Below are 57671 nucleotides of genomic sequence, written 5' to 3'. Positions count from 1 at the left end.
GGTGCGCCTCATCCTCGCCCAGGGCCGCGAATGGCACCCCGCCCTGGACGGCCAGATCACGCATGATGCTCAGGTACACCCGCGACAGATGCCCCTTTACTTCCCGCTCACGGTACAGAGCGGCGTAGACCTGTTTCTCGGGGTCCTCCCGCCTGCTCCGGCCCCCCGCTACAGGCTCCTCCCAGACTTCCAGCCGTGGCAGAGGCTCGCCCAGCTCAGCGCTCGCCGTAGCCAGCAGCGCATCCACTGCACGGTACGCGTGGGTAAGCGTAGCCGGGGTGCTGGCCGGCACTCGGCTCGATTGCGGTTTGCACAACAGCACCTGCTCACGCAGGGAAACCGGGTAGCCACCGCCGATATTCGAATGGACGCCAGGCACGACGATATCGTTGTCGCTGCGCAGCAGCGGGAAGTTGTGACGCCGCTCATCACCCGCCACCAGCTGTACTACCCGCCGTGCAATGCCCTGGCCAAGCCCCAGCTGCAGGCCATCGTAATCGTCATTGGCGGGGTCGAAGTTACCGTGCAGCGGCGCGACGATCGCCGCCACCGTGTCGAACAAGCCAATGAATTCGATCACCCTGTCACCCTGCAACTCGGGCGGCAGCCACCTGTTGCCCTTGACCAGTTTGTTGGCCAGGTGCCTGGCCGCTGCCGCACCGCGGCTGAAACCGAACAGGTCGAACGCAATGTGTTCGGGCAATTGCGACGGTGCGCCCGCCAGGCACTCGCGCACTTGCTTCGCCACGGCGACCAGCGCCTGCTCCACGCGGGCGCCAACCCCTGTCTGCCCTCTGCCGGTTGCCTGGTCATATGCAGAGTCAGGCACCCCATCGCCCGTCCCGATGCCCTGCACGTAGCACTTGAGAAAGAGGCGATCGCCCACGCGGTCACGGGGGTAAAGCGCGTGCAACAGGGCGATGTTGCTCACGGCATTGGCGTAACTGCCCGCTGCACCGCCGCCAGACCCCAGGGCATTGGCCTGGTTGTTGCCGGTACCGTCGAAGAAAACCCCCACCCGTAGCTTTGCTGCACCTTGCTGCTTGTCCATCGTGACGCTCCATTGCTGTGTAGGAGCGAACAAGCAGGCGACAGCTGGCGCCGTTGGAAAATCGGCGATTGCTGCAAACATCGAGCGCAGATTTCGACGCGGCACCGCGGATGCATTAAAGTATCCCCCCTTGCCAGGTCAGTTGCCTTCCGCGCTCGACCTGGCCTCATTCCAGGAACCGTCATCGATGGAACACCGTGAAGCGCTGATCGCGCTACGCACCTTTCTTTCCTCCCAGATCCTCGGCCAGGAAAAGCTTGTCGAACGCCTGTTGATCGTGCTGCTGGCCGACGGCCACATGCTGGTCGAAGGCGCACCTGGCCTGGCCAAGACCAAGGCCATCAAGGAACTGGCCGAGGGCATCGAGGCGCAGTTCCATCGCATCCAGTTCACCCCTGACCTGCTGCCGGCCGATATCACCGGCACCGAAATCTATCGCCCGGAAACTGGCAGCTTCGTGTTCCAGCAGGGGCCGATCTTCCACAACCTGGTACTGGCCGACGAAATCAACCGCGCCCCGGCCAAGGTCCAGTCGGCCCTGCTCGAAGCCATGGCCGAGCGCCAGGTCAGCGTCGGCCGCAGCACCTACGACCTGTCGCCGCTGTTCCTGGTGATGGCCACGCAGAACCCGATCGAACAGGAAGGCACCTACCCGCTGCCCGAAGCCCAGCTCGACCGCTTCCTGATGCACGTGAAGATCGGCTTCCCCGATGCCGCCGTGGAGCGGCGCATTCTTGCCCAGGCCCGCGGCGAAGCCCTCGGCGGCGAAGTGAAGCCCGAGCGGCGGGTCAGCCAGTTGGCGATCTTCGCCGCGCGCAAGGAAATCCTCGGCCTGTACATGGCCGACGCCGTGGAGGAGTACCTGGTCCAGCTGGTCATGGCCACCCGCACCCCGGGCAAGTTCGACACCGAACTGGCCGACTGGATCGCCTACGGCGCCAGCCCACGCGGCTCCATCGCCCTGGACCGTTGCGCACGGGCCCACGCCTGGCTGGCCGGGCGCGACTTCGTCAGCCCCGAAGACATCCAGGCCGTGCTGTTCGACGTGCTGCGTCACCGTATCATCCTGTCGTTCGAAGCCGAGGCTGCGGGGATCGACCAGGACCGCGTGGTCCAGCGCATCCTCGACGTCGTCGCCGTTGCCTGACCCCATGCCCACCGCGCAACAGGCCGAACCCGGCATCCGCATCGGCCTCGCCGAGCTGATCGACATGCGCCACCGCGTGCGCGAGATCCAGCTGTTTTCCCGCCCGGGCCAGCGCAGCCCGCTGGTCGGCCTGCACCATTCCAAACTGCGCGGGCGCGGCGTGGACTTCGACCAGGTACGGGTCTACCAGGCCGGGGACGACGTGCGCAACATCGACTGGCGCGTCACCGCCCGCACCCAGGAGCCACACACCAAGCTGTTTCACGAAGAACGCGAACGGCCCATCTTCATTCTGGTCGAGCAGAGCCAACGGCTGTTCTTCGGTTCAGGCCTGATGTTCAAGTCGGTGCTGGCAGCGCAGGCCGCCGCGCTGTTCGGCTGGGCCGCGCTGGGCCACAACGACCGCATCGGCGGGCTGGTGTTCGGTGACTACGAGCACCACGAAATCAAACCACGGCGCAGCAAGCAGAGCCTGCTGCAGCTGCTCAACCGCCTGGCCAAGGTCAACCAGGCCCTGCACACCGAAACCGCGCCCCAGGCCGACAGCCTCGGCCTGGCCCTGCGCCGTGCCCGTGAAGTGCTGCGCCCTGGCAGCCTGGCCATCGTGATTTGCGACGAACGCTCGCTCAGCGCACAGGCCGAGCAGCACCTGGCCATGCTCTCGCGCCATAGCGACCTGCTGCTGATGCCCGTGTCCGACCCGCTCGACCATGCCCTGCCCGCCGCCGGCCTGCTGCGCTTCGCCCAGCGCAGCGCGCAGCTGGAGCTCGACACCCTGGACGCCAACCTGCGCCAGGCCTACCGTCAACAGGCCGAAGCGCGCATCGAACGCTGGGAGTTGATGGCGCAGAAGCTGCGTGTGCTGCTGATGCCGCTGAGCACCCAGAGCGAGATGATCGAGCAGCTGCGCGAGTACCTGAACGCCCAGCGCCCAGGGAGCGGCCAATGAATCCGCTGGACCAGTTGCAACCGTTGATCGCGCCGCCGGCGATCGGCCTGTGGCCACCGGCACCGGGCTGGTGGCTGTTGCTGGCGATCCTGCCTGCGCTGGGCTGGGGCATGTGGCGACTGCGCCACTGGCGGCCGGGCAAACGCCGCGTGGTACGCGCCGAACTGCCGCTCGATCCGGTGCGCGTCGAGGCCCTGGCCGAGCTCGCCCGCCTGCCGCGCCCCTACGACGGCGCGCCGGCCGGCGCCTGGCTGCAGCAGATCAACGCATTGCTCAAGCGCCTGTGCCGCAACCACTACCCCGGCGCCAACAGCCATACCCTCAATGGCCGCCAGTGGCTGGCATTTCTCGACAACCGCTGCCCGGCCGCCGGCCTGACGCGCTGGATGGTGCTGGTCGAAGGCGCCTACAAGCCCGAGTGCAAGCTCGACGACAAGGCCATCGCCGGGCTCAGCCAGGCCGTCGAAACCTGGATCCGCAAACATGTTTGAACTGGCCTGGCCGTGGATCTTCCTGCTGCTGCCGCTGCCCTGGGTGGCACGCCTGCTGCTGCCCGCCGCCGACAGCGGCGAACCAGTGCTCAAGGTCGGTTTCCTGCGCGAACTGGAAGGCCTGGCCGGGCGCCGGGCGCGCCTGAACCTGCCAACCTGGCGCCAGCAGGCTCCCTTCGTGCTGATCTGGTTGCTGCTGCTGCTGGCCGCCGCCCGCCCGCAATGGCTCGGCGAACCCGTGCCGGTCGCCGCCAGTGGCCGCGACCTGCTGGTGGCGGTGGACGTGTCCGGCTCCATGGACTTCCCCGACATGCAGTGGAAGGACGAGGAGATCAGTCGCCTGGACCTGGTCAAGGCACTGCTCGGCGACTTTCTCCAGGACCGCAAGGGCGACCGCGTCGGCCTGATCCTGTTCGGCAGCCAGGCCTACCTGCAGGCACCGCTGACCTTCGACCGGCGCACCGTGCGCACCTTCCTCGATGAAGCGCAGATTGGCATCGCCGGCAAGAACACTGCCATCGGCGATGCCATTGGCCTGGCGGTCAAACGCCTGCGCCAGCGCCCTGCACAAAGCCGGGTACTGGTGCTGATCACCGACGGCGCCAACAACGGTGGGCAGATCCACCCGCTGACCGCCGCCCGCCTGGCCGCCCAGGAAGGTGTGCGCATCTACACCATCGGCATCGGCGCCAACCCCGAGGCCAGCGGAACGCCCGGCCTGCTCGGCCTCAACCCGAGCCTGGACCTGGACGAAGCCTCGCTCAAGGAGATCGCCGAACTGACCCATGGCGCCTATTTCCGCGCCCACGACGGCGCCGAACTGGACGCCATCGGCGACACTCTCGACCAACTCGAACCCGTGGCCCAGCAGCCGACCCAGGCACGTACCGCCCAGGCCCTGTACGCCTGGCCGCTGGCACTGGCCTTGCTGCTCAGCGTGCTGCTGGTGGTGGCCGTGCAATGGCCGGACAACCTGCTGCAGCGTGCGCTGCGCAGGCCACGCTTCCTGCAGCCCCACCCGGAGTGGCGCGAACGCCTGAAACGGCTGCGCCTGAGGAAACGGCGATGATCGACCTCTGGCCACAATGGTTGCGCCCGCTCTGGCTGCTCGTCGTGCCGCTGCTCGCCTGGCTGCTGTTCAAGCTCTGGCACCGACGCAAGCGTGCCGGGCGCTGGCAGATGATCTTGCCGCCGGCATTCCACCCGGTGCTGCTGGGCGGTGGCAGCGGCAGCAACAGCAAGCTGCCCTGGGTCGCCCTGGGGCTGGCCTGGCTGCTGGTGGTGCTGGCCCTGCTCGGGCCGAGCTGGCAGCGCCTGGAAGAATCCCGCCAGCGCCCGGCCGATCCGCTGGTGATCCTGCTTGAACTGACCCCGCAGATGCTCGCCGAGGACACAGCGCCCAACCGCCTGGAACAGGCCCGGCGCAAGATCCTCGACCTGCTCGAGCACCGCAGCGACAGCCAGACCGCGTTGATCGTCTATGCCGGCAGTGCGCATACCCTGGTGCCGCTCTCCGACGACTTGGGCACCACGCGCAACCTGCTCGAGGCGATCGACCCGTCGATCATGCCGCAGCCGGGCCAGCGCGCCGACCTCGCCGTGCAGAAAGGCCTGGCATTGCTGGCCCAGAGCGGCCTGGGCCAGGGTCGCCTGTTGCTGATCGGCTCGGCGCTGAGCGCGCCGGAGCGCCAGGGTATCGTCCAGGCCCTCGGCCGCCAGGGACCGAGCCTGTCGATGCTGGGCATCGGCAGCGCCGAAGGTGCACCGGTGCGCCAGGCCAACGGCGAATTCCTCAAGGACGAACAGGGCGGCATCCTCGTGCCGCGTCTGGACAGCCCTGGCCTCAAGGCATTCATCAGCGCTACCGGCGGGCGCTATCGCCATGCCCGCATCGATGACCTCGACCTGCGTGGCCTGGGCTTGTTCGACAACCCGCGCAGCCTGCGCAACGATGGCCAGAATCTGCAGCTCGACAGCTGGGCCGACCAGGGCTACTGGCTGCTGCTTCCCCTGTTGCTGCTGGCCGCCTGCGCCGGACGCCGCGGCTGGCTGTTCTGCCTGCCGCTGCTGCTGGCCTTGCCCCAACCCAGCCAGGCGTTCGAGTTCAAGGACCTGTGGCTGCGCCCCGACCAGCAGGGCCAGCATCTGCTCGAAAACAATCGCCCGGCCGAGGCCGCGCGCCACTTCCAGGACCCGCAATGGCTCGGCATGGCGTTGTACCAGGCCGGCGACTATGCCGCCGCCGCCAAGGCATTCGCCCAGAGCAACAGCGCTGCGGCCCACTACAATCGAGGCAATGCCCTGGCCCGCAGCGGGGAACTGGAAGCGGCCCTGGATGCCTATGATCAGGCCCTGGAGCGCCAGCCCGATCTGTCGCCGGCGCTGGCCAACCAGGCGTTGGTCCAGCAACTGTTGCAGCAGCGCCAGGCACAAGCCGAGGAACAACCGGCCAATGGCGATGCCCAAGGCACGCCGGGCAGCGAAACCGAGGGCAACAGCAGCTCGGCCGGCAGCCCGCAGGGCACACCCGGCGAAGAACAACCCGCCAGCGCCGAACAAGCCGGCGAAGGCAGCAGCAACAGCCAGGCAGCGCCCGACAACCAGGCAGGCAGTGACGATGGCGTGACCCAGCCGCCCCAGCGGCCGGTGTCGACCAGCCTCGACGCCGAGCAGCGCCAGGCCCTGGAACAATGGCTGCGGGAGATCCCCGACAACCCGGCGGAGCTGCTGCGGCGCAAATTCTGGTATGAACAGCAATTGCATCAGGAAACCCCACGATGAGTCGCCTCGGCGTCTTGATACTCGGCCTGCTGTGGGCCCTGCTCGCCCAGGCCGAACCGACCCTGCAGGCCAGCGTCGACCGCGCCCGCCTGGAAGCCGGCGAAACCCTGGAACTGACCCTGGAAAGCCAGGACGTCACCCAGTTCGGCAAACCCGACCTGCACGCGCTGGAAGGCGACTTCGAAGTGCGCGGCACACGCCAGCTCAACAGCCTGCACACCCTCGACGGCGAGACCCGCGCCAGCACCCGCTGGATCATCACCCTGCTGCCCCGGCGCAGCGGCAGCCTGCGCATCCCAGAGTTGCAACTGGGCCAGTCGCGCAGCCAGCCCATCGAGTTGCAGGTGATGCAGGCCGACGCCAACCGCCAGGGCGCGGCGTCCCAGGTGTTCGTGGAAGCGACCCTCGACAGCACCGAGGTGTATGTCCAGGCCCAGGCCGTGCTGACCCTGCGCATCTACCATTCGGTGTCGCTGTACGACGACAGCAGCCTGAGCCCACTGCAGCTGGAAAACGTCAAGGTCGAACCGCTGGGCGAATCACGCACCTACGAAAAGGAAATCGAGGGCGTGCGCCACGGCGTGATCGAAACGCGCTATGCGCTCTACCCGCAGCAAAGCGGCGCCGTGGACATCCCACCCCTCACCTTCACCGCCACCGCTGCCGACAATGCGCCAGCGTCCGGCGGCACTGCGCGGGCGGGCCGTCAAGTCCAGGTCAGTTCATTGCCGTTGCACCTGGCAGTGCGCCCCATTCCCGCCACCTGGCCGGCCGACACACCCTGGCTGCCTGCCCGCAGCTTGAGCCTGGAAGAACACTGGAACCCGGACCCGGGCAAACAGCAGACGCAGATCGGCGACTCCCTGACCCGCAGCATCACCCTGCGTGCCGAAGGGCTGTCGAGCACCCAGCTGCCGCAACTGCCAGCCACCGAGATCGTCGGCCTGCGCCGCTATCCGGACCAACCGCTGCTGCGCAACGAGATCAGCGAACGCGGCATGACCGCCAACCGCGAGGAACGCGAAGCACTGGTGCCGACCCATAACGGCGAACTGGCCCTGCCGGCGCTGGAGGTCACCTGGTGGAACACCCGTGAAGACCACATGGAGCACAGCAGCCTGCCCGCACGCACTCTGGATGTGCAGGACAACCCGGCATTGAGCGCCGACACCCCGGCCGGCGAGGCCAGCGGCGGCAGCACCCGGCTGTGGCCCTGGCAGCTCGCCACGCTGGTCTTTGCCCTGACCACGGTGCTCGGCTTCACCCTGTGGTGGCGTGCCCGTTCGCAACCGGCCATCCTGCGCGCCGCGCAAAACGGCCCGAGCCCGCGCACCTTGCTGGACGACCTCAAGCGTGCCTGCCTGGCCAACGACCCACAGGCCACCCGCCAGGCGCTGGATGCCTGGGCGCGGCAGCAGCCGGAGACCCTGGCCGAGATGGCGGCGCGCTTCGTGCCGTTGTCGGATGCGCTGGATGGGTTGAACGGGGCGTTGTACAGCGAGAGCGGGCAGTATTGGCAGGGTGAGGATCTGTGGCGGGCGATCGGGACTATTCCGCCAGCGGAGCAGGTGTTGTTGCCGGCGGGCGAGAGTGGGAGCTTGCCGCCGCTTTATCCGAAGTGATGGGCTGTCCGTTCGGGCCCTATCGCCGGCAAGCCGGCGCCCACTGGGCCTCTAGACTCAGATGGCCCGGTGCCCCTCGAACGGGTTCCAACCCTGTTGCCCCTTACCCTGCTTCAGGTAATAGGCATAGTTGGTCAGGTTGGCATACACGAATGCGAAGGCCATGCTGATACCGTTGTCCAGTGCGCGAGGCACCACATTACCGGTCGCTGCCTCGTAGACCGCTTCCAGCACGCCAACAGCCACGATGATCCCCAGCATCACCAGGTTCTTTTTCCACAGCCCCAGCACAAACCAGTAGATCGGGCCGAAGAAGAAGGCGATGACATTGAAGTTGATCAGCAGCTTCTTGCCCAACGGCAAGGCGCGGAATGCAGCTTTGTAGGCCGCGGCGGCTGGGCCACCGTGCTGGTCGAAGAAGGCGAAACGCTCCTGCCATTTCGGCTTGAGGTGGGTAGAGCGAGCTTCGGTTTGCGGGGTAGTTTCCATGACGACTCCTGTCTGTTTCTTCCGTGGATGACTGGCCTTGCGGTGGCCAGAGGGGCGGAGATTAAATGAGCCACCTGCCTGACACAAGCCAAAAGGCAGGTTGGGTGGTAGCGGGTTCACAGCTTGTACACCGCGGCTGTCGCGAGAGAGTTAGGGAATCTCCGAACAAGTCTTCCGCCGTGGTGAAATACACCTTCACCACCTGACCCGAGCCGCCCATGAGCCAGATGAGCTTTTCCGACTTCGAATACGCCGGCAAACGCAAGCAAACCCGCCGCGAACGATTCCTTGCCGAGATGGATCAGGTCGTGCCCTGGAGCGGCTTGCTGACGTTGATCGAGCCGTATTACCCAAAGGCCGGCGGTGGCCGCAAACCGTATCCGTTGGAAACCATGCTGCGTATTCACCTGTTGCAGAACTGGTTTTCGCTGAGCGACCCGGCCATGGAAGAAGCACTGTATGAAATCACGCCCATACGCCAGTTCGCCCATTTGACCCTGAGCGCGCCGATTCCTGAAGACACCACGATCATGAATTTCCGGCATTTACTAGAAAAGCATAAGTTGGCACCGTCGATCCTTGCGGTCATCAATGGTTATTTGCAGGAAAAAGACCTCTCTCTGCGTCAGGGCACCATTGTCGATGCGACGATTATCCATGCGCCCAGCTCGACCAAGAACGAAGACGGCAAGCGTGATCCAGAGATGCACCAAACGAAGAAAGGGAACCAATACTTCTTTGGGATGAAGGCGCATATCGGTGCTGACGTTGAGTCGGGGCTGGTTCACCACGTTCACGGCACGGCGGCGAATGTGGCCGACGTCACCCAAGTTGCGCTGCTGTTGCACGGTGATGAAAGCGCGGTGTATGCCGACGCGGGGTACACCGGTGTCGAGAAGCGTGATGAGCATGAAAATCGTGAGGTGATCTGGCAGATCGCCGCGCGGCGCAGCACTTATTCCAGGCTCAATAAACGCAGCATGCTCTACAAGAGCCAAGCGCAAAATCGAGTATTGCAAAGCCCAGACGCGTGCCAAGGTTGAGCATCCTTTTCGAGTGATCAAGCGCCAGTTCGGTTATGTGAAAGTGCGCTTTCGTGGGCTGATGAAAAACACCGCTCAACTGACCACGCTGTTCGCCCTGTCAAATCTGTGGATGGTTCGAAAACAGCTGATGGGTATGGGCGAGTTGCGCGTTTAACACGGAGAAATGGGCTGAAAAGCCCGACAAGGCGGTGCGCACGAGACGTTTCACGAGAATATAGCGCCGAACGCCACGATATTTTCAACTTGCCGCGCGGTTGCGGCAAGTTGATCGGAGTTTCCCTAAGCGTAGTCAATGCCTAAATCCTACTCATTGTGCCCCCCGCGGCTGATAGGAACGCAATTACGACTAGCAAGTACAAGGAATGTTACTTCAGCTCAAAAACGTACCTTTCTGATAGCACAACCAGCAATAAGGCGCGCCTGAAATAGCAAATTTTAAAAGAGCGCATATTTACAAAATTCAAACAATGACGAACTTACTTAAACCGAATAATATGCGAATACTTTAGCAGCGAATCCCTATATTTCTGCGCATAAACAGCTTTCATGATGACCTCCCCCGGTTCAGCTAATATTTTTTTTAAATACACCACCGAAGAGTCAATTCCCAACGATTTCTTTATACCAACAATCTCTTCGAGACTTGGCTTGCAACCTCCTATGGTGATGATATCACCTACACCCGTCCCTAAATCACCCTCCTCATCCTCTTCTATAAAATCTAAAAGCTTTTCAAGCGATTCGAATTTATCAAATTCGTCTAGTGAAACACTACCTGAATCCACCAGCCAAAACCCAGGCACTCCGCTTTTATCGATCAATATCATTCTGCCACCAGAGTCGTCTCCGACAGCAATCTTACCTTTAAAATTTTTATCGATTTCAAATGTACTATTACGCTCCTCGATATCCCCCACTGAATAAATTACAACCTGATCATTCAGGAGCGCTCCGTCACTTGCTTTCCAGAAACCAACCACCCATGAGCCATTAGAAAGGCCAAGACGTTTACTTAAAGCCTCAATATCTTTATCAGAAGCAGCGCCACGACGCTCAGTATAAATCACCATTAATTAAACGCTCCCAAAGCCTCATAGTATTTATAAGATCTACTTGCTGCACGTTTTGCAGCGCCAGGACTAACCCCGGCGTCAATCATTTCCTTGTACGCAACATTGAATTCGTCGCGCAATGTCCCGCCAAACCCAGATGCGCTACGCCTCGACCGTTGCATGGCAGAAATCATAGCATGTGGTTCACCCGAGCTACTCTTTAGCAAAATGGCTGGCGCGCTATTCCTCTTGTATCCTTTTACGTTAAGCTTGGCCCACTCATGTTGGATAAAGTGGTGGGACTGGACAAAATCATCTGCGGCAATATTCTTATTACCGATAGCCCTGTTCACTTGTGGCGATAGGTTACCGTGTACATCGACATCACCAGCTTTATATCCACCAGGCTTATTACAAGCCCAGCCCCATGGGTCCACCCAGCCTGTCGGATTTGGAACGTAACGATAGAGATTGAACCCACCTTCTATACCGATTGGGTCTTGAGTAGTGAAGCGACCTACTTCGGGATCGTAGTAGCGGAACGTGTTGTAGTGCAGCCGTGATTCGCTATCTAAGTATTGGCCCTGCAATCGTAGATTTTGCTCGATTTCGTTTACGGCCAGATGCTCGATCGAACCCCAAGAGCGATAGGTCGCCTGCCAAACAATCTCCCCCTGACTGTCCGTCAGCTCCAGCGGTGTACCGATCTGATCGGTATGGAAGTAGTAGACCTTCTTCTCTTCACCCTCCTCTTGGTCTATGCGTGCCAACGGCGCATAGCTGCCCGGCTCATACAGGTACACGATGCTTTGCCCTGGCGTTTCCTCACGCAGCATCCGCAGCCCTTGCCAAAGGAAGCGCTTCTGCTCGACCTCGCCATTGATTTCCGCGTGCTTGGCAACCCGCCGCCCGAGGCTGTCGTACCGATACTCCCCGGTACTCTCCAGCTTGCCATTGACCAGCGTCTCGGCACGCACCAGCCGGTTCTCGCAGTCATAGCTAAAGTTCTGCAGCCTGCTATGCCCCGAGCGCTTCTCGATCAGGTTGCCCCACGGGTCATAGCGGTACTCCTGATCCCGCCACTGCTGGATGCGGTTGTCCTTGACCTTGTCAAACTGCCGCGCATTGAAGTTCAGGCGGTTGGCCGCCGCGTCATACCGGAACTCTTCGCTGCCAATCAGCGAGCCGGTATCTCGGCTGTGCAACTGCCCGTTGGCTTCGTACTGGTACTTGATCTCGCCCCGCAACTTGTCGAGAGTACGCACCAGCTCACCGGCCGGGTCGTACTGGTAACGGCGGTGAATTGGGTTATAGGCATGCTCCACCAGCAATGAGGTGTGGATACCCGCGTTGTGCACCTGGGAGAGTTTCTCGGCGGGTAATGTCGATGCGAACTGCCAGGCCTTGCGTCCCATGGCGTCATAGCCGAAGCAACTAGTCAGTTTGCCCTGCGTCCGGTACACCTCGCGGTGCAGGTCATCGCGTTCCATGTCGCTGATCACCTGGCCATCCAGGTTCAACTGGTGCAGGTGGCCGCTGCCGTAATACAGGTGGTTGACCTTGCGCCCGTCCGGCAGGGTCAGCGTGGTCAAGTTGCTGAGTGGGTCGTACTCATAGCCAAGGGTGCCGCTGGGGGTGATTTCCTGGGTCAGACGGCCCAGCAAATCGTAGGCGTACTCCAGCTTTTCTGCGGAGACGCCCAGTTGCTTACCGATACCGCTCGGCTGCCGCTCGATGCTCAGCAACCGGTCACCGTCGTCGTACACAAACTCCTGCCGGGCATCGCGGTTGAGCTTGGCGACCAAGCGCCCGATGGGATCGCGCTCGAACAGGGTATGCCGCTCCGGGCGCTCTCCCCGCTCGCCATAGCCGATCTCATCCAGCCGGGTAAGGTGGCCACCGACGCTGTAAGTGAAACGCCGCGTGAGGTTATCCACCCTCACCTCTTCCGTCAGTCGGTCCGACGCATCGTAGGCAAAGCTGTAGGTGGCGTTGTTTTCGTTCACCAGTGCCGTCAGGCGAATGGCCTTGTCGTACTCGTAGCGAATGCGCTGGCCCTTGGCATCCTCGCGGCTGCTCGGCAACCCGCGTGCCGTGCGCAGCAGGCAGGTGGTCTGGCCCTTGCCGTCGCTGTGGCTGATGACCTGGCCGTAGACGTTGTAGGTGAAACTTTCCGAGCTGCCATCCGGATGATGGATGCGCAGCACTTCCCCGTCGGGCTTGCGCTCCAGGGTGGTGGTCTGGTTCAGCGCATCAGTCACGGCCACCAGCTGGTGGCGGTCGTCGTAGCGGTAATAGGTGCTTTTGCCCGAACAGTCCTGATAGCGCTCGACCTGCGCCAGGGTGTTCCACCACAGGTACTTGGACTTGTAGGTCGCATCGATGATGGTGTGCGGCAGGCCATCTTCGCCGTTCAGGTACTCGGTCAGGTGGCCCAGGGCGTCGGTTTCGGCGAGCAGGTTGCCCTGGTCGTCGTAGCGCGCCTGCCAGGTGGCACCGTCGGGGTAGCTGACCTTGGTCACCAGCGTGGTCAGGTGGTGGTACTCGTAGGCGATGGTGCGCCCCAGCGGGTCGATTTCTGCGAGCAGGCGGGCGAATTCGTCGTACTGGAACTGCAGGCGGTTGCCGTCCGGCAGGTCGAGGCCGACCATGTTGCCGTTGTCGTCCAGCTCGATGGCATAACGCTCACCGCCGTAGTCGCGGCTGACGATCACACGGTGGTCGACGTCGTACTGCACTTCCAGTTCACGGCCGAGCACATCGGTGGCCCAGCTGGTGCGGGCGTCGAGGTCGTAGCGGAAGTGATAGTGCTCGCCGTCGCTGGTCCAGTGCTCGACCACACGTGGCTGACTGCCGAGGGTTTCCCAGCGGTAGTGGCAGCCCAGGCCCAGGGCGTTGCTGTGGGTGACCATCAGGCCTTCGGCGTAGCTGAAGCTGCGCACGGTGTCGCCGTTGCGGTTGACCACGGCGCTGAGTTGACCGTGCTCGTCGTAGCGGTACTGGGTGAGCGTTTCCACCGGCTGGTTGTTCACCACTCGCTTGATGTCGGTGAGGCGGCCCAGCGGGTTGTCGTAGTGCAGGTGCACGCGGGTACCGCCGGTGGCGCTGATGTCGGTCAGCGTGCCGTCTGGGGTGCGGGTGAAATGCAGGAAATGGCCAAGGGCGTTCTCGAGGCGTTGCAGCGGCACGCTGGTGTTGGTGTCCGGCACTTCGCCGAAGTAGAAGAACAGGTTGTCGAGCGTCTGCAGGAGGTAATGGCCACCCTCGGTACAGACCAGGTACACCTGCTCGTGCGGGTTGTAGATGCGCTCGCCCGGCTGCAGGGTCACGAACGGCACTTCGCGGCCCTGGTTGTCGGTGAGGTAGATGAAACTACCGTTGCGACGCAGGCTCTGCTCCCAGGGCAATACCCAGCCACGGCCGAGCACGCTGTCGACGCTGAGGTCGCTGGCATAGAAGCGCGACCACTCGATGGGCATCAGGCCCGGCAGGCTGAAGTCGATCTCATCGGGAATTACTTTGCGGCCAGTGGTCAGGTCGACCGGGTTGCCGACCAGGCCGCCAATGGCCCTGCGCGCCACCGGTTCGACCACGTAGCGGCTGGCGACTTCGCCGGCGACGAAGCCTGCGGTGAATTTCAGGGCGCAGGGCATCACCGCTTTCATGCCGGCCTGGGTGCCGGCCTTGATCAGCTGGGCGATACCGCCTGCGGCGCCAGCGACGGCCATCAGCACGTCCACGGTGGTACGCAGCCACTTGGGGATTTCATCGTCCACCGGCAGGTAGCGGTAGGTGCCGCCGCCGATGGTGACGTTGCCCGAGCCGCCGGAAATGGTCGCGCCACAGGTCAGCTTGTCGCCCTTGCGCGCCGCCGCGACGCTGTTGATGAAGACATTGGTCGAGCCTTCGGCGATCTGCACCGGCCCTGGGTGCTTGTCGCAGGCGCCGATGCTCTTCTCGACGCGGGCGGCCTTGCGGCTGTTGATGAAGACGTTGGGTGAGGCAGTCGTGATCGTCCCTGAGGGGGATGAAAACAGACTGCCTATCGCCTCTCCGGCAGCGGTCAGCAAGCTGCCTCCGATGCCTGCCGCGAGGCCGGCCAGCAAGGCCACGCCGAACCCGCAGGTGAAGGTGGCGATGGCCACCGTGGCCACCAGCGCTATCCCCAAGGCTGCTCCGATCAGGAAGCCCCCCAGTGCGCTGGTGTGCGATATCTCGTCGCCGAACCTGGCCGCTTCGAACATGAGGGGTTACTCCTGTTCGCCGGACTCGGCGTTGGCTACGACCGGGTTGCGTGGGGTGAAGCTGGCCAGCAGGTTGTCCCAGTCCTGGTTCTGCTGGGCGCTGAAATCGGCCTGTGCGGTGGCGGAGAAGATCAGTGCACGCCCGGGGCTGACAATGAAGGCGGCCTGGCGCTGGTACAGCGGGCGGCCCTGGTTGAGGTAGTAGGCGTCGATCTGGATGCCGGGGATAGGCGCGGTGGTCGAGAGCGCGACGGCCTTGTTGCCCATGCGGCTGTAGCCACGCAGCTTGGAGGTCAGCATCTTGATCTGCCGTTCCACATACGCCTGCAGCGTTTCGTCGGGCAGCAGCGTGTCGCGAGAGATGGTGATGCTCAACGGCGCGGGCACGCTGGCACCCAAGACGAACATGTTGACCGTGCGGTCCTCGAAACCTGGCGGCAGTGCGATGCCACCTTCCTGCAACTCGTAATCCATGCGATGAAAATTCCTGATTGCGAAAAAACGTTGGGGTCAGCGCAGCGCCAGCCCATCGAGCATGAGGTCGAACTCCACCAGCCATAGACTCAGCACCGGCCTGGAGGGGTCGATCACGCAGGAAATATCCAGCCATTGCAGCGCGTTGCTGCCTTCGGTGGGCACCAGCGCACCCACCAGGCGGCCGTGCCGCGGTTCATGGCCGGCATTGAAATGAAAATCCAGGACTTTGGCCGCGCTGCCTGCCGGGTGGCAGTCACGCTGGCGAATCACGCGCAGTTGCGGGTTCGATTCGCGCAAGGCGGCGATCGCAGCCTCGAACAGCTGCTCCAGGCGCTGCCCGTCACGCGCATCGCGGCGGCGGATCTGCAGGTTGACCGGCTCGCCTTCGTGCTCGAGGGTGGTCTGGATGTCGCGAAAGCGGAAACCGGTTGGAAACTGCAGGTTGAATCCTGCAAAGGTGAACGCGCTGGCCACGTCTTGCAGCGCGACGGGCACCGGTTCCGGTTCGGGTACAGGCTCGAGCGCTTTGGCGGCTTCCGCCAACTTGGCCAGGCGTGCGGCCTCCTCTTGCGCTTCGCGCTTGGCGGAGATGCGGTCGTAGATCGAAGGTTTGTACGCCATGCTGGCCTCAGTCGTTGATCCGCACGGCGGCGCCGGTGATTTGCGTGGTGTCGGTGCTGGTGGTGACGATGACCTTGGCTTTGATCTCGATGCCTTCCGGGGTCAGGGTGATACTGCTGTCACCCACCTGAAGGATGATGTGCTGCTTGGCTGACACCTGGATGAACTGATTGTCCACCTGCAAGGTGTAAGAACCTTCCTTGACGTTGACGACGGTATCTTTCTTGATCGTTTCCGTATGCGCGCCACCGACGGTAATCGTCCGGTTGCTCCCCACATCATGGGTCTCATCCAGCTCGATCTCGGTATCCATGTTGCGCTCGGCATGCATGATGATCTGCTCGGCGCCGGCCTTGTCCTCGAAGCGGAAGAAGTTGGCCGTACCGCCGTCACCCTTCATCGACCGGGTCAGGAAGCCGCTCTGAGTCTTGTTCGCCGGCAACGCCCACGGCGGGGTATTGGTGCTGTTGTACAGGCTACCCATGATCAGCGGGCGGTCGGGGTTGCCGTCGAGGAACACCACCACCACTTCGTCTTCTACCCGCGGAATCTGGATACTGCCAAAGCCACCACTGGCACCGGACTGCGCCACACGGACCCAGCACGAACTGCAGTCATTGAACTGGCCCTGGCGGTCCCAGTGGAACTGCACCTTCACCCGGCCCAGTTCGTCGGTGAAGATTTCCTCGCCTGGCGGGCCGACCACGATGGCCGTCTGCGGGCCAGCAATGATCGGCCTGGGCGTATTGCGTTGGGGGCGAAACGCGATTTTCTTGCGCACGCACGTAAAGGTATTGAAATAGCGCGCCTGCTGGTCGCCAAGGTAGTTGTTGTAGCCTTCGCAGCTCACCTGCATCAGCAGGAACTCGCGCTGATCTACAGGCCCGCCCTGGTGGCCTGGGTGCTGCAGCAGTTCGAAACCATGCCCCGGGCGCATCGCCCGACAATTGCTGGCACCCTCGAACCGCTTGCCGGCCAGCTCCAGGCCCTCTACGCGCAAGCGCAGCAATGCTTCCCCTTCTTCCGGAGTGCTGTGGGTGTATTGGCCGGGATCGTACACTTCGAAGCGCGGCACCGCGCCTTGCTGGTTGAGGCTGTGCAGAGCCACCTGCAGGCGGTTGCGCGGCTGGCGGTAGTCGAAGGTCTGCGCGACCATGCGGCCGGGCTGCAGCTGGCGACAAGCGCGCCATTGGGTGATCGAATCGGCGGTCTCGGTGACGGCAGCACTGTGGAAACGAATCTGCGCTTGCTCCGGGAGTACATCGAGCTCGGTGGAGTCATCGCAGATGATCAGCGTGTGGCCTTCGGCGCTGTGCTCGAAGTAATAGAAAAGCCCCGCCTCTTCCAACAGACGGTGGACAAAGTTGAAGTCGCTTTCGCGGTATTGGGTAAGGTAGGTGTGGCGCTTCTGCGGGTGGTTCAGGCACAGGGCATAGGTGGCATAACCGGGGTACTGGGCGAAGACTTCGGCGAGCACTTCATCGACCGAGCGGTTCTGGAAGATGCGTGTGTCGGTACGCTGCCTGAGCATTGTCAGCCAGGGGCTCAAGGTCGCGCGGTAGCGATCCAGGGCACCATCGCTGCCCTGGCTGGCGAAATGCGTGAGGTAGCCGTTGATGAAGCGCGGGGCGGCATCGACCAATTCGATCTCAATGCTGACTTGTTGGCCGATCATCGACTTGAGCGGCATCGGCGGCGCATCGCAGATCAGCTGCAGTTCGTAGGTAAACGGCTGGGACAGCCCGTCGACGCCTGTGAAGCTTTCCAGCAGCAGCGGCTGGTCGGGGTCGGCCAGGTGGTGGAACTTGAACAGTCGACGATGCTGTGGCGACAGCCGCACCGCCATTTCCTTGATCATTGCGCTCTCTCCTTGTCGGCACGCTCGTGCGTTGAAGGGCGCAGGTTAGGTCGCTGGGCGATGGCAGCCAATGAACATGACGTTTAGACAAACCGCTATTTGTAGGACGAGACCTACAAGCAATTTCACCCCTTCTGATAACAGTGATCAGCCTGCCGGGGCCGTGCTCGCGTTGAAACGCAAAGCGAGCCAGCAATGGCGCAGGTTTTAGGCATCGGGCAGTCTGGCAAGGGCTTCGCCCTTGATCGCGGGCAAGCCCGCTCCTACAAGGGGCGGTTGAATCGGCTGGTTACAAAATTGCTGAAGAAGGGCATCGCCACCCCGGCTTGGGTTACCATACCCGGCTCCGCGAAGCCCATCCCCAAAGCCAAGCCCTGCGCTTGCCTGACTCGACACCAACAGGTCATCCATGCGTCTGTTTCATACCTCCGACTGGCACCTGGGCCAAAGCCTGCACGGCCAGGAACGCGACTTCGAACACGCCTGCTTCCTCGACTGGCTGCTCGGCCAGCTGCGCCTGCGCCAGCCCGATGCGCTGCTGATCGCCGGCGATATCTTCGACACGGTCAACCCGCCGGTCAAAGCCCAGGAGCGGCTCTACGACTTCATCGTCCAGGCCCACGAGCAGCAGCCGAAACTGGACATCGTGATGATCGCCGGCAACCACGACTCCGGCTCGCGCATCGAGCTGCCCGCCGCGCTCATGCGCCGCCTGCGTACCCACGCGCTGGGCCGGGTGCACTGGCTCGATGAAGGCCAGCTGGACGCCGAGCGTCTGCTGATCCCGCTGACCAACGGCCGTGGCAAGGTCGCCGCCTGGTGCCTGGCCCTGCCCTTCCTGCGCCCGGCGGAGGTCACCGGCCCGCAGCTGGGCGACGATTACCTGCAGGGCATCACCCAGGTGCACCAGCAACTGATCGCCGCGGCGCAGAAGAAACGCAAGAAGGACCAGGCGCTGATCGCCATCAGCCATGCGCACATGGCCGGTGGCGCGGTGTCCGAGGACTCCGAGCGCAGCCTGATCATCGGCAACGCCGAAGCCTTGCCGGCCAAGCTGTTCGACAAGGCCATCAGTTATGTCGCCCTGGGCCACCTGCACAAGCCGCAGAAGGTCAACCGCGAGGGCCGTATCCGCTACAGCGGCTCGCCGATCCCGCTGTCGTTCGCCGAAATCAACTACCCGCACCAGGTGCTGGAAGTCGAACTGCAGGGCAGCGAGCTGCTCAGCGTCGAAGCGCGCCCGGTGCCACGTGCCGTGGCCCTGCAACGCCTGGGACCTGCGCCGCTGGGCGAGCTGCTCGAACGGCTTGCCGAACTGCCGGTGATCGACTTGCTGGAGGACCCCAACCGGCAACCCTGGCTGGAAGTGCGCGTGCAGCTGGACGAGCCGCAACCCGACCTGCGCCAGCAGATCGAGGCGGCCCTGCAAGGCAAGGCTGTGCGGCTGGTGCGTATCAGCGCCGAGTATGCCGGCCGCGGTGGCCAGGATGACGACGACCAGGCCTTCGTCGAACTGTCCCAGATGACCCCGCAGGATCTGTTCAGCCGTGCCTGGGAGCAAGCCTACGGCAACCCCGTCGACGAGCAGGCCCTGGCCGACTTCGCCCTGCTGCTGCAGGACGTCCAGCTGGAAGAGGAACAGCCATGAAGATTCTCGCCATCCGCCTGAAGAACCTGGCATCGCTGGCCGGCCCGGTAGACATCGACTTCACCGCCGAACCCCTGGCCAGCGCCGGCCTGTTCGCCATCACCGGGCCGACCGGGGCCGGCAAGAGTACCTTGCTCGATGCCCTGTGCCTGGCGCTGTTCGGCACGGTACCGCGGCTCAATGACATCGGCCGCGAGGCCAAGGTGCCCGACGCCGACGGCGATATCCCCACCTCCGACCCGCGCAACCTGCTGCGCCGTGGCAGCGGCAACGGCTATGCCGAAGTCGATTTCGTCGGCATCGACGGCCACCGCTACCGGGCGCGCTGGGAAGCCAACCGCGCCCGGGACAAGGCCAACGGCAAGCTGCAGAACAGCCGCCAGAGCCTCTACGACCTGGACAGCGAACAACTGCTGGGCAGCGGCAAGAGCGAATACAAGCAGCTGATCGAAGCTCGCCTGGGGCTCAACTTCGAGCAGTTCACCCGTGCGGTGATGCTGGCGCAAAGCGAGTTCGGCGCCTTCCTCAAGGCCGACGACAAAGAGCGCAGCGAGCTGCTGGAAAAGCTCACCAATACCGCCATCTATACCCGCCTCGGCCAACGCGCCTTCAGCAAGGCGCGCGAAACCGCCGACACGCACAAGGCGCTCAATGACCGCGCCAGCCACCTGCTGCCGATGGCCACCGAAGCCCGTGCTGAACTCGACCAGCGCCTGGAGCAGGCGCAGCAGCAGTTCAAGGCCGACCAGGCGGGCGAGCGCCAGCTGGAACTGCAACGCAAGTGGCTCGAAGAGCAGTGCCGGCTGAACGTCCAGCACGCCGAGGCTGGCACTGCCCTGCAGGCCGCCGAACTCGCCTGGCAGCAACTGGCCGGGCAGCGCCTCGACCTGCAACGGCTGGAGCGCCTGGCGCCTCAGCGCCATCAATTCCACCGCCAGCAGACGCTCACCGCGCAACGGGCGCCGGTCGCCGCGCTGATCGCCGAGCAGCAGCACCAGCAGGCCGAGCTGCAAGGCCGCACGGGCGAGCTGGAGCAGGCGCTGGCGGCAACGCGCGAGGCCCTTGCACACGCTCAGGCCCGGCAGGGTGAAAATGCCCCGCGCCTGCGCCAGGCCTTCGCCGGCCAGGACAACCTGGCACGCCTTGACCAGGACCTGCTGGCCCAGCGCAGCGCCTGCCAGCAGGCCGAACAGCATGCCAGCGAAAGCCTGCAGCAACTCAAGCAGCTGGAACAAAACCAGCAGCGCAGCCTGCAGCAACTGGCCCAGATCGATACCGCGCTGACCGACAGTCAGCACCTGGCGGGGCTGGCCAATGCGTGGCAGGCCTACCTGCCGCAGCTCAAGCAAGTGATGCTGATCGGCGGCCGCCTGGCCAAGGGCCGTGAAGAGCTGCCCGGCCTGCAAGCCCAGGCCAGCCAGGCCAATGCCCAACTGCAGGCCCAGCGCGACAGCTTCGAGCTGCTGTTCCGCGAAGCCAAGGCTGAACCCCAGGCCCTGGCCGAGCAGATCGACTTGCTCGGCGAAATGCTCCAGGACAATCGCAAGCAGCAACGCGCCGTCGAAGCGCTGTCTCACCTTCACGGCCGAGCGCTGGAACTGCGCCAACAGATCGACAGCCTGGGTGAGCGTCAGCAGCAGGCCATGCAGCAACGCCAGCGACTGATCGGCGAAGGCACCACGGCCAAGGCCGAGCTGGAAGCGGCCGAGCATGCGCTCAACCTCACCCGCCAGTTGCTGGAACGCCAGCGCCTGGCGCGCAACACCAGTGTCGAAGAACTGCGCGGCCAGTTGCGCGACGGCGAGCCTTGCCCGGTCTGTGGCAGCGCCGAGCACCCGTTCCATCAGCCTGAAGCGTTGCTGCAGAGCCTGGGCCGTCATGACCAGGCTGAAGAGGACGCCGCACAGAAACAGGTCGAAGCCCTCAACGGCAAGCTGGTCGAACTGCGTACCCAGCTCGGCGTGGTCAACGCCCAGCTCAAGGACGGTCAGCAACAGCAGCTGCAACTTGGCGAGCAGCTGCAACCGCTGATGACGCAGGTGCAGGCGCACAGCCTCTGGCCTGCGCTCGCCGCCCAGGACGAAAGCGCCCGCAGCGCCTGGCTGGACAGCCAGCTGCGGCGCCTGGACGAGGAAATCGGCAAGGACGAGCAGCGCCAGAGCGCCCTGCTCGCCCTGCAAAAGGATGCCGCGCGCCTCAACCAGCAATTGCAGGCAGCACAGGATGCCCAGCAGCAGGCCCTGCGCCACCTGGAGCAACAGCATCAAGCCCTGGCCAACGATGAGCGACAGCTTGAGCAAGCACTCGCCGACCTAGCCGGCGTATTGCCAGGCGATGTGCTCAAGGCGCTGACCGACGACCCTGCCAACGCGTTCCTCGCCCTCGACCAGCAGATCGCCCAGCGCCTGCAGCAGCTTGAGCAGCGCAAGGACGAGCAGGAGGAACAACAGGCCCGCGAAATCCAGCTGGACAAGCTGCGCGACCAGCAGCAGGCACGCCAGCACAGCCTCGAGCAACTGCAGCAGCAACTGGCCAGCCTCGACGCCCAGGGTCAGCAAGCCCGGGCTGCGCTTGGCGATCTGCTGGGCGAGCATGCCAGTGCCGAGGCCTGGCAACTGCACATGGACAGCGAACTGCAGCAGGCGCGCACGCGCGAAGCAGAAACCGCCCAGCAGCTTCAGGCGTTGCGCACCCAGGATGTGCAACTGGCCAGTGAGCTCAAGGCCAATACCCAACAACAGCAGTCGCTGGAAAACGAGTGCCAGCAGCTGCAAGGCGAAATCGCCCATTGGCGCGCCGAGCACCCCGAGCTGGACGACGCCGGCCTGGATCGCCTGCTGGCCATGGACGACGCACAGCTGAGCGAGTTGCGCCAATGCCTGCAAGGCGCCGAAAAAGCCATCGAACAAGGCCGGGTCCTGCTCCAGGAGCGCCAGCAGCGGCTGCAGGAGCACGCTGCACACATGACCGTGGACGCTTCGGTCGAGGACCTTGAACAGGCCCTGGGCGAACTGCGCGAGCGCCTGACCGGCCACGAGCAGCAATGCGCCGAACTGCGCGCGCAGCAGGCCGACGACCAGCGCCGGCAGCAGGCCCACCAGGCCCTGGCGGGGGAAAGCGAGCTGGCGTACCAGCAATGGCAACGCTGGGCACGGCTGAGCACGCTGATCGGCTCGGCCTCGGGCGATGTATTCCGCAAGATCGCCCAGGGCTACAACCTCGACCTGTTGCTGCACCACGCCAACGCCCAACTGCGCCAGCTGGCACGCCGCTACCGCCTCAAGCGCGGCGGCAGCGCCCTGGGCCTGCTGGTACTGGATACCGAGATGGGCGACGAGCTGCGTTCGGTGCATTCGTTGTCCGGTGGCGAAACCTTCCTGGTTTCGCTGGCCCTGGCGCTGGGCCTGGCCTCGATGGCCTCCAGTACCTTGCGTATCGAGTCGCTGTTCATCGACGAGGGCTTCGGCAGCCTCGACCCCGAGTCGCTGCAACTGGCCATGGATGCCCTCGACGGCCTGCAGGCACAGGGCCGCAAGGTTGCGGTGATCTCCCACGTGCAGGAGATGCACGAGCGCATTCCGGTACAGATCCAGGTACGTCGGCAAGGCAATGGCCTGAGCGATGTGGAGGTGTGTGGGTGATCCTCTACTCGTTCCGCCGCTGCCCCTGGGCCATGCGCGCGCGGCTGGCGTTGCGCTACGCCGGCTGTGAGGTACGGATCTGCGAAGTGGCGATGAAGAACAAGCCGGCAGCATTGCTGGCCTTGTCGTCCAAGGGGACGGTGCCGGTGCTCGACACGGGGGACGGTGTGCTGGAAGAGAGCCTGGACATCATGCGCTGGGCGCTGCAACGGCACGACCCGCAGGACTGGCGCCTGCAGGCCGACCCTGCCGCCGCTTTGCAGGCCGATGCACTGATCGCCCGAAACGACAGCGAATTCAAGGTACAGGTGAACCTGTACAAGTATGCCGAGCGCTATCCCGAGCACTCACGGGCGCATTACCGCCAGCAGGCCGAGGCCTGGCTGGCAGTACTCGAAGGGCTGCTCGAATGCCGGCCCTACCTGCTGACCGACCACCCGAGCCTGGCCGATGCCGCCTTGCTGCCCCTGATGCGCCAGTTTGCCGGGGTCGAACCGCAGTGGTTCGCCGAGGCGGCTTATCCGCGGGTGCGGAGCTGGCTGGAGGGGTGGTTGGCTTCGGAACTGTTCACGTCAGTGATGGCTCGCTGAATTCACTGGCGCTATCGCCGCGGTTCGTCGCCACGACAAGCCGGCTCCCACACGGGTCGGTGCAGCTTTCAAGGGTGGTGCTTGCCACTCAAGGCGGCATGGAAATGGGCGCTCTGACGCAGATACTGCTCGGTATAACTGTGGGTGCTGGATGCCTTGGCGCTGTTGTCGGCATGGGCATGGGCCGGCAGCACCACGGATGCGGAAATGGCGGATGCGGCAATTACCGGGAAGAGATTGAAGTTCATCTGGGCTGACCTCGACTGCGGTGGTTTGACGTTGGCCTGTCTGGGCCTTGGGTCAAACTTACGCCGCTGAGCTCGCCTGCTGAAATTCATTGCGCTGGTAGGGACTATCACGCGTATCGATAGTCACTCGACAAACTTGAGGTCCGACGGCGCGTCCTGGGGCAGCGTCTGTACTGTCTCACCGAGCTTGCCGCTGCGCGGATCGCGGCGCATGACCACGACCTGGTTGCTCTTCTGGTTGGCCACCAACAGGAAATTGTCACTCGGGTCCAGGGCGAACTCACGCGGGTGATCGCCCTCCACCGAGCGGCGTTGCAGGAAGCTCAGCTGGCCATTCTCCGTGGCCACGCCGAACACCACGATCTCGTTGGCGGTGCCGCGATTGCTGACATACAGGAAACGCCCATCCGCCGACAGGTGCAGCCCGCCGGCAGCCTTGGCCGACGACTCCTGGCGGTCGGTCAACGGCAGGCGCTGGCGTTCGACCAGGGCATCGTCCTGGATATCGAACATGACCACCTCGGCGCTCATCTCCAGCGTCAGGTAGGCATGCTGGCCCTTGGCATCGAACAGCAGATGGCGCGGCCCGCTGCCAGGCGGCAGGTCCACCGAGGCCGGGATCGCCGGGCTCAACGGATGATCAGGGCTGGCGCCGTCGTAACGATAGATGAACACCTTGTCGGCCCCCAGGTCACAGGCGTACAGGTGCAGGCCATCGGGCGACAGTACCAGCGAATGCACATGGGCACCGGCCTGGCGCTCGGGGTTCACGCCACTGGGCTTGTGTCGCAGTTGCTGCAGCACATCCTTGAGCTTGCCGTCCTTGGCGACCGGGATCACCACCAGGCTGCCACCCGGATCGGGGGCGACGGAATAGTTGGCGACGAACAGGTAGCGCTGGTCACGGCTGAGGCTGGCATGGGTCGGCTCGTCGCCACGGGTGGCGACCTGGTTGAGCGGCTTGATCTCGCCCTTGCTGCTGACGCTGAAGCTGCTGGCGTGGCCCTGGACGGTTTCGTTGACCGCGAACAGTTGCCGCTGATCGGCCGAGAGCACCAGCCACGACGGGCTGGTGCTCTTCACCACTTGCAGTGGCTTGGGGGCGATCTGCCCGCTCTTGCTGTCGAACGCGTAGCGGTAGATGCCCTGGCTCGCGCCGTCGGTGTAACTGCCGACCAACAAGGTGGCGGCATGGGTGGTGAGGGTCAGGCTCATCAGGCTAGCGGTCAGCAGGCTCGTCCAGATCCGGTTCATCTTCGTCCTCATCCGGGGCGCTAAAGGCACTCATACAGACTAGACGATGCTCGCCTTGGGCATCGCTGAGTTGCCACTGCTCACCTGCGCCGGTGGCGGCGGCGACCTGCTCGGCGGTGAAGGACCAGCGGCGCAATTGGCGGCCGTCCATGCATTCGACTGTGAGGCCGGTTTCGTCGCAGGTGAATTCGAAGGCGTGCAGGTCGTCGATCAGCAGCATGTCGCAGGATGCGAGGGCGGTGGCGAGGGGGGACATAGGGGTACCGAGATAATATTTAGCCGGCATTATACCGGCCAGGGGCTGCTTTGCAGCTGTAGGAGCGGGCTTGCCCGCGATCGGGCCGCGAAGCGGCCCCCTTCACTCAATGGGCGAAGATCGAGCCCCCCGCCTTGCCCACCATCTTCTCCGGCTTGATCAGGAACCGCGCCAGCGCCGGCAGCAGCCACAATGCACCGAACATGTTCCACAGCAGCATGAAGGTCAGCATCAGCCCCATGTCGGCCTGGAACTTGATCGCCGAGAAGATCCAGGTGCACACACCGATGGCCAGGCACAGGCCGGTGAACAGTACCGCCTTGCCGGTCGAGCGCAGGGTTTCGTAGTACGCCTCCTGCAGCGGCAGGCCGGCACGCAGGAAGCTTTCCAGGCGGCTGTAGATGTAGATGCCGTAGTCCACACCGATGCCCACGCCCAGCGCCACCACCGGCAAGGTGGCGACCTTCACGCCGATGCCCATGAACGCCATCAGCGCGTTGCCCAGCACCGAAGTCAGCACCAGCGGCAGGACGATGCACAAGGTGGCGGCGAAGGAGCGGAAGGTGATCAGGCACATCACCGCCACGCAGATGTACACCAGCACCAGGATGGTCAGCTCGGCCGACTTGATCACCTCGTTGGTCGCTGCCTCGATTCCCGCATTACCGGCCGCCAGCAGGAACTGCAGGCCATCCTTGTTGTGGCTGTCGGCGAACGTCTTGGCCACCTGGGTGACCCGCTCCAGGGTCTCGGCCTTGTGGTCGTTGAGGAACACCAGCACCGGCGCCAGCGAGCAGTCGGCGTTGTACAGGCCGTCGGCACGGGCGATGGAGTTGTTGAGGATGTCCGGGTTGCGCGACAGGGTCTCCCATTTCAGGCTGCCCTCGTTCATGCCCTTGATCACCTGCTTGGACACGGTGACCAGGGAAATCGCCGACTGCACGCCCGGGGTGTTCTCCATGGTCCACATCAGCTCGTCGATCGGCGCCATGGTGGAGTGGATCGAGCAGCTCTCCGCCGGGGTCTTGACCATGATCACCAGCACGTCCGAGCTGGTCGAGTAATTGCTGATGATGAAGCTGTTGTCCTGGTTGTAGCGCGAGTCGCGGCGCAGTTCAGGCGCGCCCTGGTCGAGGTCGCCGATCTTCAGGTTCTGGCTGTACCACAGGCCACCGCCGAACATCATCAGGGCCAGGATCACAGACACCGGCGCCACCTTGGCACTGGCGAAGTTCGACAGCAGGCGCCAGAACGGATGCTCGCGGGTAGCGTCCTTCTTGCTGCGCTCGACGGCCTTCTTGCTGATGCCGACATAGGAAATCGCCACCGGCAAGAGGATCAGGTTGGTAAAGACGATCACCGCCACGCCGATCGAGGCGCCGATGGCCAGTTCGCGGATCACGCCGATGTCGATGATCAGCAAGGTGATGAAGCCCACCGCGTCGGCCAGGATGGCGATCATCCCCGGCAGGAACAGCTGGCGGAAGGTGCGCCGGGCAGCGGTCAGGGCATTGTCGGCGTCACTCGACTGCAAGGCGATGCCGTTGATCTTCTGCACCCCGTGGGAGATGCCGATGGCGAAGATCAGGAATGGCACCAGCATCGAGTATGGGTCCAGGCCGAAGCCTACCGCATGCATCAGGCCCAGCTGCCAGACCACCGCCACCAGGGTGGTGATCAGCACGGCGATGGTGCTGCGGATGCACCAGGTGAACCAGTACAGCAGGATCCAGGTGATGACCAGGGCCACGCCGAAGAACATCGCCACCATCACCAGGCCGTCGATCAGGTCGCCAACTTTCTTGGCGAAACCGACGATGTGGATCTTCACGTTGGGGTTCTGCACCTGGAACTTGTCGCGGATCTGCGCTTCGAGCTGGTGGGAGAACTTCTGGTAGTCGAGCTTGACCTGCCTGCCCGGGTCCTGCGGGTCGGGGAAGCTTTCCAGCAGCGGGATGTCGACGATGCTGGACTTGAAGTTGTTGCCCACCAGGCGCCCGACCTGGCCGGACTTGAGCACGTTGTCGCGCAACGTATCGAGGCTCTGCGCCGAGCCGTTGTAGGTGTTGGGGATCACCTCGCCACCGGAGAAGCCCTCCTCGGTGACCTCGCTCCAACGCACGCTCGGGCTCCACAGCGACTTGAGGCCGGCGCGGTCGACACCCGGGATGTAGAACACCTCGTCATGGATCTGCCGCAGGGTCTCCATGTAGTCCTTGTCGAAGATATCGCCGTTCACCGCCTCGACCGAGATGCGCACGGTGTTGCCGAGGTTGGCCAGGTCGTTGCGGTGCTCCATCATCTGTTCGATGAACGGGTGCTCCAGCGGGATCATCTTCTCGAAGCTGGTCGAAGGGCGGATCTGCGTGGCCTGCCAGAACAGGAAAATGCTGACCAGCACGCACAGGGCGATGACCACCGGGCGGTTGTTGAAGATCAGGCGCTCCAGCAGCGTGGCCTTGTCCTGGTGATGCGGGTGCATGGTGATGCTCTCCCTGCTGGTCATGGACGTGGCTCCTTGTCGGTCGGCTCGGCACCTTCGGCGGTGGCCAGGTGTACACCTCCCTGCCCTACCAGCAGCAGGCCACCGTTGGCCAGGCCGCTGGCACCGGCCAGCGCGATGCGGTCGGCGCGGTTGTAGACGCTGAAGGTCTGCCCGTCGTCATGGCTGCGCAGCACGCTGCCGCCATTGCCGACCAGTACCAGGCTGCCATCATCGAGTAGCGTAGCGCTCGCCAGGCCGAATTCGAGGGTGCCGCGCGCCGCCTTGAGCGCGATCGGTTGCCAGCTGTCGCCAAAATCGGTGGAGCGGAACAGGTTGCCGCGCAGGCCGTAGGCCAGCAGCGTGCGGGCATGGGCGGTACCGATCACACCGAACAGCGAGCCCTCGTAGGGGCTTTCGACCTTGGCCCAGGTCTGGCCGTTGTCGCTGGAGCGGTACAGGCTGCCCTGCTCGCCAACGATGAACAGCCCGGCGTCCTTGACCACGGCAATGCCGTTGAGGTGCAACTGGTCGGGGTTGTCCAGGCGCTCGCTGACGTCCTGCCAGTGCTGGCCGCCATCGGCGGTTTCCAGCAAGGCGCCGTAGGCACCCACGGCAATGCCCTGCTGGGCGTCGAGGAAGGCGATATCGAGCAATGGCGCTTCACGGCCAAGGTCTTCGAACTGCTTGGTCCAGGTTGCCCCGCCGTCGCTGCTGGTGAGGATCTGCGCGTCGTGACCGACCGCCCAGCCGCGCTTGTCGTCGAGGAAGAACACGGCGGTGAGCAGTTGCCGGGTAGGTACGCGGGCCTGGGTCCAGGTCTTGCCCTGGTCGTCGGAGAACAGGATGTGGCCGCGATCACCGACCACCACCAGGCGCTGGCCGGCATGGGCGGCATCGATCAGCAGGCTCTGGCTGGCCTTGGCCGACTCGCTCGAATACTCCTCGGCAGCGGCCGCTTGCGCGATGTCGGCCCACATGCCCAGTGCCAGCGCCAGCATCGCGCCAGCCGCCAACGGCCAGGCACCACGCCTGGCCTGCGACATTACCCGTTCCCTCATGACCGCCCCCGTTTGTTCTTGTTTAGTGGGTCTTTGCTACTGCGAAAAGCCTGTGGTAGAGGCCTGCAATAGCTGGGGTCATCGTATCGGCGGGGGTTGGGGGATTTCAACGCGCGCTGCGTTATGTTTTGTTAACCAAAAGAATGGGGCCGCTGTGCGGCCCCACTGGCTATCAAGCCAGACTCTTGCTCACCACTTCATAGACATCGCTGGACAGCGCACCCGAAGCCAGGATCCGCTCCAGCTCACCCTTCATCAGCGCCTGACGCGCATCGTCATACTTGCGCCAGCGGGTCAGCGGCGCCAGTTGACGCGAAGCGATCTGCGGGTTCAGCGCATTCAGTTCGATCACCAGGTCCGCCAGGAAGCGATACCCCGAACCATCGGCAGCATGGAAGTTGACCAGGTTCTGCCCGGCAAAGGCACCGATCAATGCCCGCACCTTGTTCGGGTTCTTCAGGGTGAACGCCGGGTGCTGCATCAACGCCTTGACCCGTGCCAGCCCGCCCGGCAACGCACTGGCTGCCTGCACGCTGAACCACTGGTCCATGACCAGCGGGTTGTCCTTGAAGTGCTCGGCAAAGCTTTCCAGCGCCTTGGCGCGCTCGGCTTCGAACGGCGAGTTGACCAGCACGGCCAGCGCCGTCAGGCGTTCGGTCATGTTGTCGCACTGGTCGAATTGCTCCAGGGTCGCTTGCAGCACCTGCGGCTTGCCGCTCTGCATCAGGTACGACAAGGCGATGTTCTGCAGGCTGCGGCGGGCGAAGTGCTCGGCCGCGGCAACGTAAGGCGTGTTGCGCGACACTTCGCGGTTGGCCTGGTAGCGCGCCCACAGGGCCTCGAACAGCTGCTCGGCGATCTGCTGGCGGGCGAACTCGCGGGCGGCGTGGATGGCATCGACGTCCGCCACCTGGCTGATCTCGGTGAGGTACGCCTCACCCGGCAGCGAAAGCATCTCGGCGACCATGGCAGCGTCCAGCGCGGCATTGCCCAGCACGGTGCCCAAGGCAGTGATCAGGCGCTGATCGAGCTTCAGCGCTTCACCGCGCTGGTGCTGGCCGATCAGCTCCTGCAGCACCTGCACCGACAACTGCTGCCCCGCTTCCCAGCGGTTGAAGCCGTCGCTGTCATGCTGCATGAGGAACATCAGCTGGTCGCGGTCGTAGGGGAAGCTCAGCTTCACCGGCGCGCTGAAACCGCGCAGCAGCGAGGGCAACGGTTTGGCCGTGATGCCCTCGAAGGTGAAGGTCTGCTCGGCTTCGGTCACCGACAGTACGCGGCTGCTGCCGACGGCGGCCGACTCGCCCGCCAGGCGCAGCGGCAGGTCATTGCCCTGGGCATCCAGCAGGCCCAGCTCCACCGGGATCACGAACGGCAGCTTCTCGCCCTTGTCAGGGGTTGCCGGGCAGCTCTGGCGGAAGCTCAGGCTGTAGGTCTGCGCGGCGGCATCAAAGGCTTCGCTGACCTCCAGCCGCGGCGTGCCAGCCTGGCTGTACCAGCGCTTGAACTGGGTCAGGTCGACGCCGTTGGCGTCTTCCATGGCTTTGATGAAGTCGTCGGTGGTCACCGCCTGGCCATCATGGCGCTCGAAGTACAGGTCGCTGCCTTTGCGAAAGCCCTCGGCGCCCAGCAGAGTGCGGACCATGCGCACCACTTCGGCACCCTTCTCGTACACGGTCAGGGTGTAGAAGTTGGAGATCTCGATGAAGCTGTCCGGGCGCACCGGGTGGGCCATGGGGCCGGCATCTTCGGCGAACTGGTGGGTACGCAGGTAGGCAACGTCTTCGATGCGCTTGACTGTGCGCGAGTTCATGTCGGCGCTGAACTCGGCATCACGGAACACCGTGAAGCCTTCCTTGAGCGACAGCTGGAACCAGTCACGGCAGGTCACGCGGTTGCCCGACCAGTTGTGGAAGTACTCGTGGGCAACCACGCCTTCGACCCGCTGGTGAGCAGCATCGGTGGCGGTTTCGGCGCGGGCCAGCACGCAGCTGGAGTTGAAGATGTTCAGGCCCTTATTTTCCATGGCGCCCATGTTGAAGTCGTTGACCGCGACGATCATGAAGATGTCCAGGTCGTACTCGCGACCGTAGACCTCTTCATCCCAACGCATGGACTTCTTCAGGCTGACCATGGCGTGGTCGCACTTGTCGATGTTCTCGGGCTCGACGTAGATGCGCAGGGTCACGTCGCGGCCGGACTGGCGAGTGAAACTGTCTTCCACGCACCAGAGGTCACCGGCCACCAGGGCAAACAGGTAGGCCGGTTTCATGAACGGGTCTTCCCAGGTCGCCCAGTGGCGGCCGTCTTCGGCCGGACCACTGCCGATCGGGTTGCCGTTGGACAGCAGCACCGGGTAGCGGTGCTGCTCGGCGATCACCGTGGTGGTGAAGGTGCTCATCACGTCCGGGCGGTCGAGGTAGTAGGTGATCTTGCGGAAACCCTCGGCTTCGCACTGGGTGCAGAACATCTTGCCGGACTTGTACAGGCCTTCCAGTGCAGTGTTGCTCTCCGGATGGATCTTCACGCTGGTGTCGAGGGTGAAGCGCTCGGCCTTGGGCTGCACCGTCAGGCTGTCGGCCTCGAGCTGGTAGTCGCTTGCCTGCAGTTGCTGATCGTCCAGCGCGGCGCGCAGCAGTTCGATCTGCTGACCGTCGAGCACCAGCGGCGGCAGGCCGGCACCGCGTGCCGGGTTGCGACGCATGACCAGTTGCGCATGGACCAGGGTGTGGTCCTCGAACAGCTCGAAGGTCAGGTGCGTCTCGTCGATCAGGTACTCGGGCGCCTGGTAGTCCTTGAGGTAGATCACTCGCGGTTGTTCGGTACGCATGTGCAGGTCCTTTTTACTGGAGCACGGCCAACTGGTAGGCCGTGTACTTGCGAATGTTGATCACGCCGGTGTCGAAGATCAGGTACTGGCCCTTGATGCCCAGCAGCGTACCTTCCACCACCGGGTCCTTGTCGAGGTTGAAGCTGACGATCTTCTTCGGGTAGGCCTCGACCGGGTATTTCATCTCGACCACTTCGGCGTCCGGCAGCGGCTGGATCGCCTGCAGGCCGAAGCGCCCCTGCAACTCGCGCAGGCCGTCGGCGCAGGCGTCGAAGATCTGTTCGCGGATGGCCACCAGGTCGAGCACTTCGGCGTCGCCCTTGAGCAGCGCGCGCCAGTTGGTGCGGTCTGGCACCTGGCTGCGCAGCACGTCTTCGACCAGACCCGACTGCTGGCGGGTAGCCACGCGCATGATCGGCAGCGCCTGGCTGGCGCCCTGGTCGAGCCAGCGGGTGGGCAACTGGGTGGCGCGGGTGATGCCGACCTTGATCCCCGACGAGTTGGCCAGGTAGACCACGTGGTCGGTCATGCAGAACTGTTCGCCCCAGGACGGCTCACGGCAGGTGCCGGCGTCATAGTGGCAGCGTTCCGGGGCCATGATGCACACGTCGCACTGGGCCAGCCTGGTCATGCACGGGTAGCAGTAACCCTGACTGAAGCTGGTCTTGGTGCGCTTGCCGCAATGGCTGCAATGGATGGCGCCAAGGTATTCCAGGCGCAGGCGCTGGCCGATCATCGGGTTGACCGGCACCTGGGTGTCATCCAGACGGAAGCTGTACTGCACCAGCGGTGCTTCCAGGCTGACCGCCATCTTGCTCAAAGAGCCACGAGCGAGTTCGATCAATGTACCGAGTCCGATTTGAACAGAATGTTGGCGATCGGCGCGGATTTCGAGGCGCACTCCTGCGGGCCCATGTAACCGGTGCGCTGGTCTTCGGGAAGGTTCTGCATCTCCCAGGCGATCACGGCCTGCAGCGACAGCTCCTTCTGCTCGGGCGTGAGCTTGCGGCCATCGGACCATTTGCCGATTTCCACGGCCGTTTTCAGGCTCTGGTAGATTTCCGGGGTGATGTTTTCGATCATTTGCGCGAACGTGGACATAGCGTCTCCTAAATCAAGCGGACAGTTTACGCCGGGCCAGCGCCCCGCCCAAGAGGCCTGTCAGGCATCCGATGAGCAACCCGCCGACGTGGGCGGCGTTGGCGATCTGGCCGAAGCCGAGCTGGCCGACCACACCGGTCAGGCAGATGACCAGCCAGATGAGCATCATCACCAGCACGCCCTTTGGCAGGCTGAAGAAGCGGTTGGGCGCCAGCCACTGGTACAGCCAGACATGGCCGAGCAAGCCGTACAGCACACCGGACAGGCCACCGAACAGGCTCGGGCCGCTGGTGTAGTGCTGGGCAAGGTTCGACACCAGGCTGAACAGCAGGGTCAGGCCCAGCAGCATCCAGGGGCCCTGGCGCAGTTCGATGCGTTTGCCCAGCTCCCAGTACCACAGGCCGTTCATCGCCAGGTGCAAGACGCCGAAGTGCAGCAGCATCGGCGACACCAGGCGCCACCACTGGCCTTCGGCGAGCCCCTGGGCCAACGGGGTGAAGTGCAGGTACTCGCCCTGGACGCGGTAGTCGAGGAAGGTGAACCAGCTGATGGTGACGAGGTTGTCGCCCAGGCTGGTGAGGCCGGCGACGATCAGGCAGAGGAACAGGATGAAGGCAGTGACCTTGCAGGCTTTTGCCTGTTCGGCCAGGGTTGGGCCTTTCGCCGGCAAGCCGGCTCCCACAGCGTCGGTGGCGGCTTCGATGTCAGCATTTCCGTCGGGGTAGCGCTGGTACAACTGGAGCACGTCCGCGGCAATCGTATCGGGGGCCCAGAGCACTTGCACCTCGCCCTCTTCGCTGACCCGGTGCGGCACCTGCAGGCGCTGCAGCAGGTGGACGAAGCCGCTGAGGTCGACCGACAGCGGCAGGCGCATCACTTCGACGATATTCATTGGTTGGCCTGCGGTCGTTCGACGTCGACCCAGACGAACTTGTGCGGGTCGATGCGGGTTTCATCATCCAGCCGATAGGCCGCCAGCTTGCCGTACAGCACCGCGCTGTAGTCCAGGCAGGCCAGGTTGCCGCGGATCGGCGCCGGGCGGCCGCTGCGCCAGTAATGGCCGACGAACAGCATCGGCTCGTCCTCGGCATAGCGCAGCAGGGCGTTCTTCTCGGTGTGACTCAGGGGCGTACGCGCCACCTCGTCGGGCAGCGCATCGGGCTGGAAGACGATGTCGCCGTAGGTTTGCGGGTCTTCTTCCCAGAACTTGGTGCGGAAGAAGGCACGGGTCAGACCGTCGCCGCCGGTCAGCGTGAGGCCATCGGGCAAGCGCATGTCGGTGCCGCGCAGCAGGCGGTTGCAGACGGTGGCGGCGAAGCTGCCGGACACCGCCGAGGCCTGGATGAAATGCTCGTCGATGCGCCCGTCGGGGTACTGCTGGCGCAACGGCTCGATCAGCCGAGGGTCCCAGCAGGCATGCACCAGGCGGAAGCGCCCGGCGTCGACGAACAGTGGCATGTCGTAGAACCACTGGATGAAGTCGTGCCAGTCGCCAGGGTGCTGGGCGAACTGGGTCAGGGTCTCATCGATCAGGCGGGCATGGCGGGGCGTGTGCTCGCGCACGAAGGACTTGCCGCTGCCGGGCAGCGCCGGGGTGACCCAGCCCAGGGCGTTGTATTCGTGGTTGCCCATGATGCAAAACGCCTGGCCGGCCTCGACCATGTCGTGGACGATGTGCAGCGCCTCACGGATGCGCGGGCCGCGGTCGACGATGTCGCCGAGGAACAGCGCCTGGCGCCGCGGGTGGCGCCAGACGCCGCCGACACGCTTGTAGCCGAGGGCGTCGAGCAGGCGTTCCAGGGTCAATGCACAGCCGTGCACGTCGCCGATGATGTCGAAACTTCGCGCCGGATCGAGCATCAGTCGTCCCTGCCCCCCAGGCGGCTGCCCCAGCCGAGCTTGGTGCGGCAAACCTCGTAGTAATTGTGGTCCAGCGGGTGGATCAGGCGCAGCTTCTGCGGTTTCTTGCTCACCGTGATGGTGTCGCCCGGGGCGCAGGTGAAGTGGTTCTGGCCGTCACAGGACACCTGCGGGTAGATCTGCAGGTCCTTGGACACCACGATCTTCAGCTCGCTGTTGCCATCCACCACGATCGGCCGGCCCGACAAGGTGTGCGGGTACATCGGCACGATGACGATGGCGTCGAGCTTGGGATGCATGATCGGCCCACCGGCCGACAGGGCGTAGGCGGTCGAGCCGGTCGGGGTGGCGACGATCAGGCCGTCGGCCTTCTGGCTGCAGACGAACTGGCCGTCGATGTAGATCTCGAATTCGATCATCCGCGTCGACTTGCCCGGGTGCAGGACCACGTCGTTGAGCGCATCGCCCTGGCCGATGGCCTCGTTGTGGCGACGCACCTCGGCCTGCAGCAGGAAGCGGTTTTCCACCAGGTAATGGCCGTCGAGCACCTCGGCGACCTTCTCTTCCAGCTCGTCGGGGCGGATGTCGGTGAGGAAACCCAGGTTGCCGCGGTTGATGCCCAGCACCGGAATGTTGTGTCGGGCCAGGGCGCGGGCGGCGCCGAGCAGGCTGCCGTCGCCGCCGACCACGATGACCAGGTCGCAGACCTCGCCCAGCAGCTTGCGCGTGGAGGTCTGCAGGCCATGGCCTGGCAGCACTTCGGCGATGGTGTCCTCGAGGATCACGTGGAGGTGGCGCTCGAGGAGGAATTTTTTCAGTCGGCGAATGGTGTCGAGCACCTGGGAGCTGCCAAGGCGGCCGATGATACCGATATTGCGAAATTGCTCCATGGGGCTCCTGCGAGGCTCTGCGGCGGGGTGACTATGCCGGGATTATGGGCGAAACGACCGGCCAGCGGCAAACCGGCTATGCTCGCAGCATGATGCCTTTCGCCGAGCTGCACGACCTGCCCCGCCAATTGCGCCGCCCCGCCGTGCGCGACCTGGCCTGGACCCTGCTGTCGCCACCGCTGCTGAGCGCCCCACCCTGCCCCCAGCGCCATCCGCTGACCGGCAGCGCCTGGGCGGCCGATCCCCAGCGTCTGAAGGACTGGCTGCAGGGGCTCGATGCCGACGACCAGCCTTTGCGCGAGTGGCTGTCGAAGCTCAACAGCCGTCGTTTGGGCCTGTACTACGAAAGCCTGTGGCAGTTTGCCTTGGGCCAGGCGCCGGGCATCGATTTGCTGGCAGCCAACCTGGCAATCCGCGACCACAACCGGACCCTGGGCGAACTGGACATCCTGCTGCGCGACGACGACGGCACCCATCACCTGGAGTTGGCCATCAAGCTCTACCTGGGGCCGGCCGAGGGCGATGGCCATGATCCGGCGCAGTGGGTGGGCCCCGGTTGCCACGACCGGCTGGGGGACAAGCTGACCCACCTGACCCGCCACCAGTTGCCGATGTCGCAAGCGGCCCACAGCCGTGAGGCGCTGGCCGAGCTTGGCGTCCGGCAGGTGCAGTCACATCTGTGGCTGGCGGGTTACCTGTTCTACCCGTGGCCTGGCCATGCCGAACCGCCCGAAGGGGTCAACCCGCAGCAACTGCGTGGGCGCTGGATACGGCGTATGGATTGGCCGATGAGCGCAAGTGAACGCTGGCAGCCATTGCCCCGCCAAGCCTGGCTGGCACCGGCACGGGTCGAAGCGAGTGAGTGCTGGGCGCCAACGCAGTTCTCGGCATGGCAGACGGAACTGGACCCGCATGCACCGGCGCAGATGCTGGTCAGGCTGGAGATTGGCGCCGATGGCGTCTGGCATGAAGCCGAGCGGGTATTCCTGGTGGCCGATAGCTGGCCGCAATTGCCTGGACTCTAGGCGATAGGGCCGGTACAGACAACATGGATTTTCAGCGACCCAGCTCAAAGCTTTATTCTCTCCAGGCGGTTAAAGTGAAAGGCGAGCGCCGCCAAGAGCGCCACCCTAGACCTGATGACGAGGACCGCCCATGGTTTCATCCACCCCCGCGAACCACTATTCGCGCCTGTCCATCGCCCTGCACTGGCTGATGCTGGTGCTGCTGGCCGCCGTGTATGCCTGCATCGAATTGCGCGGACTGTTCCCCAAGGACAGCGCCGAGCGCAACCTGATGAAGGACCTGCATTTCATGCTGGGCCTGACCGTGTTCGTGCTGGTCTGGCTGCGCCTGGCCATGCGTCTGATCCGCCCGGCACCACCGATCGTGCCCAAGCCGCCAGCCTGGCAGACCGGCCTGGCGCACCTGATGCACCTGGCACTGTACCTGCTGATGATTGGCCTGCCCCTGGCCGGCTGGCTGATTCTCAGCGCTGCCGACAAGCCGGTGCCCTTCTATGGCCTGGAGCTGCCGCACCTGATCGGGCCGGACCCGGACCAGGCCAAGTTCATCAAGGGCTGGCATGAGCGCGTGGCGACCTGGGGTTATTGGCTGATCGGCCTGCATGCACTGGCCGGGCTCTATCATCACTACGTGCAGCGCGACAACACGCTGCTGCGCATGCTGCCCTACAAGTAACCGCGTCGCCCCTGCAGGCCACCGGTATGCAGGAAGATCAGGCGGGTGCCGGGCGCGAAACGTCCGGCCTCGACCTGGTCCCGCAGGGCCAGCAGGGCCTTGCCCGTATAGAGCGCTTCCAACGGCAAGCCCGTATCGCCTTCTGTTTCGTCGATGAATGCCAAGAGGTCATCGTCGACCCTGGCGAAGCCGCCACGGCAGGCCGCGTGCAGCTGGTAACCGCGTGTACCCGCCAGCGCCGCCACCGTCTCAGGCACACCATGATCCCATGGCACAGCCAGGGCGCCATGCACCTCATGCGCCCCCGCCTCGGCCAGCACAAGGCCAGCCAACGTGGTCCCCGTGCCGACAGCCAGCCACCAGGCGTCATGATCCGACCAGCCCAGTGCGGCCAATTGCGCCCGGGCCTGCTCGACGATCAATGCACACCCTTGCGCTCCAGCCAGCCCGCCACCGCCTTCGGGGATGCAGTGCCAACGTGGGTACCGGGCCTGCCAAGGCGCCCAGAACCCGGCCTCGTGACGGGCGCGGTAGCCACCATAGCCAAGCCAGTGCAGCTGCATGCCCAGCGCCTGCAGATCTCGCACCGTGGAGGTGTCCTGGGCGTGACCGCGCAGCAAGCCTACGGTTTCGAAACCGAAGCGCTTGCCTGCGGCGGCCAGGGCGTGGAGGTGGTTGGAATGGTTGCCGCCGATGCTGATCAGCCCTGGGGCGTCGGCTTCATGGGCTTGCTGCAGGTGGTGGCGCAGCTTGAACCATTTGTTGCCGCTGATCAGCGGGTCGATCAGGTCAAGGCGCAGGATGGCGACCTGGATGTGGGCGGCGTCCAGCCATGGCAGGCGCAAGGGCTGCAGTGGGGCTTGAGGGAGATCCAGGAAATGAGCGGTCATGGACGGCAGTCTACAGGGAAAACCTGGGGCCGCTGCGTGCCCCATCGCCGGCAAGCCGGCTCCCACCTGTACCCCGCTCATCATCTGTAGGAGCGGCCTTGTGTCGCGAAAGGGCCGCGAAGCGGCCCCCGACTATCTCAAAGCTCAGCCGCCAACCGCGACCCTTGGTTGATCGCCCGCTTGGCATCCAACTCCGCCGCCACGTCCGCACCACCGATCAGGTGCACCGACTGCCCCGCCGCCAACAGCCCTTCGTGCAGCTCGCGCAGCGGCTCCTGCCCGGCGCAGATCACCACGTTGTCCACCGCCAACACCTGCGGCTCGCCCTCGCCGACCCGGATGTGCAGCCCCGCATCATCGATCCCCAGGTACTCGACGCTGTTGAGCATCTGCACGTGCTTGTTCTTCAGCCCGGTACGGTGGATCCAGCCAGTGGTCTTGCCCAGACCGTCACCGACCTTGGACTTCTTGCGCTGCAGCAGATACACCTGGCGCGCCGGCGCCTGCGGCTGGGCCCTGACCCCCGCCACACCACCGCGCGCCTCGAGCTGGGTGTCGATGCCCCACTCCTTCCAGAAGGCATCGCGGTCCTGGCTGGTGGCCACGCCCCGGTGCACCAGGTACTCGGAAACATCGAAACCGATACCGCCGGCACCGATCACCGCGACCGCCTCGCCCACCGGCTTGCGCTCGAGCAGTACGTCCAGGTAGTTGAGCACCTTGGCATGCTCGACCCCGGGAATGGCCGGCGTGCGCGGGGCAATGCCGGTGGCCAGGATGACCTCGTCATAACCACCGTCCACCAGCGCTTGTACATCGACCCGGGTATTGAGGCGAAGGTCGACGCCGGTGCTTTTCACTTTGTTGCGGAAGTAGCGCAAGGTCTCGAAGAACTCCTCCTTGCCGGGCACGCGCTTGGCGACATTGAACTGGCCGCCGATTTCGCTTGCCGCGTCGAACAGGGTCACCGCGTGGCCCCGTTCAGCAGCCACGGTAGCCGCTGCCAGGCCAGCCGGACCGGCGCCAACCACAGCGATGCGCTTGACAATGCGCACAGGCAAGTAGTTGAGCTCGGTTTCATGGCAGGCGCGCGGGTTGACCAGGCAACTGGTCAGCTTGCCACCGAAGATGTGATCCAGGCAGGCCTGGTTGCAGCCGATGCACGTGTTGATCTCATCGCTGCGCCCTTGCGCCGCCTTGTTGACGAAGTCCGGGTCAGCCAGGAACGGCCGGGCCATCGAAACCATGTCGGCATCGCCGTCGGCCAACACAGCCTCGGCAACGTCCGGCGTGTTGATCCTGTTCGTGGTGATCAGCGGTATACCCACTGTACCGCGCAGTTTGGCGGTGACCTTGGTGAAGGCCGCCCGCGGCACCTTGGTGGCAATGGTCGGCACCCGTGCTTCGTGCCAGCCGATGCCCGTGTTGATGATCGTCGCGCCAGCCTGCTCGATCGCCTTGGCTAGTAGCTCGATTTCGTCCCAAGTGCTGCCGCCCTCGACCAGATCGAGCATCGACAAGCGGAAGATGATGATGAAATTCGGGCCTACCGCCTCACGCACGCGGCTGACGATTTCCACTGCCAGGCGCATGCGGTTCTCGTAGCTGCCGCCCCAGCGGTCGTCGCGATGATTGGTATGCGCAGCCAGGAACTGGTTGATGAAATAGCCTTCCGAGCCCATGACCTCGACACCATCGTAACCGGCAATCTGGGCCAGCGTGGCGCAACGGACGAAGTCGCCAATCTGTTTCTCGATGCCGGCTTCATCCAGCGCTTTGGGCGTGAAGGGGTTGATCGGTGCCTGAATTGCGCTGGGGGCAACCAGCTTGGGGCTGTATGCATAGCGCCCGGTATGCAGGATCTGCATGCAGATCTTGCCGCCTTCGGCATGCACCGCCTCGGTGATGAGGCGATGCTTGGCGGCCTCTTCTTCGGTGGTGAGCTTGGCCGCGCCGGTGTAGCCGACGCCTTCTTCGTTGGGCGCGATACCTCCGGTCACGATCAGCCCGACACCGCCGCGGGCGCGCTCGGCAAAATAGGCCGCCATGCGCTCGAAGCCACCTGGGCGCTCTTCGAGGCCAGTGTGCATCGAGCCCATCAGGGTACGGTTGCGCAAGGTGGTGAAGCCCAGGTCGAGCGGGGCCAGCAAGTGCGGATAACGGTCGGCAGCCATGGAACGGTTCCCCATGTGGCGTGATCACGGAATGCGGGTACCTCGCGGGTCCCGTCGTTTATGCCAACGACATTAAACAGCCGTTTGAATGCGCTCAATGATCGTAACTGACAACTTATTGATCCTCCTGCACAGCAGGACTACCCTAGGAAACCTTTGGTCTACTCGGCGCCACCAAGCTGCATGCGAAAACTCCTGACAAGCGCCCTCGCGCTGGTGATGATCGCCGCTCTGTGCGGCTACGGTTTCTGGACTCAGCAACGGCCGGAAGGCCATTACCTGTCCGACTTGCGCATCGAGCTGGCACTCAATCATGGCGTGCCTGGTGAGCGTGGCAACCTGCTGGGCATCGAACCGCTGCTCTACCCCAGCGACTACCAGAACCTGCAACGCCTGCACCGCAAGCTCGCGGCCTACCTCGAACAAGCCCGCGCCGAGGGCCTGATCGGCCCGCGCACGGTGGTGGTGCTGCCGGAGCACATCGGCACCTGGCTATGGGCCCGCGGCGAGAAGAACGAGCTGTACCAGGTGACCCACAGCCGCGAGGCGGAACAGTGGCTGGAGCTGAGCAACCCGCTGCGCTATGGCTTGGCGATGTTGCGGGCCAGCGGCGATGACCGCCGTGCCGACGCCCACTTGCGCATGAAGGCCAAGCAGATGGCCAGCGACTACCAGCAACTGTTCGGCAGCCTGGCCCGGGAGTTCGGCGTGACCCTGGTGGCCGGCTCGATCGTGCTGCCCGCCCCCTATGTGGAACAGGGTGTACTGCATGCCGGCAGCGGCCCACTGTTCAACAGCTGCCTGGTGTTTGCCACCGACGGCTCATTGCTGGGCCAGCCTCAGCGACAGCAATACCCCGACAGCGAAGTGCGACGCTACATCCATCATGGCCGGCACTTCCCGCTGCAAGTGCTGCAGACGCCGGCCGGACGCCTGGGCGTTCTCATCGGCAGTGACAGCTGGTATCCGGAGAATCAACGCCAGCTGGAGCAACAGCAGGTACAACTGATTGCCAACCCTGCCTTTCTCAGCGGCAAAGGCAGTTGGGAGGCCCCTTGGCGTGGCAACCGCCACCAGGACGCAGCGCAGGAGCTCGTCCTGCAACGCGGCGAGGTCAGCGAGCAAGCGGCCTGGCAGCGCCTGACCCAAGCCGCAGACAACGGCATCAGCAGCATGAGCGTATTCATGCGCGGGCAGTTCTGGGAACAGGGCAGTGATGGCCAGGGCTTCGCCCACCAGGCGGGTGCGCTGTTCGCGGGCCCGCCCAGCCCTGGCGCACGCCTGCTCAACCTGTGGCTGTAAGGCAATGACCCGTCCCCGCGTGCGCTTGGGCGACCTGTCTGTCGGCTTCGTCCAGCCCCTGGCCGAAGCCTTGCGCGAACTGGGCCACGACCCAACCCCTCTGCTTCGCCGTTACGGGCTGGACGCGACACGCCTGGCCGAAGCCTGCGGTCGCCTGTCGATCCCCCGCTACATGCACCTGGGGCATGCCGCCATCACGCTGTGCGGACAGCCGGCGCTGGGCTTGCACATGGGGCGTTTGAGCCGGCTGGCCCAGGCCGGCCTGGCAGGTGTCACCGCAGCCCAGGCCCCGACTCTCGGCGAAGCTGCGCGCACCTTGCTGCGCTTCGAACCGCTGTATGCCGCCAATTATCGAGGTCATTCACGTTTTGTCGAAGACCCTCACGGGGCCTGGCTGCGCTTCTATTCGATCAGCCCCTACAACGCCTACAACCGGTTCGTGGTCGATTCGCTATTGTCCGGCTGGCTGGCCCAACTGGGCGCCCTGGCCGGGAGCACGCTGCAGGCGGATCGGCTGGAAGTGGAATTCGAAGCGCCCGACTATGCCGCCCAGTACCCGCCGCTGTGCAGCAGCGCGGTGCAATTTGCTGCCAGCGCCAACCAGCTGCGCCTGAGCCGCGCCACGCTGGACCTGCCCAACCCCCAGCATTGCCCGAGCACCTGGCAGCACCTGCTGCAATTGTGTGAGGACGAACTGCTTCAGCGCACCCGGGTGCGCAGCCTGGGCGAGCGCATCACCCACCTGCTCGGCCCGCTGCTCAATGGCGGTCGTGAACCGGACCTGGAGGAAGTGGCGCTGCACCTGCAACTGCCCACCTGGACCTTGCGGCGCAAACTGGCCGAAGAAGGCACGCGGTTTCGCAGCCTGCTCAACGACACGCGGCGCGACCTGGCCGAGACCTACATCCGCGACACGGAACTGGCCTTTGGCGAGATCGCCTATCTGCTGGGGTTTGCATCGGCCGAGGCCTTCCAGCGCGCATTCAAGCGCTGGACAGGCATCACACCGGGGGAATTTCGCCGCAACCAGCGGCGAGTGGGCTAAAGCTCGGTAGCGTCTTCGGCCGGTTCAGGGGTATCCAGCTCATAGGCCTGGTATTCGAGCAGCTCTTCCTGATAGTCATCCATCGCCTGCGTCTTCTTCACTCAAAGTCTTCGTTGGTCATGCCTTCACGCTAAGTGAGCGGGATGAAGGCATGATGACAAGCCCATGAGTGGTAAACGTAGCAGGCACCTGGAAAGTCATCCCCTGGCATCTGTAACGAAGGAATTCAAGAACCTGTGTTGTCGCCGCTCGCTGGCGAGGCTGGCGTAGCTTCGGCAGGCGGCGCATCCTGCTGCACCTGGATCGGCGCAGCCTCTGACGGCGGTGCCAGCGGTTGCGAGCCTTGGCTGTCATCAACCACCGGCGCCGCTACCGCCTCGCTTGCTGGCGCAACTGCCGCAGGCTCGGGAGTGGGCTGTGGCTGTGGCTGTGGCGCTGGCGTCGCTGCAGCCTGCTCCGGCAATCCGAGCTCAGGCGCAGGCTTCTCGGCCTTGGGCGCTGGCGCCTCGACCTTCTTGCTGAGTTTCTTCGGCTTGGGCAGGTAACTTTCCACCAGCGCGAAATAACGCTCGTAGAACTGCGGCGCGGTCACCGTCTCGCTGGCGACCTTGACCATGGAGTCGTCGCTGGAACCGATCGGCATCGACACCGAACCCAGAATCCCTACACCCAGGCTGGCCGAGGTGTTGGATTTTTTCAACGCATAGCGGTCCTGCAGGGCGTTGGCGAACACGGTCGAGCGCTGCTCGTCACTGCTGTCCGGCGCGCAGGTCACGCTGAAACTGATCTGCAGGTGGTTCTCGTTGTTCTGCTGGAAACTCTTGTTACCGGCAATCTGGTTGGGGCCACTGTTGGTGATGATGTACCCCTGGCTCAGCAGCGCGCGCCGGGCCGCTTCGCAGGACCCTGCATCGCTGATGGGGAAACTGCGCGAGTAGGTACCCGAGTCATCGAAGTTCTCATGCTCGTAGATCGCGGCTTTTTTCGAGGAGCAACCGGTCACGCCCGCCAGCACCAGGGCCAGCCCGAGCGCACCGTAGACGGAAGATCTGGTCATTGCGAATTCCGGGTAAGTCGAGAAGGGTCTATTGTGCATCACTGCACCGGGTCACTGAAACCGTTCATCAGTGAAGAGTCTGTCAGCATCGTGTAAATGTCGATCGCACTGGCCCGGAAACGAAAAAAGCGACCCTAAGGTCGCTTTCTCGTTTTGCTTCGAGGCGTTCAAGGGGCCTCGAGGCGAAGATGGCGCAGCGGACGGGACTCGAACCCGCGACCCCCGGCGTGACAGGCCGGTATTCTAACCGACTGAACTACCGCTGCGTATCATCCAGGCTTGCGCCCGGTTGAAACCTGGGTCTACCCTTCCGGCGCTCAAGGCCTCAGGGTAGGCACAAAAAAAGCGACTCGGTGTTCGCTTCTCTTGTGTTTGCAACGAGGTGTTCATGGGACCTCGAAGCGAAGATGGCGCAGCGGACGGGACTCGAACCCGCGACCCCCGGCGTGACAGGCCGGTATTCTAACCGACTGAACTACCGCTGCGTATCGTTCAGGCTTGCGCCCGATTGAAACTGGGATCAGCCTCAGGCACGTTCGCCTTTGGCTTCAGACCGGTGCCAGGCACCCATCTGTTACTTGAAAATGGCGCAGCGGACGGGACTCGAACCCGCGACCCCCGGCGTGACAGGCCGGTATTCTAACCGACTGAACTACCGCTGCGCAGTGTGGACTTGCGTCCTGTTCCTCTCTGGCTCTTGGCTTCTTTCGAAACCTGTTGCACCAGGAACATCTCAGGAAGTGGTGGGTGATGACGGGATCGAACCGCCGACCCTCTGCTTGTAAGGCAGATGCTCTCCCGGCTGAGCTAATCACCCTCGCGATGTTGCTTGTTGCGTTTGCTTCGCTGAGGCCGCGAAATTTACGCAGGTACCGATGCTAAGTCAATAGCCCCGTTGAATTTTTTCTTTCAGCTGCAAGTTTCAAGCTGCAAGCCGCAAGAAAAAGCCAAGTGCCGTCGTCCTTTCATTTTCCGCACCCTGCAAATGACGAAGGGACCTCGCGGTCCCTTCTTGCAGCTTGCAGCTTGCAGCTTGCAGCTTGTAGCTCACGTGTAGATCATCTTGCGGGTCATGCCGCCATCGACCACGAACTCCTGGCCGGTGACGAACGCCGCCTGACGCGACAGCAACCAGGCGACCATGGCCGCGACATCTTCCACGGTCCCTACCCTGCCTGTCGGGTGCTGGGCATGGTCGGCCTCGGTCAAGGGCTCGGCACGGCGCTGCGACGGGTCACGGGCGTCGATCCAGCCCGGGCTCACCGCATTGACGCGAATCTCGGGCCCCAGGCTCATGGCCAGGGCATGGGTCAGCGCCATGAGGCCGCCCTTGCTCGCCGCGTAGGCTTCGGTGTCCGGTTCGGACTGCCGGGCCCGGGTCGAGGTCAGGTTGACGATCGCGCCATTGTGCGCACGCAGGTACGGCGCGCAATGCTTGGCCAGCAGCATCGGACCATTGAGGTTGACTGCCAGCACCCGGTTCCATTGCGCCAGGCTCAAGCTTTCCAGGGTATGGTTGTGCGGATTGGCGATGGCTGCGTTGCACACCAGCGCATCCAGCCGCCCGAACTGCCCGAGCACCTGCGACACGCCAGCGCTGACCTGGGCTTCATCGGAGACGTCCATGGTGATGAACCAGGCATTGTCGCCAAGGGCCTTGGCCACCTTGGCACCGCGCGGGCGGTCGAGGTCGCTGAGCACCACTTGCCAGCCTTCGCAGATCAACCAGGCAGCGATGCCCAGGCCGATGCCGCGTGCGGCACCGGTCACCAGGGCTACCCGGCCGTTATGGCCCGGCGCGCCACCCTTCCAGTCGATCACAGTGCCGCCAGCCCACGGGCCAGGTCCGCCTGCAGGTCGGCCACGTCTTCAAGGCCTACGGCAACGCGGATCAAGCTGTCGCGAATACCCGCAGCCTCACGCTCCTGCGGCGTCAGACGGCCGTGGGAGGTGGTGGCCGGGTGGGCGATGGTGGTCTTGCTGTCACCCAGGTTGGTGGTGATGGAAATCACCCGCGTGGCATCGATGAAGCGCCAGGCGCCCTCTTTGCCGCCTTTGACCTCGAAGCTGACCACCGCCCCGAAGCCGCTCATCTGGCGCTTGGCCAGTTCATGCTGCGGGTGGCTCGGCAGGCCGGCGTAATGGACCTTCTCCACCCCTTCCTGCTGCTCCAGCCATTCGGCCAGGCGCTGGGCGCTCTCGCAGTGCGCACGCATGCGCAGCTTCAGGGTTTCAAGGCCCTTGGTGAAGATCCAGGCGTTGAATGGACTGAGGGTCGGGCCAGCGGTGCGCAGGAAGCCCACCACTTCTTTCATCTGCTCGCTGCGTCCTGCGACCACACCGCCCATGCAACGGCCCTGGCCGTCGATGAACTTGGTGGCCGAGTGGAACACGATGTCGGCACCGAGCTTGAGCGGCTGCTGCAAGGCTGGAGTGCTGAAGCAGTTGTCGACCACCAGCATGGCGCCGCGGGCGTGGGCGATTTCGCTGAGGGCGGTGATATCGACCAGCTCGGCCAGCGGGTTGGACGGCGACTCGACGATCAGCAGCTTGGTGTTGGCCTTGATGGCTTTTTCCCAACCGTTCAGGTCGACCAGCGGCACATAGTCCACCTGCAGGCCAAAGCGCTTGAAGTACTTCTCGAACAGGCTGATGGTCGAGCCGAACACGCTCTGCGACACCAGCACATGGTCACCGGCGCTGCACAGCGACATCACCACGGCGAGGATCGCCGCCATGCCGGTGGAGGTGCCCACGGCCTGCTCGGCACCTTCCATCGCCGCCAGGCGCTCTTCGAAGACTCGCACCGACGGGTTGGTGTAACGCGAATAGACATTGCCCGGCGTTTCGCCAGCAAAGCGCGCGGCTGCATCTGCAGCCGTGCGGAACACATAGCTGGAGGTCAGGAACAGCGCTTCGCTGTGCTCTGCCTCCGGTGAACGGCTCTGACCGGCGCGCACCGCAAGGGTATCGAAACCGACACCCTCGAGGTCACTGTCCAGTCGCCCGGCATCCCATTGATCTGTCATGCCGCTGCTCCCTGATCAGTTGTTGTAGAGGTCGATGATCGCGCTGACAGCCTGGTTCTTCACCTTGGCCAGGTCGTTACGGGCCTGCTCGATGCGTTCCAGGTAGGCCTCGTCGATGTCGCCGGTGACGTACTCACCATTGAACACCGCGCAATCGAAGTGCTCGATCTTGATCTTGCCGCCACCGACCGAGTCGATCAGGTCAGGCAGGTCCTGGTAGACCAGCCAGTCGGCACCGATCAACTCGGCCACCTGTTCGGTGGTACGGTTGTGGGCGATCAGTTCGTGAGCGCTCGGCATGTCGATGCCGTAGACGTTGGGGTAGCGCACCGCGGGGGCCGCGGAGCAGAAGTAGACATTCTTGGCGCCGGCTTCGCGGGCCATCTGGATGATCTGCTTGCAGGTGGTGCCGCGCACGATCGAGTCGTCGACCAGCATCACGTTCTTGCCGCGGAACTCCAGCTCGATGGCATTGAGCTTCTGGCGCACCGATTTCTTGCGCGCGGCCTGGCCGGGCATGATGAAGGTACGGCCGATGTAGCGGTTCTTGACGAAGCCTTCGCGGAACTTGACGCCGAGCCGGTTGGCCAGCTCAAGCGCGGCCGTGCGGCTGGTGTCCGGGATCGGGATGACCACATCGATGTCGTGTTCCGGACGCTCGCGCATGATCTTGTCGGCGAGCTTCTCGCCCATGCGCAGACGCGCCTTGTACACCGAGATACCGTCGATGATCGAATCAGGGCGGGCCAGGTAGACGTGCTCGAAGATGCACGGCTGCAGGTTCGGGTCTTGCGCGCACTGCTTGGTGTAGAGCTGGCCTTCCTCGGTGATGTACACCGCTTCGCCCGGCGCCAGGTCACGGATCAGGGTGAAGCCGAGCACGTCCAGGGCCACGCTTTCCGAGGCGATCATGTATTCCACGCCTTCGTCGGTGTGACGCTGGCCGAACACCACCGGGCGGATGCCGTTGGGGTCGCGGAAGCCGACGATGCCGTAGCCGGTGATCATCGCCACCACCGCGTAACCGCCAACACAGCGGCTGTGTACGTGGGAAACCGCAGCGAACACGTCTTCTTCGGTCGGCTGCAGCTTGCCGCGCACGGCCAGCTCATGGGCGAACACGTTCAGCAGCACTTCCGAGTCGGAGTTGGTGTTGACGTGGCGCAGGTCGGACTCGTAGATCTCCTTGGCCAGCTGCTCGACGTTGGTCAGGTTGCCGTTGTGCGCCAGGGTGATGCCGTAGGGCGAGTTGACATAGAACGGCTGGGCCTCGGCCGAGGTCGAGCTGCCCGCGGTCGGGTAGCGCACGTGGCCGATACCCATGTGGCCCACCAGACGCTGCATGTGGCGCTGCTGGAAGACGTCGCGCACCAGGCCATTATCCTTGCGCAGGAACAACCGGCCATCGTGGCTGGTCACGATACCAGCAGCGTCCTGGCCGCGGTGCTGGAGGACCGTAAGCGCGTCATACAGCGCCTGATTGACGTTCGACTTACCGACGATACCGACGATGCCACACATGCGACGCAACCCCTACATTGATGAAACTTGCACGAAAGGCGCTCAAGGCTTTGCGGGCCCGAGCAACTGTTCCTTGAACGGGAGATCAGCAGGAGCGCTGATCACCCCACTGGACATCCACTGGCTGGTGAAACCCAGGATCAGGTTTTTAGACCAGTCAGCGACCAATAGAAATTGTGGTATCAGGCGTGATTCCTGCCACCAGGTATCTTGTTGCACCGGCCCCAGGCTCAGCAGGCCGATAGCCACCACCACCAGCAACGCCCCGCGCGCGGCACCGAAGGCCATGCCGAGGAATCGATCGGTACCGGACAACCCTGTCACGCGAATCAGCTCGCCGACCAGGAAGTTGACCATGGCACCGACCAGCAAGGTGGCGACGAACAGAATGGCGCAGCCACCGATGATGCGCATCGACGGGGTCTGGATATAGCTTTCAAGGTACACCGAGAGCGAGCCGCCGAACATCCAGGCTACCGCACCGGCAATGATCCAGATGAGCAGGGACAAGGCTTCCTTGACGAAGCCGCGTTTGAGACTGATCAGTGTGGAAACGGCGATGATCGCGATGATCGCCCAATCAACCCAGGTAAATGCCACGGTGCTGCCTGCAGACGTTTGAGGCGGCGCATTTTACCAGAGCGACGGGCTTGGGGTAAGCGGAATGTCAGGTCGTTTGGCAGATACCCGTTTGCGCCGCAGGCCCGCTCCCACGGGCTTTTCGTGGACTCGAAAGTCAGGAAAAACCCACGGGAGTGATGGCCAGGCGACCACTCCCGAGCCTTAGCCGCGCTCCGGCTGGAAGCGCACCACAATCCCTTTCAGGTTCTGCTGCCGATTGATCACGTCGCGCAGCTTGTCAGCCTCGGCACGCTCGATCAATGGCCCGACATACACCCGGTTCAAGCCACCGGCTGAACGAATGTAGGCATTGTAGCCCTGGCTGCGCAGGGTCTTCTGCAAGCTCTCGGCACCGGCGCGGTTGGAAAGGCTGGCGACCTGGATCGACCAGCTGACCGGCAAGCCGTTGGCATCGATCTTCGACGGTGCGGTCGTGGTTGCTGCCGGCGCGGGGGTTGCAGCCGGACGAGGCTCAACCTTGGGCGCCGGTTTCGGCACGGGCGTTTGCGGCTTGGGCTGGACCTGTGCCTGCGGCGATGGCGTGATCGGCTGGCTCGGTGTAACCACCGGCGCGGCGGACTCGTTGACCACTACAGGAGGTTGTTGCGGCTCTTCCGGCAGCGCTTGCGGCTCGGGGACGGCAACCGGCTCCACCTTGACCTCAGGCTGGCTGGGCATCGTCGGGGCCTGCGGGACCTCGACGCGCACCTGGCGCATCTCGTCCTCGCGGGTGAACAGCATGGGCAGGAAGATCACCGCCAGCGCCACCAGCACCAATGCACCCACCATGCGCTGTTTCATCCCTTTATCCAGCACTGCCATCTACTCACCCCTCCAGGGCCTGACGCTCCAGCCACTGCAGGGCTTGGGCGACACAGAAAAACGAACCGAACAGTAGAATCTGGTCCTGCGCCGTCGCCTGCGCGCACTGCCCTTCAAGGGCAGCGTCGACACTGGCATAAGACTTCACCGCTTCACCGCGGTTCGTCAAGGCACTGACAAGCTCGGCGGCCGGACGGCTGCGAGGCGTGTCCAGTGGCGCAACAGCCCAATCGTCGACCAGGCCCTGCAGCGGCGCGATGACGCCCTCCAGATCCTTGTCGGCAAGCAGCCCGAACACCGCCAGCCGGCGCCCCTTCAGGGGCCGCGCTGCCAAGCGGCGCGCGAGGTAGTCGGCGGCATGCGGGTTATGCCCGACATCCAGCAGCAACGTGACCCGCTTGCCCTGCCATTCGAATTCACGGCTGTCCAGACGGCCGGTCATGCGCGTGTCAAGCAGCGCCTGGCGGATCTGCCGCTCATCCCACGACAACCCCATCAGCAGGTAGGCCTGGACTGCCAGAGCGGCGTTTTCCATCGGCAGGTCGAGCAACGGCAGGTCGCGCAGCACCACCTCGGCACCCTGCGCCGTGGTGCCGCGCCAGTGCCAGACACCTTCGGCACAGGCAAGGTCGAAGTCGCGACCACGCAGGAACAGCGGTACCGCCAGTTCATGAGCCTTGTCCAGCAGCGGCTGGGGCGGGTTCAGGTCGCCGCACAGCGCCGGTTTGCCCTGGCGGAAGATGCCGGCCTTTTCGAACGCGACCAACTCGCGGGTATCGCCCAGGTAATCGACATGATCGACACCGATGCTGGTGACCAGCGCCAGGTCGGCATCCACCACATTGACGGTATCCAGGCGCCCGCCCAGCCCCACTTCGAGCACCACGGCATCCAGCCCAGACTGCTTGAACAGCCAGAACGCCGCCAGGGTACCCATCTCGAAGTAAGTCAGGGAGATCTCGCCCCGCGCCGCTTCCACGGCAGCGAAGGCCTCGCACAAGCGCCCATCGCTGGCTTCCTGGCCATCGATGAGCACCCGCTCGCTGTAGCGCAGCAGGTGAGGCGAACTGTAAACACCCACCTTGAGGCCCTGGGCTCGCAGCATTGAAGCGACGAACGCGCAGGTCGAACCCTTGCCGTTGGTACCGGTGACTGTCACCACACGCGGTGCCAGCGTGCCCAGCTGCAGCCGGGCAAGCACCTTCTGCGAACGCTCCAGGCCCATGTCGATGGCCGAGGGATGCAACTGTTCGAGGTAGGCGAGCCACTCGCCCAGGTTGCGCTCCGTCATCACGCGACCGCAGCCGCCTCACGCGCCTGCTCTGGCGTTTCCTGGCCGGTCATCTGCGCCAGCAGACGAGCCAGGCGTGGGCGCAGCTCGCCACGCGAGATGATCAGGTCGATGGCGCCGTGCTCCAGCAGGAACTCGCTGCGCTGGAAACCTTCCGGCAGCTTCTCGCGCACGGTCTGCTCGATCACACGCGGGCCGGCGAAGCCGATCAGCGCCTTCGGCTCACCGACGATGACGTCGCCCAGCATCGCCAGACTGGCGGAAACACCGCCATAGACCGGGTCGGTCAGCACGGAGATGAACGGGATGCCTTCTTCACGCAGGCGCGCCAGAACGGCCGAGGTCTTGGCCATCTGCATCAGCGAGATCAGCGCTTCCTGCATGCGCGCGCCACCAGAAGCCGAGAAGCAGACCATCGGGCAGCGGTTTTCCAGCGCGTGGTTGGCGGCGCGGACGAAGCGCTCACCGACGACGGCACCCATGGAGCCGCCCATGAACGAGAACTCGAAGGCACTGACCACGATCGGCATGCCCATCAGGGTACCGCTCATGGAGATCAGCGCGTCTTTCTCGCCGGTCTGCTTCTGCGCAGCGGTCAGGCGGTCCTTGTACTTCTTGCCGTCACGGAACTTCAGGCGGTCGACCGGCTCGAGGTCGGCGCCCAGCTCGGCACGGCCTTCCGCGTCGAGGAAGATGTCGATACGGGCACGTGCGCCAATACGCATGTGGTGGTTGCACTTGGGGCAGACATCCAGGGTCTTTTCCAGCTCCGGACGATACAGCACGGCCTCGCAGGCCGGGCACTTGTGCCACAGCCCTTCTGGCACCGAGCTCTTCTTCACCTCGGAACGCATGATCGAAGGGATCAGTTTGTCGACTAACCAGTTGCTCATGCTTTATTTCTCCAGTATTGGCGGGCGGGGACCGATCTGGCCGGCCATGCCCTGCCCTTTGAGCTCAAATTCTTCTATGAAACGATGACGGCCCGGCCACAGGGACTGCCTGCATACCGCGCCGTCTTCAATGTGTGCGTCGGCTGCCCGGCATGCCGGCAGCCACCCCACAGGGCTGCGATAGCTATGGACGATGGCGCGCAGCCAGCCGTCACATCTGGCGTCACGCCTGTTTCACCGCGCGCAGGAACGCTTCGATCTTTGCGGCATCCTTGATGCCCTTGGCCTGTTCCACGCCACCGCTGACATCCACCGCATACGGCCGAACCTGGGCAATCGCCTGGCCTACGTTATCGGCCGACAAGCCGCCGGCGAGAATGATCGGCTTGCTCAGGCGCGCCGGCACCAACGACCAGTCGAACGCCTCGCCGGTACCACCAGGCACGCCGGCCACATAGGTGTCGAGGAGGATGCCACGGGCACCTGCATAGTGCTGGCAGGCCGCTTCCAGATCGTCACCGGGGCGCACGCGCAGGGCCTTGATCCAGGGGCGATGGTAACCCTCGCAATCGGCCGGGGTTTCGTCGCCGTGGAACTGTAGCAGGTCCAACGGCACCACTTCGAGAATCTCGTCGAGCTCACAGCGCGAGGCATTGACGAACAGGCCCACGGTGGTCACGAACGGCGGCAGCTCGGCGATGATTGCCCGCGCCTGGCGCACATCCACGGCACGCGGGCTCTTGGCATAGAAGACGAAGCCGATGGCATCGGCGCCGGCTTCGGCGGCAGCCAGTGCGTCCTCGATGCGGGTGATCCCGCAGATCTTGCTGCGAACGTTGCTCATGGACTGCAAACCTTGAGTGGACAGTGAAAGGCCCGATGGTAGCAAATGACTTTTCGCCCGTCAGTCAGACAGTGCCTCGTAGCCGGTCAGAAAGTGTGGGCCAATGTAACGTTGCGGCAACTGGAACTCCTCGGGGTACTCCACCTGCACCAGGTACAGGCCGTAGGGATGCGCCGTGACGCCGCCCTCGCGGCGGTTGCGCCCCTCCAGCACCTCGCGGGCCCAGCTGACGGGGCGCTCACCGGCACCGATGGCCATCAGCACCCCCGCGATGTTGCGCACCATGTGGTGCAGGAAGGCAGTGGCGCGAACATCCAGCACGATCATCTGGCCATGACGGGTGACGCGCAGGTGATGAATGTGCTTGATCGGTGACTTGGCCTGGCACTGGCTGGCACGGAAGGCACTGAAGTCGTGGGTGCCGAGCAGGTACTGGGCAGCTTGCGCCATGCGCTCGACATCCAGCGGGCGGTGGTTCCAGGTGACTTCCTCGGCCAGGTGCGCCGGGCGGATGGGGTCGTTGTAGATGACGTAGCGGTAACGCCGGGCGCACGCCTTGAAGCGGGCATGGAAGTCCGCCGGCATCGGCCGCGACCAGACCACACTGATATCGTGGGGCAGGTTGAAGTTGGTGCCCAGGGTCCAGGCGCGCTCATCGCGCACGGCGCTGGTGTCGAAATGCACGATCTGGCCGCAGCCGTGCACGCCGGCATCGGTGCGACCGGCGCACACCACGCTGACCGGCTCGTTGGCCACCTTCGACAGCGCTTGCTCCAACGCCTGCTGGACGCTCGGCACGCCACTGGCCTGGCGCTGCCAGCCACGGTAGCGCGAGCCCTTGTATTCCACGCCCAGGGCAATGCGGGTAAGACCTTCGGCAGCGGATTCGGAGGCGGTGGTATCGATGATGTCCAAGAGCGTGAAACCTGTGGGGTGGTACGGAATGGCGCGATTATAACGACAACGGCAGCCTTGTTGGGCTGCCGTTGGTTTGCTGCTGCCTGCAAGGACCTCAGACCAGCCGGGAGAGCATTTCCTCTGCCTCCAGGCGCTGACTGTCATCGCCATCCTTGACCACTTCGTCGAGGATGTCACGGGCACCCTGGTGGTCGCCCATGTCGATGTAGGCTCGCGCCAGGTCGAGCTTGGTGGCTACCTCGTCGCTGCCGGAGAAGAAGTCGAAGTCCAGGTCATCCAGCGGGTCGGGCTCCTGGGCGGCATCGGCGGCGGTGAAGTGCTGCTCCAGCGATGGCGATTCGAGGCTCTGCGAGAGCCTGTCCAGCTCGGCGTTGACGTCGTCCAGCTCCGAGGCGAAGCTTTTGGCCGCCGGCGATTCGTCGTCCAGCGAAAGCGACAGGTCGAAGTCCTCCGGCAGCTCCAGCTCGGAAATCGGATCGAATTCGCCGATCGCATCGAAGGCGGCCAGTTCGGCAGCAACGTCCACAGGTTCCTCGGGCTCAGCGACATCGGTCACAGGCTCACCGATATCGAGGTCGAAATCGGCCAGGTCGTCGATGCCCTGCGGCTCTGGCTCGGGCTCGGCCTGCACCTGAGCCTGGGCCAGCAAGGCTTCGAAGTCTTCATCGGCGTCGGTCTGCGGTTCGGCAACCGCCTCCACATGCGGCTGCGCCACGGCAGTTTCATCCAGCATCGGCGGCTCGAGCGGGTCGCTTTGGCCCAGCTCATCACCCAGATCAAGGTCGAAAGCACTGTCCAGGTCGTTGTCATCAAGGACCGAGGTTTCGACGAACGCCTCGGCTGCCGCGTCAAGATCCGGCTCGGTCGCGGCAGCCACAGCCGGCTGCTCTTCGACGACAGCTTGCGACTCGGCTTCAACCGCTGCTTCGGGCTGATCCTGCAGCAATCCCTGTACGTACTGCTCATCCATTTCAGCGGCCAGCGCCGCCGCCCCCAGACCCGCAGCGGCAACGCCGACCATGGCCGGGAAACGCTCCTTCAGGGCACTGACCTGAACAGTGTTCTGTTCGCTGCCCGGCAGCTTGCGCTCCTGCTCGACGAAGGCACTGTGATCGCCTTGGCGGGCATAGACTTCCATCAACTTCAAGCGCAAGCCGTCATGCTCGGGCTGCGCGGCGACTGCCGTCTCCAGCAGGTCGGCCGCGTGATTGAGGCGCCCGCGAGCCAGGCTCTGCTCGACTTCGGCCAGCAGCTCGGCATTGGCATCCTGCACGGGAGCAGCGGGAGCCGGCTCGGCAACTTTCTCCGCGGCAACCGCCGCCGCAGCCGAAGCTGCCACCACGGCCGGCGACAAGGTAACGCTCGGCGCGGCTACATCCAGGTTGTCGAAGCTGCTCGGCGACAGGTCGAAGTCCGGGTTGCGCTCACTTTCCTCGGCCAGCGCACGCGCCATGCGCAGGTGCTTTTCAGCCTCTTGTTGGGCTTTGCGCTTGCGCGCCAGCAACAGCAGCAACAACAGCAGGACGAGGAATGCGGAGCCGGCGACCAGGCCGAGCACCAGCGGATTGCCCAGCATCTGGTCCAATGCACTCGGTTGCTGCGTGGCAGGCGCAGGCTCACTGGCCGGTGCCGCCTCAGGCGCTGTATCGACAGCCGCAGGCGGCGGCGTCACCACGGCCTCGGCGCCCTGCGCCTCCAGGCGGGCCAGTTGGTCGTTCTTCAGCTGGATGAGCCGCTGCAGCTTGTCGAGCTGGCTCTGCAGATCGGTCATCCGGCTCTTGAGTTCTTCATTGTTGCGCCGGCTGGTGTCCAGGCTTTCCTCGGCCACGGCCAGCTTGTCGTTGATCACCTTGGTATTGCTGGCGCCAGCCTGGTTACCCGGGCTGACCAGGCGCAGGTTATCACCCTGGGCAATGCGCTCGGGTGCTGCATCGGCGGCCCCCCGGCGGGTGGCATCGAGCTGCCGCGCACGCGGACCCAGGCGCCGACCTTCGCGCCAGGCCGCATACTGCTCGGCAACTTCGCGATTGGCCTCGCCCTGGGGGACGCTCTGGACCTGTTGCTGGTCAGGCAGGCGCAATACCTGGCCCACCTTCAACTGGTTGATGTTGTTGCCGATGAACGCATCCGGGTTCAGCGCCTGGATGGCGATCATGGTCTGCTGCACCGAACCGCCGCCCTGGGTATTGCGGGCGGCGATCTGCCACAAGGTATCGCGGCGTTTGGTGGTGTAGCTGCCAGCGCTGCTGACCGCGGGGTTCACGTTCGCCGCCGCAGGCTCCTGGCCTTGGGCCTTGGCCTGGTCGAGCAGCACGCTGTAGTCACGCAGCAGGCGGCCCTGGGGCCACATCACCTGGACCAGGAACTTGACCACCGTTCCGGGCAGCGGCTGGCTGGAGGTGACCCGCAGCACACTCTTGCCATTGGGATTGATCACCGGGGTGAAGGTCAGGTCCTCGAGATAGGTCGGATACGCCACCCCAGCCTTGCTGAACTCCTCCGGCGGCGCCAGGCTCGGCGCCACTTCGGCAGCGGTCAGGTCGCGCACATCGAGCAATTCGATCTCGGCGTCCAGCGGCTGGTTCTGTGCCGACTTGAGTGTCAGCTCACCCAACCCCAGGGCATTCGCCATGCCAGACGACAGCGCCGACGCTGCCGCCACGGCCAAAACCAGTTTGCGAATTCGAAGCATGACCTCTTCCCTTGTATGAATCGTCCAGCAAACCCGTAGGCACGCGGGACAAAAGTGCTCGCCAGTATCTTTTACACCATGTGTTTTATCAACAATTGCGCCACCTGCACGGCATTCAGCGCGGCGCCCTTGCGCAGGTTGTCGGTGGTCAGCCAGAGGTTGAGTTGCTGTTGCTCATCTATTCCTTGGCGCACACGACCAACATAGACCACGTCTTGCCCCACTGCGTCACCAACCGGTGTCGGATAATCATCGCGCTCGACCAACTCGATGCTGTCGGCGGCTTCGAGGGCCTGGTTGACGGAGTCCAGGTCCACAGGCTCCCCGCTCTGGACCGCCACACTGAAGCTATCGCCGAAAAACACCGGGACTTGAATGCAGGTCACGGAAATCTTCAGTTCGGGCAACCCCAGCAGCGCGCGTAGCTCGCCAACCAGGCGCTGCTCCAGCCCGGTATGGCCGTGCTCGTTGACGCCACCTACCTGGGCCAGCAGGTTGAAGGCCACCTGGCGATCGAAGAAGCGAGGCTCCAGCGGGCGGGCATTGAGCAGCTCGGCAGTCTGCCGGGCCAGCTCGTTGACCGCTTCACGCCCTTGGGCGGACACCGCCAGCGCGGCCATGACCTGGACCCGCTCGATGTCCAGCAGGCCCTTGAGCGGCGCCAGGGCGACGGCCAGGGCAACGGCGGCGGAGCTGGGGCTGGAAAGACGCGCCGGCAGTTCAAGGTTGGCGAGGCAATCGGCGTTGGCTTCCGGCACTACTGCCACTGCGTCGTCCAGGCCGCCGGACAGGTCGATGACCGTGCAGCCTGCCTGGGCGGCCTTGTCGGCGAAGCTGCGGCTGACGGCGGGGCTGGCTGCGAAAAATGCCAGTTTGACCTGAGCGAAGTCGAAGCTGTCCACTTCGCGGACTTTGATCTTCTTGCCGGCGAACATCACGCTGCTGCCCGCCGACTCCATGCTGGCCAGCAGGTGCAGGGTCGCAACCGGGAACTGCAGCTCTTCGAGGATCTGAACGAGGGTTTCACCGACGCTACCGGTGGCGCCGACGACGGCGATATCCAGGGGTTGGGTCATGACGGGGATCCTTTTGCTGAAACGGCGGGGGGGGCGGCACTTTACTTGGATTGTAGGGTTTTGTCTGTGCTGGTCGTGACAGTTTCGGCGCCTGTGAGACCGAGCG

45 protein-coding genes, 4 tRNA genes and 1 pseudogene (1 of these 50 running past the window's edge) are annotated in these 57671 nt (G+C 64.1%); 14 read left to right on the top strand and 36 right to left on the bottom strand.

Annotation, left to right across the window (positions count from 1 at the left end; genetic code table 11):
* A protein-coding gene (locus PPL01S_RS16240; RefSeq protein WP_016393024.1) for a T6SS phospholipase effector Tle1-like catalytic domain-containing protein crosses the window boundary here: on the bottom strand, window positions 1–1051 show its 5' portion. Its footprint begins 233 nt before the window's first position; the window shows 1051 of its 1284 coding nt (coding positions 1–1051); the start codon lies at window positions 1049–1051; its stop codon lies beyond the left edge, outside the window.
* 187 nt (window positions 1052–1238) lie between these two features.
* On the opposite strand from PPL01S_RS16240, the gene PPL01S_RS16235 reads away from it, so the two are divergent.
* Genes PPL01S_RS16235 through PPL01S_RS16210 form a run of 6 tightly spaced genes read left to right on the top strand, consistent with a single transcriptional unit; the run spans window position 1239 to window position 8041 of the window.
* On the top strand, window positions 1239–2198 hold the full coding sequence (locus PPL01S_RS16235; protein ID WP_016393023.1) for an AAA family ATPase: 960 nt from the start codon (window positions 1239–1241) through the stop codon (window positions 2196–2198).
* A gap of 4 nt (window positions 2199–2202) precedes the next feature.
* Window positions 2203–3147 carry a DUF58 domain-containing protein gene (locus tag PPL01S_RS16230; protein WP_016393022.1) on the top strand — a complete coding sequence of 315 codons (945 nt, stop codon included), beginning with the start codon at window positions 2203–2205 and terminating at the stop codon, window positions 3145–3147.
* Entirely contained in the window at window positions 3144–3638 is a 495-nt protein-coding gene (locus PPL01S_RS16225) for a DUF4381 domain-containing protein (RefSeq protein WP_016393021.1), read from the top strand. The genes PPL01S_RS16230 and PPL01S_RS16225 overlap by 4 nt, the downstream gene beginning before the upstream one ends.
* A complete protein-coding gene (locus PPL01S_RS16220; RefSeq protein ID WP_016393020.1) occupies window positions 3631–4707 on the top strand; it encodes a vWA domain-containing protein in 1077 nt (358 codons plus the stop codon). The genes PPL01S_RS16225 and PPL01S_RS16220 overlap by 8 nt, the downstream gene beginning before the upstream one ends.
* Window positions 4704–6419 (top strand): tetratricopeptide repeat protein, encoded by a 1716-nt coding sequence (locus PPL01S_RS16215; protein WP_016393019.1) that lies wholly within the window; start codon window positions 4704–4706, stop codon window positions 6417–6419. Before PPL01S_RS16220 ends, PPL01S_RS16215 begins: the two co-directional genes overlap by 4 nt.
* Window positions 6416–8041, top strand: coding sequence for a BatD family protein (locus PPL01S_RS16210; RefSeq protein WP_016393018.1), 1626 nt, complete (start codon window positions 6416–6418; stop codon window positions 8039–8041). The genes PPL01S_RS16215 and PPL01S_RS16210 overlap by 4 nt, the downstream gene beginning before the upstream one ends.
* 57 nt (window positions 8042–8098) lie before the next feature.
* On the opposite strand, the gene PPL01S_RS16205 is transcribed toward PPL01S_RS16210, so the two are convergent.
* Window positions 8099–8530 (bottom strand): DUF2628 domain-containing protein, encoded by a 432-nt coding sequence (locus tag PPL01S_RS16205; RefSeq protein WP_016393017.1) that lies wholly within the window; start codon window positions 8528–8530, stop codon window positions 8099–8101.
* A gap of 218 nt (window positions 8531–8748) precedes the next feature.
* On the opposite strand from PPL01S_RS16205, the pseudogene PPL01S_RS16200 reads away from it, so the two are divergent.
* Window positions 8749–9730, top strand: a pseudogene (locus PPL01S_RS16200) (IS5 family transposase).
* 322 nt (window positions 9731–10052) lie between these two features.
* On the opposite strand, the gene PPL01S_RS16195 reads toward PPL01S_RS16200, so the two are convergent.
* From PPL01S_RS16195 to tssI, 5 genes are read right to left on the bottom strand one after another with little or no spacing between them, the layout of a single operon-like run.
* Window positions 10053–10646, bottom strand: a complete 594-nt coding sequence (locus PPL01S_RS16195) for an SMI1/KNR4 family protein (RefSeq protein WP_016393016.1) — start codon at window positions 10644–10646, stop codon at window positions 10053–10055.
* Window positions 10646–14872, bottom strand: coding sequence for an RHS repeat-associated core domain-containing protein (locus PPL01S_RS16190; RefSeq protein ID WP_016393015.1), 4227 nt, complete (start codon window positions 14870–14872; stop codon window positions 10646–10648). The genes PPL01S_RS16195 and PPL01S_RS16190 overlap by 1 nt, the downstream gene beginning before the upstream one ends.
* A gap of 6 nt (window positions 14873–14878) precedes the next feature.
* Window positions 14879–15346, bottom strand: coding sequence for a DcrB-related protein (locus tag PPL01S_RS16185; protein ID WP_016393014.1), 468 nt, complete (start codon window positions 15344–15346; stop codon window positions 14879–14881).
* Between the two features lie 36 nt (window positions 15347–15382).
* A complete protein-coding gene (locus PPL01S_RS16180) occupies window positions 15383–15970 on the bottom strand; it encodes a hypothetical protein (RefSeq protein WP_028626049.1) in 588 nt (195 codons plus the stop codon).
* 7 nt (window positions 15971–15977) lie between these two features.
* Window positions 15978–17828: a type VI secretion system tip protein TssI/VgrG gene (gene tssI / locus PPL01S_RS16175; protein ID WP_028626048.1), complete on the bottom strand. Its 1851-nt coding sequence runs from the start codon at window positions 17826–17828 to the stop codon at window positions 15978–15980.
* Between the two features lie 409 nt (window positions 17829–18237).
* Here tssI and PPL01S_RS16170 point away from each other — a divergent pair, with 409 nt between their 5' ends.
* Genes PPL01S_RS16170 through PPL01S_RS16160 form a run of 3 tightly spaced genes read left to right on the top strand, consistent with a single transcriptional unit; the run spans window position 18238 to window position 23707 of the window.
* A complete protein-coding gene (locus tag PPL01S_RS16170) occupies window positions 18238–19476 on the top strand; it encodes an exonuclease SbcCD subunit D C-terminal domain-containing protein (protein WP_016393010.1) in 1239 nt (412 codons plus the stop codon).
* Window positions 19473–23117, top strand: a complete 3645-nt coding sequence (locus PPL01S_RS16165; protein ID WP_016393009.1) for an AAA family ATPase — start codon at window positions 19473–19475, stop codon at window positions 23115–23117. The genes PPL01S_RS16170 and PPL01S_RS16165 overlap by 4 nt, the downstream gene beginning before the upstream one ends.
* The gene (locus tag PPL01S_RS16160; RefSeq protein ID WP_028626047.1) at window positions 23114–23707 is read left to right on the top strand and encodes a glutathione S-transferase; all 594 of its coding nucleotides are present in this window, start codon (window positions 23114–23116) and stop codon (window positions 23705–23707) included. The genes PPL01S_RS16165 and PPL01S_RS16160 overlap by 4 nt, the downstream gene beginning before the upstream one ends.
* A gap of 68 nt (window positions 23708–23775) precedes the next feature.
* Here the strand turns inward: PPL01S_RS16160 and PPL01S_RS16155 are convergent, their stop codons facing one another.
* The 11 genes from PPL01S_RS16155 to PPL01S_RS16105 all read right to left on the bottom strand — a co-directional run bounded on the left by PPL01S_RS16155 (window position 23776) and on the right by PPL01S_RS16105 (window position 35689).
* Complete coding sequence (locus tag PPL01S_RS16155) at window positions 23776–23955, bottom strand: hypothetical protein (protein WP_016393007.1); 180 nt, start codon at window positions 23953–23955, stop codon at window positions 23776–23778.
* A 123-nt stretch (window positions 23956–24078) separates the two neighbouring features.
* Entirely contained in the window at window positions 24079–25209 is a 1131-nt protein-coding gene (locus tag PPL01S_RS16150) for a lactonase family protein (RefSeq protein ID WP_028626046.1), read from the bottom strand.
* The gene (locus tag PPL01S_RS16145; protein WP_028626045.1) at window positions 25175–25465 is read right to left on the bottom strand and encodes a DUF5629 family protein; all 291 of its coding nucleotides are present in this window, start codon (window positions 25463–25465) and stop codon (window positions 25175–25177) included. The genes PPL01S_RS16150 and PPL01S_RS16145 overlap by 35 nt, the downstream gene beginning before the upstream one ends.
* 106 nt (window positions 25466–25571) lie before the next feature.
* Window positions 25572–27947 (bottom strand): efflux RND transporter permease subunit, encoded by a 2376-nt coding sequence (locus PPL01S_RS16140; RefSeq protein ID WP_033743746.1) that lies wholly within the window; start codon window positions 27945–27947, stop codon window positions 25572–25574.
* Window positions 27948–27967: 20 nt separating this feature from the next.
* The gene (locus PPL01S_RS16135) at window positions 27968–28993 is read right to left on the bottom strand and encodes a YCF48-related protein (protein WP_016393003.1); all 1026 of its coding nucleotides are present in this window, start codon (window positions 28991–28993) and stop codon (window positions 27968–27970) included.
* A gap of 187 nt (window positions 28994–29180) precedes the next feature.
* Complete coding sequence (pepN, locus tag PPL01S_RS16130) at window positions 29181–31838, bottom strand: aminopeptidase N (RefSeq protein ID WP_016393002.1); 2658 nt, start codon at window positions 31836–31838, stop codon at window positions 29181–29183.
* A gap of 13 nt (window positions 31839–31851) precedes the next feature.
* Window positions 31852–32682, bottom strand: a complete 831-nt coding sequence (locus tag PPL01S_RS16125; RefSeq protein WP_016393001.1) for a DUF2797 domain-containing protein — start codon at window positions 32680–32682, stop codon at window positions 31852–31854.
* Window positions 32679–32939 (bottom strand): YeaC family protein, encoded by a 261-nt coding sequence (locus PPL01S_RS16120; protein WP_016393000.1) that lies wholly within the window; start codon window positions 32937–32939, stop codon window positions 32679–32681. The genes PPL01S_RS16125 and PPL01S_RS16120 overlap by 4 nt, the downstream gene beginning before the upstream one ends.
* A 13-nt stretch (window positions 32940–32952) precedes the next feature.
* On the bottom strand, window positions 32953–33831 hold the full coding sequence (locus PPL01S_RS16115) for a rhomboid family intramembrane serine protease (protein ID WP_016392999.1): 879 nt from the start codon (window positions 33829–33831) through the stop codon (window positions 32953–32955).
* Entirely contained in the window at window positions 33828–34799 is a 972-nt protein-coding gene (locus tag PPL01S_RS16110) for a metallophosphoesterase (protein WP_028626042.1), read from the bottom strand. The genes PPL01S_RS16115 and PPL01S_RS16110 overlap by 4 nt, the downstream gene beginning before the upstream one ends.
* Window positions 34799–35689 carry an NAD(+) kinase gene (locus PPL01S_RS16105; RefSeq protein WP_011532967.1) on the bottom strand — a complete coding sequence of 297 codons (891 nt, stop codon included), beginning with the start codon at window positions 35687–35689 and terminating at the stop codon, window positions 34799–34801. Before PPL01S_RS16105 ends, PPL01S_RS16110 begins: the two co-directional genes overlap by 1 nt.
* Before the next feature lie 44 nt (window positions 35690–35733).
* On the opposite strand from PPL01S_RS16105, the gene PPL01S_RS16100 reads away from it, so the two are divergent.
* Both PPL01S_RS16100 and PPL01S_RS16095 read left to right on the top strand, forming a co-directional pair.
* Complete coding sequence (locus PPL01S_RS16100) at window positions 35734–36714, top strand: DUF1853 family protein (protein WP_028626041.1); 981 nt, start codon at window positions 35734–35736, stop codon at window positions 36712–36714.
* Between the two features lie 130 nt (window positions 36715–36844).
* Window positions 36845–37390, top strand: a complete 546-nt coding sequence (locus tag PPL01S_RS16095; RefSeq protein WP_016392996.1) for a cytochrome b — start codon at window positions 36845–36847, stop codon at window positions 37388–37390.
* Here PPL01S_RS16095 and PPL01S_RS16090 read toward each other — a convergent pair.
* Together PPL01S_RS16090 and PPL01S_RS16085 are read right to left on the bottom strand one after the other, a co-directional pair.
* Window positions 37381–38280 (bottom strand): 1-aminocyclopropane-1-carboxylate deaminase/D-cysteine desulfhydrase, encoded by a 900-nt coding sequence (locus tag PPL01S_RS16090; RefSeq protein WP_028626040.1) that lies wholly within the window; start codon window positions 38278–38280, stop codon window positions 37381–37383. The two genes, PPL01S_RS16095 and PPL01S_RS16090, sit on opposite strands and share 10 nt — an antisense overlap.
* A gap of 137 nt (window positions 38281–38417) precedes the next feature.
* Window positions 38418–40454: an NADPH-dependent 2,4-dienoyl-CoA reductase gene (locus tag PPL01S_RS16085; RefSeq protein ID WP_028626039.1), complete on the bottom strand. Its 2037-nt coding sequence runs from the start codon at window positions 40452–40454 to the stop codon at window positions 38418–38420.
* 183 nt (window positions 40455–40637) lie between these two features.
* On the opposite strand from PPL01S_RS16085, the gene PPL01S_RS16080 reads away from it, so the two are divergent.
* Together PPL01S_RS16080 and PPL01S_RS16075 are read left to right on the top strand one after the other, a co-directional pair.
* On the top strand, window positions 40638–41756 hold the full coding sequence (locus PPL01S_RS16080; protein WP_016392993.1) for a nitrilase-related carbon-nitrogen hydrolase: 1119 nt from the start codon (window positions 40638–40640) through the stop codon (window positions 41754–41756).
* A gap of 4 nt (window positions 41757–41760) precedes the next feature.
* Window positions 41761–42801: an AraC family transcriptional regulator gene (locus tag PPL01S_RS16075; RefSeq protein ID WP_016392992.1), complete on the top strand. Its 1041-nt coding sequence runs from the start codon at window positions 41761–41763 to the stop codon at window positions 42799–42801.
* Between the two features lie 226 nt (window positions 42802–43027).
* Here the strand turns inward: PPL01S_RS16075 and PPL01S_RS16070 are convergent, their stop codons facing one another.
* The 16 genes from PPL01S_RS16070 to PPL01S_RS15995 form a co-directional block, all read right to left on the bottom strand.
* Window positions 43028–43858, bottom strand: coding sequence for a DUF2242 domain-containing protein (locus tag PPL01S_RS16070; RefSeq protein ID WP_016392990.1), 831 nt, complete (start codon window positions 43856–43858; stop codon window positions 43028–43030).
* Window positions 43859–44047: 189 nt separating this feature from the next.
* A tRNA-Asp gene (locus PPL01S_RS16065) sits at window positions 44048–44124 on the bottom strand.
* 142 nt (window positions 44125–44266) lie between these two features.
* Window positions 44267–44343 (bottom strand) — tRNA-Asp (locus tag PPL01S_RS16060).
* Between the two features lie 100 nt (window positions 44344–44443).
* Window positions 44444–44520: transfer RNA gene (locus PPL01S_RS16055), tRNA-Asp, on the bottom strand.
* A 79-nt stretch (window positions 44521–44599) separates the two neighbouring features.
* Window positions 44600–44675, bottom strand: a tRNA-Val gene (locus PPL01S_RS16050).
* A 230-nt stretch (window positions 44676–44905) separates the two neighbouring features.
* Window positions 44906–45679 (bottom strand): SDR family oxidoreductase, encoded by a 774-nt coding sequence (locus PPL01S_RS16045; RefSeq protein ID WP_016392989.1) that lies wholly within the window; start codon window positions 45677–45679, stop codon window positions 44906–44908.
* A complete protein-coding gene (locus PPL01S_RS16040) occupies window positions 45676–46887 on the bottom strand; it encodes an O-succinylhomoserine sulfhydrylase (protein WP_016392988.1) in 1212 nt (403 codons plus the stop codon). Before PPL01S_RS16040 ends, PPL01S_RS16045 begins: the two co-directional genes overlap by 4 nt.
* Before the next feature lie 15 nt (window positions 46888–46902).
* Window positions 46903–48408 carry an amidophosphoribosyltransferase gene (purF, locus tag PPL01S_RS16035; protein ID WP_016392987.1) on the bottom strand — a complete coding sequence of 502 codons (1506 nt, stop codon included), beginning with the start codon at window positions 48406–48408 and terminating at the stop codon, window positions 46903–46905.
* Window positions 48409–48450: 42 nt separating this feature from the next.
* Window positions 48451–49008, bottom strand: coding sequence for a CvpA family protein (locus PPL01S_RS16030; protein ID WP_016392986.1), 558 nt, complete (start codon window positions 49006–49008; stop codon window positions 48451–48453).
* Window positions 49009–49191: 183 nt separating this feature from the next.
* The gene (locus PPL01S_RS16025; RefSeq protein ID WP_016392985.1) at window positions 49192–49851 is read right to left on the bottom strand and encodes an SPOR domain-containing protein; all 660 of its coding nucleotides are present in this window, start codon (window positions 49849–49851) and stop codon (window positions 49192–49194) included.
* Between the two features lie 4 nt (window positions 49852–49855).
* Entirely contained in the window at window positions 49856–51142 is a 1287-nt protein-coding gene (folC, locus tag PPL01S_RS16020; RefSeq protein WP_028626038.1) for a bifunctional tetrahydrofolate synthase/dihydrofolate synthase, read from the bottom strand.
* Entirely contained in the window at window positions 51142–52035 is an 894-nt protein-coding gene (gene accD, locus PPL01S_RS16015; protein ID WP_016392983.1) for an acetyl-CoA carboxylase, carboxyltransferase subunit beta, read from the bottom strand. The genes folC and accD overlap by 1 nt, the downstream gene beginning before the upstream one ends.
* Before the next feature lie 223 nt (window positions 52036–52258).
* Entirely contained in the window at window positions 52259–52879 is a 621-nt protein-coding gene (locus tag PPL01S_RS16010; RefSeq protein WP_016392982.1) for a phosphoribosylanthranilate isomerase, read from the bottom strand.
* Between the two features lie 60 nt (window positions 52880–52939).
* A complete protein-coding gene (truA, locus tag PPL01S_RS16005; RefSeq protein ID WP_016392981.1) occupies window positions 52940–53794 on the bottom strand; it encodes a tRNA pseudouridine(38-40) synthase TruA in 855 nt (284 codons plus the stop codon).
* Between the two features lie 97 nt (window positions 53795–53891).
* Window positions 53892–56489: a motility hub landmark protein FimV gene (locus PPL01S_RS16000; protein ID WP_028626037.1), complete on the bottom strand. Its 2598-nt coding sequence runs from the start codon at window positions 56487–56489 to the stop codon at window positions 53892–53894.
* A gap of 71 nt (window positions 56490–56560) precedes the next feature.
* On the bottom strand, window positions 56561–57565 hold the full coding sequence (locus PPL01S_RS15995) for an aspartate-semialdehyde dehydrogenase (protein ID WP_016392979.1): 1005 nt from the start codon (window positions 57563–57565) through the stop codon (window positions 56561–56563).
* Window positions 57566–57671 lie beyond the last annotated feature (106 nt).

It is taken from the genome of Pseudomonas plecoglossicida NBRC 103162 = DSM 15088, assembly GCF_000730665.1.
GTDB classification, from domain to species: domain Bacteria; phylum Pseudomonadota; class Gammaproteobacteria; order Pseudomonadales; family Pseudomonadaceae; genus Aquipseudomonas; species Aquipseudomonas plecoglossicida.
Note: the sequence above shows the minus strand (reverse complement) of the source record. Positions and strands in the feature narration are given on the sequence as shown.

Coding starts and splice junctions, on each gene's coding strand:
- PPL01S_RS16235 (WP_016393023.1), top strand. CDS start 1,239: ATGGAACACCGTGAAGCGCTGATCGCGCTACGCACCTTTCTTTCCTCC.
- PPL01S_RS16230 (WP_016393022.1), top strand. CDS start 2,203: ATGCCCACCGCGCAACAGGCCGAACCCGGCATCCGCATCGGCCTCGCC.
- PPL01S_RS16225 (WP_016393021.1), top strand. CDS start 3,144: ATGAATCCGCTGGACCAGTTGCAACCGTTGATCGCGCCGCCGGCGATC.
- PPL01S_RS16220 (WP_016393020.1), top strand. CDS start 3,631: ATGTTTGAACTGGCCTGGCCGTGGATCTTCCTGCTGCTGCCGCTGCCC.
- PPL01S_RS16215 (WP_016393019.1), top strand. CDS start 4,704: ATGATCGACCTCTGGCCACAATGGTTGCGCCCGCTCTGGCTGCTCGTC.
- PPL01S_RS16210 (WP_016393018.1), top strand. CDS start 6,416: ATGAGTCGCCTCGGCGTCTTGATACTCGGCCTGCTGTGGGCCCTGCTC.
- PPL01S_RS16205 (WP_016393017.1), bottom strand. CDS start 8,530: ATGGAAACTACCCCGCAAACCGAAGCTCGCTCTACCCACCTCAAGCCG.
- PPL01S_RS16195 (WP_016393016.1), bottom strand. CDS start 10,646: ATGGTGATTTATACTGAGCGTCGTGGCGCTGCTTCTGATAAAGATATT.
- PPL01S_RS16190 (WP_016393015.1), bottom strand. CDS start 14,872: ATGTTCGAAGCGGCCAGGTTCGGCGACGAGATATCGCACACCAGCGCA.
- PPL01S_RS16185 (WP_016393014.1), bottom strand. CDS start 15,346: ATGGATTACGAGTTGCAGGAAGGTGGCATCGCACTGCCGCCAGGTTTC.
- PPL01S_RS16180 (WP_028626049.1), bottom strand. CDS start 15,970: ATGGCGTACAAACCTTCGATCTACGACCGCATCTCCGCCAAGCGCGAA.
- tssI (WP_028626048.1), bottom strand. CDS start 17,828: ATGATCAAGGAAATGGCGGTGCGGCTGTCGCCACAGCATCGTCGACTG.
- PPL01S_RS16170 (WP_016393010.1), top strand. CDS start 18,238: ATGCGTCTGTTTCATACCTCCGACTGGCACCTGGGCCAAAGCCTGCAC.
- PPL01S_RS16165 (WP_016393009.1), top strand. CDS start 19,473: ATGAAGATTCTCGCCATCCGCCTGAAGAACCTGGCATCGCTGGCCGGC.
- PPL01S_RS16155 (WP_016393007.1), bottom strand. CDS start 23,955: ATGAACTTCAATCTCTTCCCGGTAATTGCCGCATCCGCCATTTCCGCA.
- PPL01S_RS16150 (WP_028626046.1), bottom strand. CDS start 25,209: ATGAACCGGATCTGGACGAGCCTGCTGACCGCTAGCCTGATGAGCCTG.
- PPL01S_RS16145 (WP_028626045.1), bottom strand. CDS start 25,465: ATGTCCCCCCTCGCCACCGCCCTCGCATCCTGCGACATGCTGCTGATC.
- PPL01S_RS16140 (WP_033743746.1), bottom strand. CDS start 27,947: ATGCACCCGCATCACCAGGACAAGGCCACGCTGCTGGAGCGCCTGATC.
- PPL01S_RS16135 (WP_016393003.1), bottom strand. CDS start 28,993: ATGTCGCAGGCCAGGCGTGGTGCCTGGCCGTTGGCGGCTGGCGCGATG.
- pepN (WP_016393002.1), bottom strand. CDS start 31,838: ATGCGTACCGAACAACCGCGAGTGATCTACCTCAAGGACTACCAGGCG.
- PPL01S_RS16120 (WP_016393000.1), bottom strand. CDS start 32,939: ATGTCCACGTTCGCGCAAATGATCGAAAACATCACCCCGGAAATCTAC.
- PPL01S_RS16115 (WP_016392999.1), bottom strand. CDS start 33,831: ATGAATATCGTCGAAGTGATGCGCCTGCCGCTGTCGGTCGACCTCAGC.
- PPL01S_RS16110 (WP_028626042.1), bottom strand. CDS start 34,799: ATGCTCGATCCGGCGCGAAGTTTCGACATCATCGGCGACGTGCACGGC.
- PPL01S_RS16105 (WP_011532967.1), bottom strand. CDS start 35,689: ATGGAGCAATTTCGCAATATCGGTATCATCGGCCGCCTTGGCAGCTCC.
- PPL01S_RS16100 (WP_028626041.1), top strand. CDS start 35,734: ATGGGCGAAACGACCGGCCAGCGGCAAACCGGCTATGCTCGCAGCATG.
- PPL01S_RS16095 (WP_016392996.1), top strand. CDS start 36,845: ATGGTTTCATCCACCCCCGCGAACCACTATTCGCGCCTGTCCATCGCC.
- PPL01S_RS16090 (WP_028626040.1), bottom strand. CDS start 38,280: ATGACCGCTCATTTCCTGGATCTCCCTCAAGCCCCACTGCAGCCCTTG.
- PPL01S_RS16085 (WP_028626039.1), bottom strand. CDS start 40,454: ATGGCTGCCGACCGTTATCCGCACTTGCTGGCCCCGCTCGACCTGGGC.
- PPL01S_RS16080 (WP_016392993.1), top strand. CDS start 40,638: ATGCGAAAACTCCTGACAAGCGCCCTCGCGCTGGTGATGATCGCCGCT.
- PPL01S_RS16075 (WP_016392992.1), top strand. CDS start 41,761: ATGACCCGTCCCCGCGTGCGCTTGGGCGACCTGTCTGTCGGCTTCGTC.
- PPL01S_RS16070 (WP_016392990.1), bottom strand. CDS start 43,858: ATGACCAGATCTTCCGTCTACGGTGCGCTCGGGCTGGCCCTGGTGCTG.
- PPL01S_RS16040 (WP_016392988.1), bottom strand. CDS start 46,887: ATGACAGATCAATGGGATGCCGGGCGACTGGACAGTGACCTCGAGGGT.
- purF (WP_016392987.1), bottom strand. CDS start 48,408: ATGTGTGGCATCGTCGGTATCGTCGGTAAGTCGAACGTCAATCAGGCG.
- PPL01S_RS16025 (WP_016392985.1), bottom strand. CDS start 49,851: ATGGCAGTGCTGGATAAAGGGATGAAACAGCGCATGGTGGGTGCATTG.
- folC (WP_028626038.1), bottom strand. CDS start 51,142: ATGACGGAGCGCAACCTGGGCGAGTGGCTCGCCTACCTCGAACAGTTG.
- accD (WP_016392983.1), bottom strand. CDS start 52,035: ATGAGCAACTGGTTAGTCGACAAACTGATCCCTTCGATCATGCGTTCC.
- PPL01S_RS16010 (WP_016392982.1), bottom strand. CDS start 52,879: ATGAGCAACGTTCGCAGCAAGATCTGCGGGATCACCCGCATCGAGGAC.
- PPL01S_RS16000 (WP_028626037.1), bottom strand. CDS start 56,489: ATGCTTCGAATTCGCAAACTGGTTTTGGCCGTGGCGGCAGCGTCGGCG.
- PPL01S_RS15995 (WP_016392979.1), bottom strand. CDS start 57,565: ATGACCCAACCCCTGGATATCGCCGTCGTCGGCGCCACCGGTAGCGTC.